The sequence below is a fragment of the Jiella mangrovi genome (genome assembly GCF_017815135.1).
Taxonomy (GTDB): Bacteria; Pseudomonadota; Alphaproteobacteria; order Rhizobiales; family Rhizobiaceae; genus Jiella; species Jiella mangrovi.
This window is the reverse complement of record NZ_JAGJCF010000002.1, coordinates 114,492-169,258: the sequence shown is the minus strand read 5'-3', so window position 1 is coordinate 169,258 and position 54,767 is coordinate 114,492. Positions and strand designations below refer to the sequence as shown.

58 protein-coding genes and 2 tRNA genes (2 of these 60 cut by a window edge) are annotated in these 54,767 nt (G+C 64.3%); 31 read left to right on the top strand and 29 right to left on the bottom strand.

Going from position 1 to position 54,767, the window contains the following annotated elements; translation table 11 throughout:
* From J6595_RS03715 to J6595_RS22820, 5 genes are all read right to left on the bottom strand, one after another.
* Window positions 1-542, bottom strand: the 5' portion of a protein-coding gene (locus tag J6595_RS03715; protein WP_209593109.1) for a protein-S-isoprenylcysteine O-methyltransferase. The gene continues 46 nt to the left of window position 1, outside the view; only the first 542 of its 588 coding nucleotides appear in the window; it begins with the start codon at window positions 540-542; its stop codon lies beyond the left edge, outside the window.
* Window positions 539-1,801 carry a hypothetical protein gene (locus J6595_RS03710; RefSeq protein WP_209593108.1) on the bottom strand — a complete coding sequence of 421 codons (1,263 nt, stop codon included), beginning with the start codon at window positions 1,799-1,801 and terminating at the stop codon, window positions 539-541. Before J6595_RS03710 ends, J6595_RS03715 begins: the two co-directional genes overlap by 4 nt.
* A 157-nt stretch (window positions 1,802-1,958) precedes the next feature.
* A complete protein-coding gene (locus J6595_RS03705) occupies window positions 1,959-2,966 on the bottom strand; it encodes an LLM class flavin-dependent oxidoreductase (protein ID WP_209593107.1) in 1,008 nt (335 codons plus the stop codon).
* Between the two features lie 154 nt (window positions 2,967-3,120).
* Window positions 3,121-4,161 carry a magnesium transporter CorA family protein gene (locus tag J6595_RS03700; RefSeq protein ID WP_209593106.1) on the bottom strand — a complete coding sequence of 347 codons (1,041 nt, stop codon included), beginning with the start codon at window positions 4,159-4,161 and terminating at the stop codon, window positions 3,121-3,123.
* Window positions 4,158-5,927, bottom strand: coding sequence for a sensor histidine kinase (locus J6595_RS22820; RefSeq protein WP_209593105.1), 1,770 nt, complete (start codon window positions 5,925-5,927; stop codon window positions 4,158-4,160). Before J6595_RS22820 ends, J6595_RS03700 begins: the two co-directional genes overlap by 4 nt.
* Before the next feature lie 138 nt (window positions 5,928-6,065).
* Here J6595_RS22820 and J6595_RS03690 point away from each other — a divergent pair, with 138 nt between their 5' ends.
* The 5 genes from J6595_RS03690 to J6595_RS03670 all read left to right on the top strand — a co-directional run bounded on the left by J6595_RS03690 (window position 6,066) and on the right by J6595_RS03670 (window position 8,795).
* Window positions 6,066-6,704, top strand: a complete 639-nt coding sequence (locus J6595_RS03690) for a helicase HerA-like domain-containing protein (protein ID WP_245197599.1) — start codon at window positions 6,066-6,068, stop codon at window positions 6,702-6,704.
* A gap of 151 nt (window positions 6,705-6,855) precedes the next feature.
* Window positions 6,856-7,383: an iron transporter gene (locus J6595_RS03685; protein WP_245197598.1), complete on the top strand. Its 528-nt coding sequence runs from the start codon at window positions 6,856-6,858 to the stop codon at window positions 7,381-7,383.
* Window positions 7,329-7,796, top strand: a complete 468-nt coding sequence (locus J6595_RS03680; RefSeq protein ID WP_342453078.1) for a cupredoxin domain-containing protein — start codon at window positions 7,329-7,331, stop codon at window positions 7,794-7,796. Before J6595_RS03685 ends, J6595_RS03680 begins: the two co-directional genes overlap by 55 nt.
* A gap of 4 nt (window positions 7,797-7,800) precedes the next feature.
* On the top strand, window positions 7,801-8,640 hold the full coding sequence (locus tag J6595_RS03675) for an FTR1 family iron permease (RefSeq protein ID WP_209593102.1): 840 nt from the start codon (window positions 7,801-7,803) through the stop codon (window positions 8,638-8,640).
* A gap of 79 nt (window positions 8,641-8,719) precedes the next feature.
* A tRNA-Trp gene (locus tag J6595_RS03670) sits at window positions 8,720-8,795 on the top strand.
* Between the two features lie 159 nt (window positions 8,796-8,954).
* On the opposite strand, the gene J6595_RS03665 is transcribed toward J6595_RS03670, so the two are convergent.
* The 10 genes from J6595_RS03665 to J6595_RS03620 all read right to left on the bottom strand — a co-directional run bounded on the left by J6595_RS03665 (window position 8,955) and on the right by J6595_RS03620 (window position 18,280).
* Window positions 8,955-9,392 (bottom strand): ACT domain-containing protein, encoded by a 438-nt coding sequence (locus J6595_RS03665; protein WP_342453077.1) that lies wholly within the window; start codon window positions 9,390-9,392, stop codon window positions 8,955-8,957.
* A gap of 2 nt (window positions 9,393-9,394) precedes the next feature.
* Window positions 9,395-10,225 (bottom strand): hypothetical protein, encoded by an 831-nt coding sequence (locus J6595_RS03660; RefSeq protein WP_209593101.1) that lies wholly within the window; start codon window positions 10,223-10,225, stop codon window positions 9,395-9,397.
* Window positions 10,226-10,271: 46 nt separating this feature from the next.
* Window positions 10,272-11,123: an ABC transporter permease gene (locus tag J6595_RS03655; protein WP_209593100.1), complete on the bottom strand. Its 852-nt coding sequence runs from the start codon at window positions 11,121-11,123 to the stop codon at window positions 10,272-10,274.
* Window positions 11,120-11,917: an ABC transporter ATP-binding protein gene (locus J6595_RS03650; protein ID WP_209593099.1), complete on the bottom strand. Its 798-nt coding sequence runs from the start codon at window positions 11,915-11,917 to the stop codon at window positions 11,120-11,122. Before J6595_RS03650 ends, J6595_RS03655 begins: the two co-directional genes overlap by 4 nt.
* Before the next feature lie 504 nt (window positions 11,918-12,421).
* Window positions 12,422-13,057, bottom strand: a complete 636-nt coding sequence (locus tag J6595_RS03645) for a cupredoxin domain-containing protein (protein ID WP_209593098.1) — start codon at window positions 13,055-13,057, stop codon at window positions 12,422-12,424.
* Window positions 13,058-13,083: 26 nt separating this feature from the next.
* Window positions 13,084-14,016, bottom strand: a complete 933-nt coding sequence (locus tag J6595_RS03640) for a PQQ-dependent catabolism-associated beta-propeller protein (RefSeq protein ID WP_209593373.1) — start codon at window positions 14,014-14,016, stop codon at window positions 13,084-13,086.
* A 105-nt stretch (window positions 14,017-14,121) separates the two neighbouring features.
* On the bottom strand, window positions 14,122-14,379 hold the full coding sequence (locus J6595_RS03635) for a hypothetical protein (protein WP_209593097.1): 258 nt from the start codon (window positions 14,377-14,379) through the stop codon (window positions 14,122-14,124).
* A gap of 169 nt (window positions 14,380-14,548) precedes the next feature.
* Window positions 14,549-15,184: a response regulator gene (locus J6595_RS03630; RefSeq protein WP_209593096.1), complete on the bottom strand. Its 636-nt coding sequence runs from the start codon at window positions 15,182-15,184 to the stop codon at window positions 14,549-14,551.
* Complete coding sequence (locus J6595_RS03625; protein WP_209593095.1) at window positions 15,181-16,590, bottom strand: sensor histidine kinase; 1,410 nt, start codon at window positions 16,588-16,590, stop codon at window positions 15,181-15,183. Before J6595_RS03625 ends, J6595_RS03630 begins: the two co-directional genes overlap by 4 nt.
* A 478-nt stretch (window positions 16,591-17,068) precedes the next feature.
* Entirely contained in the window at window positions 17,069-18,280 is a 1,212-nt protein-coding gene (locus J6595_RS03620; protein ID WP_425342123.1) for an ABC transporter substrate-binding protein, read from the bottom strand.
* 276 nt (window positions 18,281-18,556) lie between these two features.
* Between J6595_RS03620 and J6595_RS03615 the strand changes: the two genes are divergently transcribed.
* The 10 genes from J6595_RS03615 (at window position 18,557) to J6595_RS03570 (ending at window position 27,965) form a co-directional block, all read left to right on the top strand.
* A complete protein-coding gene (locus J6595_RS03615; protein WP_245197597.1) occupies window positions 18,557-19,024 on the top strand; it encodes a DUF3280 domain-containing protein in 468 nt (155 codons plus the stop codon).
* Window positions 19,021-20,136, top strand: a complete 1,116-nt coding sequence (locus J6595_RS03610) for a (5-formylfuran-3-yl)methyl phosphate synthase (RefSeq protein WP_209593092.1) — start codon at window positions 19,021-19,023, stop codon at window positions 20,134-20,136. The genes J6595_RS03615 and J6595_RS03610 overlap by 4 nt, the downstream gene beginning before the upstream one ends.
* Before the next feature lie 306 nt (window positions 20,137-20,442).
* Window positions 20,443-21,090 carry an amino acid kinase family protein gene (locus tag J6595_RS03605; RefSeq protein WP_209593091.1) on the top strand — a complete coding sequence of 216 codons (648 nt, stop codon included), beginning with the start codon at window positions 20,443-20,445 and terminating at the stop codon, window positions 21,088-21,090.
* 49 nt (window positions 21,091-21,139) lie between these two features.
* The gene (locus tag J6595_RS03600) at window positions 21,140-22,609 is read left to right on the top strand and encodes a DUF6513 domain-containing protein (protein WP_245197596.1); all 1,470 of its coding nucleotides are present in this window, start codon (window positions 21,140-21,142) and stop codon (window positions 22,607-22,609) included.
* 4 nt (window positions 22,610-22,613) lie between these two features.
* Window positions 22,614-23,189: a DUF447 domain-containing protein gene (locus J6595_RS03595; protein ID WP_209593090.1), complete on the top strand. Its 576-nt coding sequence runs from the start codon at window positions 22,614-22,616 to the stop codon at window positions 23,187-23,189.
* A gap of 151 nt (window positions 23,190-23,340) precedes the next feature.
* Complete coding sequence (locus J6595_RS03590) at window positions 23,341-23,607, top strand: FitA-like ribbon-helix-helix domain-containing protein (protein WP_209593089.1); 267 nt, start codon at window positions 23,341-23,343, stop codon at window positions 23,605-23,607.
* The gene (locus tag J6595_RS03585) at window positions 23,604-24,041 is read left to right on the top strand and encodes a PIN domain-containing protein (protein WP_209593088.1); all 438 of its coding nucleotides are present in this window, start codon (window positions 23,604-23,606) and stop codon (window positions 24,039-24,041) included. Before J6595_RS03590 ends, J6595_RS03585 begins: the two co-directional genes overlap by 4 nt.
* A gap of 215 nt (window positions 24,042-24,256) precedes the next feature.
* The gene (locus J6595_RS03580; RefSeq protein ID WP_209593087.1) at window positions 24,257-24,766 is read left to right on the top strand and encodes a 2Fe-2S iron-sulfur cluster-binding protein; all 510 of its coding nucleotides are present in this window, start codon (window positions 24,257-24,259) and stop codon (window positions 24,764-24,766) included.
* Window positions 24,763-25,734: an FAD binding domain-containing protein gene (locus J6595_RS03575; RefSeq protein WP_209593086.1), complete on the top strand. Its 972-nt coding sequence runs from the start codon at window positions 24,763-24,765 to the stop codon at window positions 25,732-25,734. The genes J6595_RS03580 and J6595_RS03575 overlap by 4 nt, the downstream gene beginning before the upstream one ends.
* A 2-nt stretch (window positions 25,735-25,736) precedes the next feature.
* Window positions 25,737-27,965: a xanthine dehydrogenase family protein molybdopterin-binding subunit gene (locus J6595_RS03570; RefSeq protein WP_209593085.1), complete on the top strand. Its 2,229-nt coding sequence runs from the start codon at window positions 25,737-25,739 to the stop codon at window positions 27,963-27,965.
* A 66-nt stretch (window positions 27,966-28,031) separates the two neighbouring features.
* Here the strand turns inward: J6595_RS03570 and J6595_RS03565 are convergent, their stop codons facing one another.
* Together J6595_RS03565 and J6595_RS03560 are read right to left on the bottom strand one after the other, a co-directional pair.
* Window positions 28,032-28,571, bottom strand: a complete 540-nt coding sequence (locus tag J6595_RS03565) for a GNAT family N-acetyltransferase (RefSeq protein WP_245197595.1) — start codon at window positions 28,569-28,571, stop codon at window positions 28,032-28,034.
* On the bottom strand, window positions 28,568-29,602 hold the full coding sequence (locus J6595_RS03560) for a hydantoinase/oxoprolinase family protein (RefSeq protein WP_209593084.1): 1,035 nt from the start codon (window positions 29,600-29,602) through the stop codon (window positions 28,568-28,570). Before J6595_RS03560 ends, J6595_RS03565 begins: the two co-directional genes overlap by 4 nt.
* A gap of 163 nt (window positions 29,603-29,765) precedes the next feature.
* On the opposite strand from J6595_RS03560, the gene J6595_RS03555 reads away from it, so the two are divergent.
* Both J6595_RS03555 and J6595_RS03550 read left to right on the top strand, forming a co-directional pair.
* Window positions 29,766-30,512 (top strand): HisA/HisF-related TIM barrel protein, encoded by a 747-nt coding sequence (locus J6595_RS03555; protein ID WP_209593083.1) that lies wholly within the window; start codon window positions 29,766-29,768, stop codon window positions 30,510-30,512.
* Between the two features lie 114 nt (window positions 30,513-30,626).
* A tRNA-Thr gene (locus J6595_RS03550) sits at window positions 30,627-30,701 on the top strand.
* A 123-nt stretch (window positions 30,702-30,824) separates the two neighbouring features.
* Here the strand turns inward: J6595_RS03550 and J6595_RS03545 are convergent.
* The gene (locus J6595_RS03545; RefSeq protein ID WP_209593082.1) at window positions 30,825-31,052 is read right to left on the bottom strand and encodes a hypothetical protein; all 228 of its coding nucleotides are present in this window, start codon (window positions 31,050-31,052) and stop codon (window positions 30,825-30,827) included.
* 38 nt (window positions 31,053-31,090) lie between these two features.
* Between J6595_RS03545 and J6595_RS03540 the strand changes: the two genes are divergently transcribed.
* The 3 genes from J6595_RS03540 to J6595_RS03530 are packed head-to-tail and all read left to right on the top strand — an operon-like array spanning window position 31,091 to window position 34,832.
* On the top strand, window positions 31,091-31,990 hold the full coding sequence (locus J6595_RS03540; RefSeq protein WP_209593081.1) for an N-acyl amino acid synthase FeeM domain-containing protein: 900 nt from the start codon (window positions 31,091-31,093) through the stop codon (window positions 31,988-31,990).
* Window positions 31,990-32,544, top strand: a complete 555-nt coding sequence (locus J6595_RS03535) for a methyltransferase family protein (RefSeq protein ID WP_209593080.1) — start codon at window positions 31,990-31,992, stop codon at window positions 32,542-32,544. The genes J6595_RS03540 and J6595_RS03535 overlap by 1 nt, the downstream gene beginning before the upstream one ends.
* A 17-nt stretch (window positions 32,545-32,561) precedes the next feature.
* Window positions 32,562-34,832 (top strand): putative bifunctional diguanylate cyclase/phosphodiesterase, encoded by a 2,271-nt coding sequence (locus J6595_RS03530; protein ID WP_209593079.1) that lies wholly within the window; start codon window positions 32,562-32,564, stop codon window positions 34,830-34,832.
* Between the two features lie 66 nt (window positions 34,833-34,898).
* Here J6595_RS03530 and J6595_RS03525 read toward each other — a convergent pair whose 3' ends face one another.
* Entirely contained in the window at window positions 34,899-35,540 is a 642-nt protein-coding gene (locus J6595_RS03525; protein ID WP_209593078.1) for a LysE family translocator, read from the bottom strand.
* Window positions 35,541-35,683: 143 nt separating this feature from the next.
* On the opposite strand from J6595_RS03525, the gene J6595_RS03520 reads away from it, so the two are divergent.
* Both J6595_RS03520 and J6595_RS03515 read left to right on the top strand, forming a co-directional pair.
* On the top strand, window positions 35,684-36,817 hold the full coding sequence (locus J6595_RS03520; RefSeq protein ID WP_209593077.1) for a carboxylate-amine ligase: 1,134 nt from the start codon (window positions 35,684-35,686) through the stop codon (window positions 36,815-36,817).
* A gap of 65 nt (window positions 36,818-36,882) precedes the next feature.
* Entirely contained in the window at window positions 36,883-37,473 is a 591-nt protein-coding gene (locus J6595_RS03515) for a Uma2 family endonuclease (RefSeq protein ID WP_209593076.1), read from the top strand.
* Here J6595_RS03515 and J6595_RS03510 read toward each other — a convergent pair.
* The 6 genes from J6595_RS03510 to J6595_RS03485 all read right to left on the bottom strand — a co-directional run bounded on the left by J6595_RS03510 (window position 37,470) and on the right by J6595_RS03485 (window position 41,962).
* Window positions 37,470-38,156, bottom strand: a complete 687-nt coding sequence (locus J6595_RS03510; RefSeq protein WP_209593075.1) for a LutC/YkgG family protein — start codon at window positions 38,154-38,156, stop codon at window positions 37,470-37,472. The genes J6595_RS03515 and J6595_RS03510 overlap by 4 nt on opposite strands.
* Window positions 38,153-39,598: a LutB/LldF family L-lactate oxidation iron-sulfur protein gene (locus tag J6595_RS03505; RefSeq protein WP_209593074.1), complete on the bottom strand. Its 1,446-nt coding sequence runs from the start codon at window positions 39,596-39,598 to the stop codon at window positions 38,153-38,155. Before J6595_RS03505 ends, J6595_RS03510 begins: the two co-directional genes overlap by 4 nt.
* 10 nt (window positions 39,599-39,608) lie before the next feature.
* The gene (locus J6595_RS03500; RefSeq protein WP_209593073.1) at window positions 39,609-40,067 is read right to left on the bottom strand and encodes a DUF29 domain-containing protein; all 459 of its coding nucleotides are present in this window, start codon (window positions 40,065-40,067) and stop codon (window positions 39,609-39,611) included.
* 5 nt (window positions 40,068-40,072) lie between these two features.
* A complete protein-coding gene (locus tag J6595_RS03495; protein ID WP_209593072.1) occupies window positions 40,073-40,531 on the bottom strand; it encodes a DUF29 domain-containing protein in 459 nt (152 codons plus the stop codon).
* A gap of 5 nt (window positions 40,532-40,536) precedes the next feature.
* Window positions 40,537-41,001 carry a DUF29 domain-containing protein gene (locus tag J6595_RS03490; protein ID WP_209593071.1) on the bottom strand — a complete coding sequence of 155 codons (465 nt, stop codon included), beginning with the start codon at window positions 40,999-41,001 and terminating at the stop codon, window positions 40,537-40,539.
* Between the two features lie 145 nt (window positions 41,002-41,146).
* On the bottom strand, window positions 41,147-41,962 hold the full coding sequence (locus J6595_RS03485; protein WP_209593070.1) for a (Fe-S)-binding protein: 816 nt from the start codon (window positions 41,960-41,962) through the stop codon (window positions 41,147-41,149).
* 163 nt (window positions 41,963-42,125) lie between these two features.
* On the opposite strand from J6595_RS03485, the gene J6595_RS03480 reads away from it, so the two are divergent.
* The 7 genes from J6595_RS03480 (at window position 42,126) to glcF (ending at window position 48,817) form a co-directional block, all read left to right on the top strand.
* A complete protein-coding gene (locus J6595_RS03480) occupies window positions 42,126-43,427 on the top strand; it encodes a DUF3422 family protein (protein ID WP_209593069.1) in 1,302 nt (433 codons plus the stop codon).
* 109 nt (window positions 43,428-43,536) lie between these two features.
* Window positions 43,537-45,021 (top strand): FAD-linked oxidase C-terminal domain-containing protein, encoded by a 1,485-nt coding sequence (locus J6595_RS03475; RefSeq protein WP_209593370.1) that lies wholly within the window; start codon window positions 43,537-43,539, stop codon window positions 45,019-45,021.
* A gap of 14 nt (window positions 45,022-45,035) precedes the next feature.
* Window positions 45,036-45,641 carry a Uma2 family endonuclease gene (locus J6595_RS03470; RefSeq protein ID WP_209593068.1) on the top strand — a complete coding sequence of 202 codons (606 nt, stop codon included), beginning with the start codon at window positions 45,036-45,038 and terminating at the stop codon, window positions 45,639-45,641.
* A gap of 14 nt (window positions 45,642-45,655) precedes the next feature.
* The gene (glcE, locus tag J6595_RS03465) at window positions 45,656-46,882 is read left to right on the top strand and encodes a glycolate oxidase subunit GlcE (RefSeq protein ID WP_209593067.1); all 1,227 of its coding nucleotides are present in this window, start codon (window positions 45,656-45,658) and stop codon (window positions 46,880-46,882) included.
* A 42-nt stretch (window positions 46,883-46,924) separates the two neighbouring features.
* Window positions 46,925-47,164 (top strand): DUF433 domain-containing protein, encoded by a 240-nt coding sequence (locus J6595_RS03460; protein WP_209593066.1) that lies wholly within the window; start codon window positions 46,925-46,927, stop codon window positions 47,162-47,164.
* A complete protein-coding gene (locus J6595_RS03455; RefSeq protein ID WP_209593065.1) occupies window positions 47,148-47,513 on the top strand; it encodes a hypothetical protein in 366 nt (121 codons plus the stop codon). Before J6595_RS03460 ends, J6595_RS03455 begins: the two co-directional genes overlap by 17 nt.
* A gap of 2 nt (window positions 47,514-47,515) precedes the next feature.
* Complete coding sequence (gene glcF / locus J6595_RS03450; RefSeq protein ID WP_209593064.1) at window positions 47,516-48,817, top strand: glycolate oxidase subunit GlcF; 1,302 nt, start codon at window positions 47,516-47,518, stop codon at window positions 48,815-48,817.
* A gap of 11 nt (window positions 48,818-48,828) precedes the next feature.
* Here the strand turns inward: glcF and J6595_RS03445 are convergent, their stop codons facing one another.
* On the bottom strand, window positions 48,829-49,857 hold the full coding sequence (locus J6595_RS03445) for a DNA topoisomerase IB (protein WP_209593063.1): 1,029 nt from the start codon (window positions 49,855-49,857) through the stop codon (window positions 48,829-48,831).
* A gap of 183 nt (window positions 49,858-50,040) precedes the next feature.
* Between J6595_RS03445 and J6595_RS03440 the strand changes: the two genes are divergently transcribed.
* The gene (locus J6595_RS03440; RefSeq protein WP_209593062.1) at window positions 50,041-50,259 is read left to right on the top strand and encodes a hypervirulence associated TUDOR domain-containing protein; all 219 of its coding nucleotides are present in this window, start codon (window positions 50,041-50,043) and stop codon (window positions 50,257-50,259) included.
* A 50-nt stretch (window positions 50,260-50,309) separates the two neighbouring features.
* On the opposite strand, the gene J6595_RS03435 is transcribed toward J6595_RS03440, so the two are convergent.
* Window positions 50,310-50,756, bottom strand: a complete 447-nt coding sequence (locus J6595_RS03435; RefSeq protein ID WP_209593061.1) for a YqaA family protein — start codon at window positions 50,754-50,756, stop codon at window positions 50,310-50,312.
* Between the two features lie 284 nt (window positions 50,757-51,040).
* On the opposite strand from J6595_RS03435, the gene chrA reads away from it, so the two are divergent.
* Entirely contained in the window at window positions 51,041-52,450 is a 1,410-nt protein-coding gene (gene chrA, locus J6595_RS03430) for a chromate efflux transporter (RefSeq protein ID WP_209593060.1), read from the top strand.
* Window positions 52,451-52,459: 9 nt separating this feature from the next.
* Here chrA and J6595_RS03425 read toward each other — a convergent pair whose 3' ends face one another.
* Window positions 52,460-54,079, bottom strand: coding sequence for a hypothetical protein (locus tag J6595_RS03425; RefSeq protein WP_209593059.1), 1,620 nt, complete (start codon window positions 54,077-54,079; stop codon window positions 52,460-52,462).
* A gap of 146 nt (window positions 54,080-54,225) precedes the next feature.
* Window positions 54,226-54,767 carry the end of a hypothetical protein gene (locus J6595_RS03420; protein WP_209593058.1) on the bottom strand. 1,267 nt of this gene lie beyond the right edge of the window, so the window shows 542 of its 1,809 coding nt (coding positions 1,268-1,809); its start codon lies off the right edge, out of view; the stop codon is at window positions 54,226-54,228.

Genomic DNA, 54,767 nt, shown 5'->3' with positions numbered 1-54,767 from the left:
CGATAGTCCTGGCCGAAGGTCTCTTCCATCATCGCCTCTTCCGGGCCGACGCGCAGGAAGTAGAGCGTGCCGAAGCCGACGAGGCCGGCGAGCCCGGCAACGAGGTTCGGCAGAAGCAGCGCCTGGGCCAGCGCCATCGTCCAGAAGGCCGTGTACATGGGATGGCGCACCCGGCGATAGATACCGCTGGTGACGAGCCGGTGCTTCTCGCGAATGTCGAGGGAGACCGACCACATCTTGCCAAGCGCCTTGTGGGTCAGGCGAAACAGGACGAGCGCTGCGATCATTGCGGCGATGCCGAGGCCGGTCAGGATCGGCGATGGGTCATAAGTGGCAAAGCGCGGAAAGCCGGTCGCGACGAAAATGCCTGGAACGATGCCGAGACCGGACAGCGAGATCAGCATGCGGATCGTCTCGGCTCTTCCGCGCGAGGTCTTCTTGACGCGGCCGCGCTTTGCCCGCCGCTCGAACGGATAGCGGATGGCGTACCAGCCGACGACCATCAGCACCCAGCAGATCTTGCCGATCAGCGCCGCACTCATGCGCCGCCCCCGTCGACAGAAGCGCGGACGGAGATGTCTCTCGGTGGTTCGGGCAGCGCCTTCAGCGGCGGGCGGTCGATGCTCGCCTCATAGGCGAAGTCACCGAGGGGATGCGGGCCGGTGAGCAGCATGTGGAAGGAATAGGGCGCGCGCCGTTCGACGGGCAGCACGAACTGGCGGTGCAGGCGGAAGAAGTCGCGCTTGATGCGCTTGTAGGTCTCGGGCTTCACGAGCTTCCTGAAATGAACGCGCGCGACGCGAGGCGCACGCCCCGCCTCGATGCCGAGGGAGGTTGCGGGATTGGATTTGTAGAAGTTGATCGGATCCAGAAGAGCCTGGCAGTCGGTCCATGGCAGCAGACGCTCGGTGACGAGCCGGGCGACGGCGGCACGCTGGCTGCGGGAGGCCGGATGCAGCGCGGTCTTCATCAGGCTGGAGCCGACGGTCAGGACATGCGGCTGCAGACCGGCGAGCCGCGGCCGGCTCAGCGCCTCGTCGAGCGCCGTGACGGCGAGGATCGCCCCAAGGCTGTGGGCGGCGACCACGAGTTCGGTGCCGGGGGTAGCGGCAGCCTCAGAGAGCATCCGCTCCAGCTCCCGCGCCTGCAGGCGGATGCGCTCTTTGATGGCGGGGTTCTTGTCGCGGCATATGTCGCGGGCCATGGCCCAGTCGTCGAGCGCTGTCAGGAGATGCAGCCGGCGATTGGCGATGTAGGGCAGGCCGATGACGAGGGCGACGGCGGTTGCAGCTCCGATCACCGAAGGCGCGGTTTCGCCGATAATGGCGACGAAGATTCCCGCGATCACCGCCACACTCCATCCGGCGAGACTGCTCAAGAGCATCGCCATCACGAGCAGGAGAACGGGAAAGAGGTAGAAAAGACCATAGCGCCAGCTGACGCGGAAATAGCGAAAGACGGTGCCGGAAAGAAAAAAGTCGGCGAGCGCGACATAACCGGAGAGATAGCGTTTTAAGACCGGCCTCGCGCCATAGGCGAGGATGAGGTCTCCCCAGTCGAAGAAGACGATTCTGGTGTCGGTCCGCCATGGGGCGTTACCGACGGCCGCACCGCCGAGCCGCACGTTGAGGCTCGGGAACAGACCGTCCGGCCCGGTGTCGCTCGCCGGCTCCTCGACGCCGATGGTTAGGTCCCACAGGGCTGCAGCGCCTTCCGCTCCGCGCCGAAACCGCCTCAGATGGGCGTCTGCCCGCATCGGTTCGAAGCCGGGAAAACAGCAGACGAGCCGGCGCTTGATCATGCTAACTCCCGCAACGATGAGGGTTGGTTTCCTTCGAACCGAGGCTCTACCGCACTCTCACGGGAAGCAAAAGCCGCCTGCGGCTACGGGCGAGACGACTTCCTCCGTGACGGGGCCCTCGAAGGGGACATCGAGGCTTCCCCGTCCGCCCCGGCCCTTACGCGGCTTTGCGCGAAGCGTTTATCCGCTGCATCGCGTCCGCCGCGATCTCGAAGGAGCGCAGCCGGGCGGCCTGATCGTGGATCTGACCGGTCAGGATGACCTCGTCCGGGCGGTAGCGCTCGACGAAGGAGGCCAGTTGTCCGTGGACGGCTGCGGGCGAGCCGACAGCCGAGACGGCAAGTGCCTGGTCGAGCATCGCCTTGCCGGCCGGATCGAGGTGATCGTAATAGCCCTCCTGCGGCCGTGGCAGCTTGCCGGGCCGGCCCGTGCGCAGATTGACGAAGGCCTGTTCCATCGAGCTCTTGAGGAAAGCGCCCTCTTCGTCGGTCTCGGCGGCAAAGACGTTGGCCGCCAGAATGAAATAGGGGCGGGGATTTTGCTCGGACGGGCGATAGGTCTCGCGGTAGATCTCGACCGCCTGTTCCAGGGCGCCCGGGGCGAAATGCGAGGCGAAGGCATAGGGCAGGCCGAGCTGGGCGGCGAGTTGCGCGCCGTAAAGGCTCGATCCGAGAATATAGACCGGCACGTTCGTGCCTTCGCCGGGAACGGCCCGAAGCTTCTGGTTCGGCGACGAAGGCTGGAAATACAGCATCAGCTCGAGGACATCCTGGGGAAAGCTGTCGCTCGCCTCGAGATTTCGGCGCAAAGCGCGGGCGGCCATCATGTCCGTGCCCGGCGCGCGGCCGAGGCCGAGATCGACCCGGCCCGGATAGAGCGTCGCCAGCGTGCCGAACTGCTCGGCGATGACCAAGGGCGCGTGGTTCGGCAGCATGACACCGCCGGCGCCGACGCGGATCGTCTTCGTCTGGCCGGCGACATAGGCCAGCGCGACCGACGTCGCGGCGCTGGCGATGCCGGGCATGTTGTGGTGTTCGGCCATCCAGTAGCGCTTGTAGCCGAGGTCTTCTGCGTGGCGGGCGAGCCCGGCGGAGTTCTTCAAAGCGTCCGCCGCCTCGAAGCCCTCTGGAACGGGCGAAAGGTCTAGTACGGAAAAGGCGGTCATCGCTTGGCTCCGGGTCCGGATGGTCAGGATATGTCTGTCTTATGAAATGGTCGCTGCGCCGGGCCGGGTAAAGAGCCCGGCCATGTCCTGACCGCAGCGTTCACTCTCGTGGCCCCTTCGGCCGCGCGCCGCAGGCGCGCCCGAAATCGCCGCCTCAAAGCCAGTTCTTGTAACGGAAGTAGATCATCGGAAGGAGCGCCGAGACCGCCATCAAGATCAGCGCATAGGGGTATCCGTAAGCCCAGTCGAGCTCCGGCATGTCGTGGAAGTTCATGCCGTAGATCGAGGCGACCAGCGTCGGCGGCAGGAAGGCGACGGCGGCGACCGAGAAGATCTTGATGATCGCGTTCTGCTCGATCGAGATCATGCCGACCGTGGTGTCGAGGAGGAAGGTGGTCTTGTTGGACAGAAAGGAGACGAAATCGTTGAGCGAGTGGATGTCGCGGGCCATGACCTTCACCCGCGCCTTGCCGTCCTTCATGCCGTTGCCCTTCTTGCGGTCGAGCACGAGCTGCATGAAGGGCAGGAGCCGGTCGAGCGTCGCCAGACTTTCGCGAACCCGCGAGGTCAGATCGCCGGCGGCGCCGATCCGCTGCAGGAGCTTCTTGAAGTCGGCGGTTCCCGTCGGCTTCTTCTGCGCCGACGAAGAGAAGATGTCGTCGCCGATCTTGTCGAGATCGGCCGAGATCAGCTCCAAGAGGTCGGCCATCCGATCGACGACGGTCTCGAGAAGCCCGACGAGGAGCTGCTCGGCCGTCGGCGCCTTTCCGACGGAGCGGGCGATCTCGCCGGCCTCTGCCGCTTCCTGATGCGGCGGCAGAACGGCGGGATCGCGGCAGAGCTTGGAGACGAAGATCTGAAAGCTCTTCGGTTCGCTGTAGCGCACCGTCACGAGACGCCCGCGAGCGAGCAGGAACGTGACCGGCGCGAAGGCCGGCTTGCCGGTCTGGACGCCGTGGACGACGCTCGCCGTCATCACGTCCGCGCCATCCTCCGAATAGAGCCGGCTCGAGACCTCGATCTCGCTCATTTCCTCGCGGGTCGGGATCGCGATGGCGCAAAGCGCTTCCACAGCGGCGACTTCTTCGGGAGAGGGGGAGTGAAGATCGATCCAGATGGCGCCGTCGGACAGTTCGTGCGCCGTGGCCGTCGCATGGACGACTTTGGCGCCATCGAACGAATAGGTGTCGATCATCCGGTCTCTTTCACGCTGTTCCGCTCGTTACCCTGAGCCGGATCGGGGCGCGGGCGAACGGAATCGATCGGCACGGTCAATGTCCACACGACGCCGGCCGGCGCATAATCCATGTCGACGGTTCCGCCCAGCCCGCGTGCCGTCATTTTCTGGGTGACGAGCGTGCCGAAGCCCGAGCGTCGGGGCTTGGTTACCGTCGGGCCGCCGCTTTCGCGCCAGCAGAGGGTCAGCTTGTCGTCCGTCGACCAGGTGATCTGGACCTTGCCTTCGGGCACCGAGAGGGCGCCGTATTTCGCGGCGTTGGTGGCAAGTTCGTGAAGGGCGAGGCCGATGGTCTGTGCGGCCGTCGGGTTGATGGTGAGAGGCGGCCCGTCCTGGACGATCTGGTCGCTGCTGGAGCCGAAGGCCTGAAGCTGGGTCTTCACCAGATCGACCATGGAGACGCTCTGCCAGTCGCCCGATGACAGGAGGTCGGCTGAGCGGGCGAGCGAGCCGAGCGCCTCGGACAGTGTCTCGAGGAACTGCGTCGTGTCGGCGCTCTCATTGGCCGCGCGCCGGGCGATGGCGGCGATGAGCGCGTACTGGTTCTTGGCGCGGTGGCTCATCTCGCGCATGAGGAACCGGTTCTGCTCCTCGGATTCGCGCCGCTCGCGAGAGGCCTGGGCCAGAACCTTGGAGACCTGGGCGATTTCGGCGATGTCGGTGGAAATCATCGTCGCCGGTTCGCCGCGGCCGATCTGCTCGGCCTGCCGGGAAAGCTTGAGGATCGGGTCGGCGAGGCGGCGGCCGAAGGTGATCCCCAGCGCGACGGAGAAGGCAAGCAGCACCGCCCCGGCGCCGACGAGAAGCATCCAGGACCGCATCACCGGGCGGCCGATCACGGCGCTTGGAACGGCGACCGTCGTCGTCCAGTTCGACAGGCTCGATACCGTCGAAGCTTCGATCAGATCGGTGCCCATCCCGACATTGCCGACCGTCTCGATGATCGAGGGGTTGTCGTATGACACCGACTGGCGCGCCCGCATGCGGCCGTCGCTGGTGACCGCCGCGAAGACCCGCTTGCCGGCCCCGTCCTTGATGATCGCCGACCAGCGACTGGGCAGGTTGCGGTCGGCGATGACCGCCTCGAACGAGGTCGTCGCCTTCGACAGGACGAGGGCATATTTCACGTTGCCGCCAATCATGACGGGCAGGGCCACCTGATAGACGAACTGCCCGCGTCGTTTGCGGAAGCTGACGCCGGAAATCACCCAGTTGCGGGTGTCGAACACCTTCTTGACCAGGGTCGGATCGGGGAAACGGGCTTGCGGCGGGGGAAATGTCTCGTGGGTGTCGACGAGGACGGACATGTCGCGATCGACGAGTTCGGCCGTGGTGAATGTTCCGGCGAGGGCCGCGACCGTCCTTTCGCTGAACTGCGAGAGCGGACCGTCGATCAGTGTCGGGGAGGCCGCCAGGACCCGGCCGGACGTCACCAGCCCGTAGATTTCGCGATCGATGGCGTTCGAGACGATCTCGGCGGTGTCGTTGACCTGGGCCGCCGCGATCTCCTGCTGCTGCTGTGAGAACTGGACGATCAGGAAGGCGCTGAAAAGAAGCGCCGGGACGACGACGATCAATGCGAAGCCGATGAGATGGACGAGCAGCCGCGGCCGGCGCCAAAAGCGCCACGCGGCAAGCCTTCGCCATCGCCCCGCAGGCACGAAACTGCGATGCTTCGTGCCATTTGCGGCCGAGTGTCCCTCTGATCGCGTGTCAACGCTCACGGCTGCTTCGTCCCAAGCATCTGCAGCATGCCAGCGCGACCCACCACGCTGGCTGAATTTCGGATTGTCCCTCTCGACAGGGACCTTACGCGAGACCGGCCGAATTTACCACAAGAGGACGGCCGCGATTGCACGGCGATGGATGAAGCGTGCGTCGCCGATATGGCGACGCCGCAGCTTGTTCACGGCGTCCAGCGCACGCTGATTCGCCCGCCGGCCGCAAGGCTCGGTCCGGTCAGCGACGAAGAAAGGGCCGAGACGCAGCGGCAGAGCCCGGTGGCCGGGCTTTACGACCATGCGATCGATTCCGAATCCGCCTATGAAATGCTCGTCGAGCGGGCCGAACAGGATCTGAAACGCGAGGAAGAGGAGCGCGCGAAGGAGGCCGAGATCGCCCACCAGCGCGAGGCGGCAGAAGGCTCGCAGCAGGAAGCGCGAGCCGAGGCCGCGAGGCGACGGGCCAATGGCCGCGAAGGCGAGGGCCGGGGGCCTTGGGGCGGCGGCGCTTCCGTGCCGCAGACACGGCGCACACGGACCGGCTTCCAGATCCCAGACTTCGGGCTTGGCGGCGATGGTCGGGACGATGCCGCGGACTACGATGACAGGGACGACACGCCAGCGCGACGCCGAGCCCCCCGCCGCACCACTCGCTCATCCGGCTATCAGCGCCAGACCGTGACAGAGACGATCATGAAACAGGTCGGCCGGACCGTCGCCTCGACGGTGACGACGGCTATCGTCCGGGGCATTCTGGGTAGCTTCAAGCGAGGGCGGTGAGCTCTGCCCTGCCTGCCGGTCCGGCGTAGTCTCGAACGCATCCAACCTGACCGAAATTTAATCTGATCAAAACTGTCCGCTTAGTCGGGGCGGGTGTATTCGTGCGACCCGGCCCAGTCGTGTCGGGTCGTGTTTGCAGGAAAGGTCCAGTATGTTCGCGAAGACGATGGTTTTCGGTGGCTGCGTGCTTGCCGCCGCCGGCATGATCTCTCCCGCCCTGGCAGGCGAGTTCTATATCGGCGAACCGGTGATGAAGGAGGGAATGCAGCTTTCGCCCGCCTATCTCACCGGGATCGAGATGAGCGGTGTGGCGCCGGGCATGAGCACGGCGAAGGACGCGATCCACGTCGAGATCGACGTCCATGCCGGCGACAAGGAGGCCCATGGCTTTCCGCCGGATGCCTGGATCCCCTATCTCAGCATCCTGACCACCGTAGCCAAGACCGACGGTTCCTATTCCGAGACCAAGCCCCTGGCCCCCATGACGGCCGGCGACGGACCGCATTATGCCAACAATTTTGCCATGAACGGGCCTGGCAAATATAAGGCCACCTACGTCATCGAACCGCCCTCGGTGAACGGCTTCCTGCATCACGTCGACAAGGCGACGGGGGTGCCGGACTGGTGGAAGCCGATCACCGTGTCATGGACGTTCGATTATCCCGCCAAGCACAGCTGACGGCGGCGCAACTGGCGCCCGTGCACGCGGGCGCCAAGCTCAAAGACCCTGAACCAGGAAACCCGACGATGTCCCCGATGTTTCGCCCCGCCGTTATTGCGGCCTTCTGCGCCGCAGCCTTGGCCTATGTGCCGGCCAGTGCGGCCGACGTCCATACCGTCGAACTGACGTTGAAGGATCACAAATTCTCGCCTGCGACGATTGAAGTGCCGGCCAATCAGCGCTTCCAGATCAAGCTGACCAATGAGGACGAGACGGCGGACGAGTTCGATTCGACCGATCTGAGGGTCGAGAAGGTCGTCGGGGGCGGAAAGACCGGGATCATCCGCATCCAGCCGCTGGTGCCGGGCCGCTATCAGTTCATGGGGGAATATCACGCCGCGACCGCCCGCGGCATCGTGGTCGCGAAGTAGTCCGATGCTGGCAGCCTTCGTCATCGTCTTTCGCGAGGTCATCGAGGCCGGTCTCGTCGTCGGCGTCGTCCTCGCCGCCACTCGGGGCCTTGCCGGCCGCGGCTTGCATGTCGCCGGCGGGATCTTCGCGGGCTTCATCGGCGCCTGTCTCGTCGCGGCCTTTGCCGGCGGGATCGCCGATCTCTTCGAGGGATCGGGCCAGGAGGCGCTCAATGCCGCGGTCCTCCTCATCGCCGTCGTCATGCTGGTCTGGCACAATGCCTGGATGGCCAGCCATGGGCGCGAGCTGGCCAGAAGCCTCAAGGCCGTCGGCGAGGAGGTGAAGGCCGGCGAGAAGTCGCTGATGGCGCTCGCCATCGTCTGCGCCGTCGCCGTCCTGCGCGAGGGCTCGGAGGTCGTCCTGTTTCTCTACGGCGTCGCGGCGGCCGGCCAGACGACGGCTCTCGGCATCGTTTCGGGCGGGCTCCTCGGCATTGCAGGTGGCGCGGTGATCTCCGCGCTGCTCTATCTCGGCCTGATCGCCATCCCGCTGCGCTATCTCTTCGGCGTCCTCTCCGGGCTGATCACGCTGCTCGCCGCCGGGCTCGCGGCACAGGCGATGCGCTTTCTGGCGCAGGGCGGCTGGCTGAACAGCTGGGTGACGCCACTGTGGGATACGAGCCCGGTCCTGTCCGAGCAGAGCCTCTTGGGCCGCGTCGCCCATGTCCTGTTCGGCTACGCCTCGCAGCCCTCGGCGAGCGAGCTTGCAGCCTATCTGGCGGTGATCGCTGTCATGCTGGCCGTGCGCTGGTTCGTCGGCCGGGAGAGCGGCGACAAACCCGGGCAGATCACGGCATCGGCCTGATTGGCGACAAGACGGGCGGGGCCGGGCAAAGATTGCTGTTGCATCCGGCCCGCCGACGTTTTATCTCCACCACGGCTGAAGGGGTATAGCTCAGTTGGTAGAGCGGCGGTCTCCAAAACCGCAGGCCACAGGTTCGAGCCCTGTTGCCCCTGCCAGTCCTTCCTCAAAACATCGCCGGCCTGCCGCATCGGCCCGAATATCGGAATCGCTTTTCTAAAAAGCACGATGCGTTGATTCAATAAGATAGAGCGGCCTCTGTGGGCCCATTCGGACGCACGGCGCTCCAGCGAAGCGCCCCGCTGATCGATCGCCGATCAATCGGTGTGTTCGACCACGTGCCCGGCCGACGTCAGCACCTGCGCGGTGCGGCCGGCATTCTCCATCTTCACGAACAGATAGTCCGTGTCGAAGGAGGAGACGAGGAAGATCCCGATATCCGCTTCGGCCAGCGGCTGCAGGACGGCGGCGGCGATGCCGGTTTCGTCGAAGGCGAAGGGCCCGACGAACTGGAAGCAGCGCCAGCCCTGATCGGTGGACGTTCCCGATGGGACGCGTTCGGCCAGACACAGGATCGACAATTCGTCCTGCGTACGGGTGATCGACACGAAGCCCGGCCCGTCGGCCCAACCGGGAATGGCATCATCGGGCGCAAGCCGGCTGATGGCGTAGTCGCTATCGAGGGCCCGCAGCGTGATGCTCACACCCTTGCGTCCGACGCCGCGCGACGCCTCAGCCTCGTGAACGCCTTTCACCGTCAAAGCGCCTGTCCCGCCGCCCTGCCAAGGGCGAAGGCGCGCTGTTCGATGAGGGTCGGCACCTCGCAGACATAGCTCAGCGACTGCCGCCTTTCGTTGAAGACACGGGTGTTCCAGAGCATCTGCTGACGGGCGTCGTCGAGCGCTGTCGGATTGGCGGTCGGGTTGTTCTGCTGGGTCGAGAAGGCTTTCGCCTCCTCGCGCAGCCGCGCCGCCAGCGTCTTCTGTTTGACGCCGTAACGCTCGATCCCGCGCATGATCTGGCTGCGCTCGGTGTTGAGGCGATCGAGAAGGACGGAGACGAAGCCGGCGGCCGCCGCCTCGCGCTCGCCCTTCGGCAGCGCCTCGATATAGTCCTTCACGGCTGTTTCGGCATCGGCGAGCGGCGTGCGCCGCGCTGCCACCTGATCAATCAGCCTGCTCACTTCGTCACTCGCGTCGACGGAAGCGGGATCGGGGAGTGGCGGGCCGCTCCAGATCTGGCCGGCGGTGATCTGATCGACGCGCCGCTGGATGCAGGGCCAGTCGGTCGTGGCTTTCTTCGGGGCCGTGGCAAAATCCACCGGGTTCTGGGCCTTGCCGCCGACCGTGCTGCCGCCCGAGCTGCCGGCGTCGGACCCTGGCGAAGCGGCACTGCCTGTGCCAGCCGGTGCGTTGGTCGGCGCCGGGCCCGGCAGGACGAAACCCTTCGGGATTTCCCTTGGCGTCGCCCCGTCCTGCGCCGATGCCGAGAGCGGCGCGAGTAGGGCGAGCGATAGGGCGACGCCGCTGCTTGCGGCCCGTGTCCATGCCAGCGTGCAAGCACCGGGCCGGATCGATAATTGCGCCAAAATGCATCCTCCCGAGATCTGTTTGGCCTCTTGCAACGCGCCTCGCCTATTGGCGCTTGCGGCTGATCAGTCCTCTCGCGGGATCATAGGCGATGATCGCCCCGCCGAGAAAGACCACCGTGCAGCCGAGAACGATCAGCAATGCTTGACCGTTCAGCTGCTGATAGAGCGCGAATCGAATGAGCTCGACGGCGTGGGTGAACGGATTGAACTGGCAGATCCGGTAGAGCAGTGGGCTCGATTCCTGCACCCGCCAGAGCGGATAAAGCGCCGAAGAGGCGAAATACATCGGGAAGATCACGAAGTTCATGACGCCCGCGAAATTCTCCAGCTGCTGGACCAGCGAGGAGAGCAGCATACCGAGCGCCCCCAGCATCAGCCCGGCGAGAATGATCGCCGGCAGGGCGGTCAGATAGCCCGGCGGCTCCGGCTGCACCTCCCAGAACCAGGCAATGCCGAAGAACACATAGACCTGGACGACGCCGACCGCGACGCCGGCGAAAAGCTTCGAGACCAGGAGAAACCAGCGCGGCAGCGGCGAGACCAGCAGCGTCTTCATCGTCCCGGTCTCGCGGTCGTAGACCATCGAGAGCGAGGACTGCATGCCGTTGAAGAGGAGGATCATGCCGACGAGGCCGGGTGCGATATAGACCTCGTAGAGGATGTAGGTCTGATAGGGCGCGATGATCGAGACGCCGAGCACCTGGCGGAAGCCGGCGGCGAAGATGAACAGCCACAGGAGCGGGCGCACCAGCGCCGAGACGAAGCGCTCGCGCTGATGAATGAAGCGCAGCGCTTCACGCCACACGATACCGCCGGCGCAGATGAGATAGGCCGAAAGCGGAAAGCCGCGGCGGATCGGGGCAGGGTGGGCGTGCTCCACGGGGGTCTCGCTCATGCCCGCAACTCCGCCGGCTCGGTGGTCCCGGCGCGAACGCCGGTCAGCCGGGTGAAGGCGTCGCCGATCGATTTCGCGCCTTCCCGCGCGACGATCTCCGGCACGAAACCCTCGGCCAGCACCTGGCCCTGATGCAGGACGACGACCTGGTCGCTGTCGTCGATTTCGTCGATCAGATGGGTCGCCCAGAGGACGCTGACGCCTTCTTCCTTCACCAGCCGGCGCACCTCGGAGAGGATGGCCGCCCGCGAGCGGATGTCGAGGCCGACGGTCGGCTCGTCGAGCAGGATGAGGCGTGGGCGATGCATGAAGGCGCGCACGATCTCGATCGAGCGGAGCTGGCCGCCGGACAGGTTGCGGGCCTTCTCCTTCAGCCGCGCGGAGAGTTCGGAAGTGGCGAGGATCTCGCCGATGCGCTTCTTCGCCGCCGAGGCCGGCAGGCCGTGGAGCGCGGCGTGATAGGTGAGGTTCTGGGCGATCGAGAGGTCGAGATCGAGGGTGCGGGCCTGAAAGACGACGCCGAGCCGCCGCAATGCCTCGCCGGGATCGGCGTTGAGGTCGTAGCCGAGGATGCGGATCGCCCCGTGGCGGACGTTGAAGAGGCGGGTGATCAGCGAGAACAGCGTCGACTTGCCGGCGCCGTTGGGGCCGAGAAGCGCGGTGAAGGAGCCTTGCGGGACGGTGAAGGAAACGTCGCCCAGCGCCTGGCGCTGGCCATAGGAATGGCTGACCCGCTCGACGGCGAGGGCAGGGAGGTCGATGGTGGCGCTGTCGTTCAGCCTGCCGTCCTGCATTGTCGGTCTTCGTTCTTTCCGGCTTGGCGAGAGATCCACCGCGGGCCTGATGCAAGTCTCGATGCCAGCCTCCCTTGGAGGATGACATAGTGCAGATGCGGGGAGATGCTGTCTATTTGGCGGCGCACACTGGCAGGGTCATCCCATGCGCGCAGCCATAGTCAGCACAGGCCAACCGTCTTGAAACATGGCCTCCCATTTTCCCATGGCCTTCATGGGTGGCCGAAATCCTCGCGACCACTGAAACTTCGTCATCCCGGACTTTATCCGGGATCCATTCCTCAACCGTTGAGTTCTTCCTTTTAAGCGCAGCAAGATCAATGTCTTGACAATGGATCGTCACCGCGGTTCCGGCGATTTGGAATGGATCCCGGGGCAGGCCCGGGATGACGAAGCCGCTCTGTGTTCGCGCGTTCTGCACACACGGCGGACGGGGCGAGCCCGAGGCTAGCGCCCCGCTCGACGAGTGCGGTCAAGCACCCATCGCTCCTGCCCCGCCGCGCCTCACGGCACGACGGTGATCGTGCCCTTCATCTCGTGCTCGGCGTCGAGGCCGCCGACATTCCATTCGTAGCGGCCGGGGCGGACGGTCTGGAACTGCACGGTGATGGTGCCGTGGGAATCATATTCCAGCCAGGCCGGCGCGCCCGCCATGTGGACTTCGAGATCGTCGATGACGATCTGGTTCATCCAGACATTGCGGAAGAAGTCCGGCGCGTTGAACTTGTACTCGATGTCGCCCTCGGACTTGATGTCCCAGCGATAGGCCTGGCCCGCCCTGAGGTAGAAGTCCGTGTGGTTCACCGTGAACGGCTTGCCGCCCTCGCCGAGAATGAGCGGCGTGACGATCTGCGAGGAGAGGCTCTTCTTCGGCAGGCCGATCTGGTCGCCATTGAGCGCCGCCGCCGGCATCAGCTCCGAGCCCGGCGGGATCGTCAGCCCGTCACCGGCCGGCACCATGTCGGCGCCACGGCCCGCGTCGTCGTCATCGTCGTCATCGTCGGCCGCCATGGTTTGAGTGGCGGCGGGTTTCGCATCGTCGTCGTCATCGCCGGCCTGGGCGAAGGCCGAGCCGGTCGGCGCCACGACGACGCCAATGCCGAAGAGCGCCGCCATCAGAGCGAGCCAGGGTGATTTCATGATTTTCCCTCCCGAAAATAGGTATCTCAGTTCGGTGTCACGGCGACGCCCCAGGGCTGCTGCCCCACCTGCACGGACTTGACGGCCTTGTCGTCGGCGACGTCGATGATCGTCACGTCGTTGGACAGGCCATTGGTGGTGAAGAGGTATTTCTGGTCGGGCGAGAAGGCGAGCTGCCAGACGCGCTGGCCGACGAGCAGGTATTCCTCGACCTCGTAGGTCTTGGTGTCGACCACCGCGACGCGGTTGGCCGGCCCGAGTGCGATATAGGCCTTGGCGCCGTCGTCGGTGATGCGGATGCCGACCGGCTGGATCGCCTCGGAGCGGATGCCTGGGATGTCGAAAGTGATCTTGTGGGTGATCTGCTTGGTGGCCGCGTCGATCACCGAGACGGTGCCGCCGATCTCGGCGGAGACCCAGATCTCCGAGCCGTCCTTCTTGTACTGGGCAAAGCGGGGACGGGAATCGACCAGGACGTTGGCGGTGATCTGCTGGCTGTCGCGATCGATGAAATGGGCCATGTTCGTCGTTTCCGACGTGTTGACGATGGTCTTGCCGTCGGGCGAGACGCCCATTCCTTCCGGCTCGACGCCGACCGGAATCTCGGCGAGGCGTCCGCCGGTCTTCAGGTCGATGACGGTGACCAGATTGTCGTCCTCATTGGCGGCATAAAGCTGGTCGCCGCTCGGCGAGACGACGAGGAGCTCGGGATCGGGGCCCGACGGCAGGGTGCGGACGAATTTGTGGGTCTTGGTGTCGTATTCCTGGATGGTGTCGTCGTCGCTGGTGCAGACATAGAGCGCCGAGCCGTCGGGGCTGATCGCGATGCCGCGCGGGCGCTGGCCGACCTTGAAGGTGTCGACGACCGCGAAATCCTTATCCGAATCGAGCACCGTGATGTCGTTGCCCTTTTCGTTCGACACGAAGACCTTGTAGGCGAAGGCGGGGCTGGCCGACATCGCGAGAAGCGCGGCGAGGGCCGCGGCGGACAGACGTCTCAAATCGTTCCTCCCATGAGCCCGTCGCCTGATGCGGCCGGGCAGCGTCTCAGCCGATGCGACGGGTCATTCGTCGATCGACATCACCATGATCTTGTAGTCGCCATTCAGCTTGAAGTCGTATTGCCCGATGTCGCAGGTCGCATCATCGATCTCGAAGAGATCGTCGCTCTCCTTCTCGACGGCGGGTGCCTTGCAGCCGATCTTTGCCAGCGTTTCCTGAACCTTCGCCACCTCGCCGGCCGAAGCCATGTCTTCGATCGTCTCGGATTCCTCAGCAAGGGCCGAGCCCGCCGTCAGCGCGAATGCGACGATGAATGCCATTGGCCTGATCATGGCAATTTTCGAGCCTCCCGTCCCGTTTGCCGGTGCCCGCCGTCCCCCACGCCTTGCCCTTGGGAGAGACAAGCCGCGAGGGGCGACGGCAATTCAATTGCTAGCTTATAAATTTCCGTGCCAGCAACGGGACTACTTCCCGTAATGGCCCAAGAGCTCACTCACCGCTGCCGAGCATCCGTCCGCCCTTGGTTTCCAGCGCGAAGCGGACGAGGTCGGAGGTGCGCTCGACGCCGAGCTTTTCCTTCATCCGGGTCGAGGTGTTGGCGACGGTCTTGTAGGCGACGCCAAGGCCATCGGCGATCTCCGACAGGCTCCGGCCGTCGCCGAGCATGTGGAGGATCTGCAGTTCGCGGCGGGTGAGATCGGAGACGCCGGTTTCGCGGCTCGTATGGTCTTTCATCAGCGCGGAGGTCTCGCTGTCGACGTAAGTTTCGCCCGCAAGCGCTTTCTCCAGAGCGACGAGCAGCTCGTCGGAGGGAGCGCTTTTCGAGACATAGCCGAGTGCGCCCTCGCGGCGCGCCGAGACGGCGTAGACGACGTCGGAATACATCGAGAAGACGACGATCCTCGCCTTCGGATCATCTGCCCTCAGGCGGCGCAGGACGTCGAGGCCGCTGCCGTTCTTCAGGTTGATGTCGAGAATGGTGACGTCCGGGCGCAGGCCGCGAAACTCGCGAAGCGCATCGGACGGGCTTTCGGCTTCGGCGATGGCGCTCACCGCCAACCCCTCGATCAGCCGGCGAATCCCGTCCCGAACCACCTTGTGGTCGTCGACGATCAGGAGCTTCATCGTTCGTCCTTCAATGCTGTCATGGCGCCCTTGGCGGCCGCCTCGTCGAGGATGATTCTATCAGCCTGGCTGGTCTTTTCTGCAACCATACGGCCGGCGAGCGGCACCGATCCGCTCACCTTGACGCCGCGCGGCCGGCCGATCTCCTCGATCCGCATGACCCCGCCAGCGGCCTCCACGCGCTCGCGCATGCCGACGAGGCCGAAACCTGTGCCCGGCTCCGCATCGGCGAGGCCGCCGCCATCGTCAGTGACCTCGAAGGCCAGCTGCCCTGCGCGGTCTTCGACCATAATGGCGATCGCGCCGGGCTCGCCATGACGCAGGGCGTTGGTCACGGCTTCGCGCACGGCACGGTAGACCAGGGTTTCGACCGTCGCGCCAAAGTCTCCGTCGCAAAGGTCGAGATCGAAATCGACACCGCCGTGGCGCGACTGAAGGTCGGCGACCATCTCCTCGATGGCCCCCTTCAGTCCGAGCCCCGACGTCGCGCCGGGCCGCAGATTGCCGAGGATGCGCTTCAGTTCCTTGCGGGCCGCGTGGGCGGCCGCGACGATCGCCCCGGCGCGCTCCACGATGGCGCCCGGCGGCGACGTCTGTGCCATTCGCCTGATGCCGGAGGCGTCGACGTCGATGGCAAAGAGCAGCGGACCGATGTCGTCGTGGAGATCGCGGGCGAGCCCGGCGCGCTCCTCGTCCTCCAGATGCAGGAGCCGGTCCGAGAGCCGGCGATTGCGGCTCGAAATCGCCTCGAGACGATCCGTCATGGTGTTCAGCCCGCCCGCCAGCTCGCGGATTTCCGGTGGCCCGCGCGGCACGACCTTGGCCGAATAGTCGCCGCCACCGATGCGCGCGAAGGCGTCCTGGATGGCGGTGAGCGGCCTCAGGGCCCGGTCGGCGACGATCCAGACCGCTCCGAAGGCGATCGCCAGGAACAGCACCAGGAGGCTGAGGGAGGTCAACAGATCGAGCCAGGCAGCGGCGAGTTCGTTGCGCGGATCGACGAGGATCGCCGCCGAGGTGATCGGCTCGGAGGCCGCCGTCAGCGGCATGACGGTCGTCGAGGGATCGGGAGAAAGAAGCTTCACGAACCAGTCTGGCAAGGCGCCGAAATCCTTCGCCATGACCGACTGGTCGCGGATGACACCGAGTGAATCGATCAGCAGGATCTTGACCCGCCGGTCGCCGTTGAAGGTGCGAACGAAGCCGGCGAGCTTGCCTCTCACGTCGCGCGAGGCGGGCAGCTCGGCGACGAGTTGGGCGACGCGGTTGGCCGCGACGCTGCGGGCGGCCTGAAGCTCGGTGTGGATATTCTCGCGCGCCTGAAAGAAGGTCAGCACCGCGCCGATGATGACGATCGCGACGAAGGCGACCGTCAGTGTCAAAGCAAGGCGCGCCTTCAGCGACATGGAACGAATGCCCGGCTCACGCCAGCGCTCATCTCGACCCGGTTGTGTCCCCTTCGTGCCATGAACCGCAAGTCGCCCGTTCTTTCCTCCGACAGCCGCTTTCCATAGCGCGGAACGGTGTTCGTTTCGATCGCGGAAATCGCTTTGCGAGCACTATCGACGGTTCAGGAAGGCGGGAAAGGCGGGAGCCTCGCTGTCCTCAGGATTGAGGCCGCAATAATTTTGCGCCTCTTGGATGGGTCTCCTTCGGTGTCATGGAACGAGCGGGCCGAAGAGAAGGCGCGAAACTCGAGACTTCGTCATCCCGGGCTTGACCCGGGATCCATTCCTCTTCCGTCGAATTTCCCCTCTTCGATGCTTAGAAATCAATGTCTTAGTGAAAAACGGTCATGGCGGTTTCGGCGGTTTGGAATGGATCCCGGGTCAAGCCCGGGATGACGAGCTATTGGCGGCTACCGCCTGTTCTGCGACGAAACCATCACTTGTCGAACTTGCAGGTCGTTTCCGGCCGATCCGTCCCGAGTGTGTCGAGTTCGGAGACCTGATGCAGAAAGCCTTCCTGGGGCGATGCCGTGACGACGGAGTTCTCCGTGCCGAGAAGGACAGGCTGGCGCAGCTGCCAGTCCCAGTCCCGGAAGGTCAGGCGCTGGCCCTTGAAGGCGGCGACGGTGAAGTCCTTCGAGCGGATGAAGGCGTCGATCTTTTCCGGGTCGGTCGAGTTCGTCCGGGAGGCGGCCTCGCCGATGACGCGCACCGCCGTCCAGGCCTGCATGTCCTTGGGTTCCATGCGCCGGCCGGCCGCGTCCTCGAAGCGATTCTGGATCTGCGCGCCGCCCCACTGCTCGCTGGCCGGATGCCAGGAACCGGGAACGAGGCCGGCGGTGCCCGCAACAGGGCGCGGGATCCAGGTCCGCCAGGGGATGTAGGTTCCAAACACCTCGCTCTCGTCGGCGACGAGCAGGACATCGTAATCCGGCAGATCCTGCAGAAAGACCGGGATCTGCCGCTGGACGAGCGCCTGGCCGGAATCGGTGGCGCGCGCGCCGCCCGCATCCTTGAAGACCTTCTCGGCGACGATCTTGCCACCGAATTTCTTGGCCGAATGCTTCAGGGCTTCGGCGAAAAGCTGATCATTGGGATGTTCGCCCTCGACGAGCGCCCAGTTCCGCCACTGCTTCCACATCAGATACTGCGCCAGGCCGTCGGTCAGCATCGAGCGGGACGGGGCGGTGTGGAACATGTTGGCCCGGCAGTCGTCATTGCGCAGGCTGTCCGCCTCGGCCCCGGCATTGAGGATGATCGCGTCCTTTTCCTTGGCGAGATCGGCCGCCTTCAGCGTGTCCTCGGCCGAGAGATCGGTGACGATGTAGTGGTCGCCATCGGCCAGGAGCTTCTGCATCGGGCCGGTGATGTCGTCGCCGGGTTTGAGAGTGACGACGTCGAGGACGAATTTCTGGCCCATGAAGGAGCCGGTGGTGTCGTTGTCCTTGATTGCCACCTTGGCGCCGGCAAGGCCGATATCTTCGGGCGGAATGTCGAGGACGGAGAGGGCAAGGGTCCGCTCATAGCTGCGCAGGTAGCCGATGCGGATCGTCTGGAGCTGTTTCTGTGCCGGGTTTGCAGGCGCCGCCGCTTTTGCCGCCGGGGCGGCGGTCTCGCCGGTGCCCTGCGCTGCTGCCGGGAGGCTCATGGATAGAGCCGCCAGCCATGCCAGGGCGAGCGGCGCGAGGCTGCGCCCCGGGCGATAAAGGTCGAACATCAGATTTCCTCCCGCATTCGGCTGCGGTGGACGGCTGACTGCCGAGCCGCTGCCATCATTGCTCCTCCCGCCCGATGCGCTATCACTGATCCCGGGCACCGCACACCACATTCAGGGAGGGGCCGAATGTTTGCGTCTACGATGTGTCGCGGACGAGACCTTGTCAGGCAAGGGAGATTTTTTCCCGTTGTTGTCCTCGCGGTATGCATGGCTGGACCGGCGGCGGCGGCAGGAGAGAAGGTCGCGGTGTTCGATTTTCAGCTGGTCGATTCCAGCCTGGAAGGCTCGATGATGGGCAAGGACGCCGCTCAGGAGGCACGGCTCGCCCGCATGGCGCCGATGCTGCGCAAGGACATCGCCGGGCTCGACGGTTACGAGCTTGTCGATACCGGCCCGGTCGCCAGACAGGCCGAGGACGCCAATCTCCAGAATTGCGGCAACTGCGCGCTGAAATTTGCCGGCGAGGTCGGGGCGGACATCGCCGTGGTCGGGACCGTCCAGAAGGTCTCCAACCTCATCCTCAACATCAATGCCTTCGCCTTCGACGTCAAAACCGGTAAACCGGTCGCCAGAGGCAGCGCCGACATTCGCTCGAACACCGACGAGAGCTGGGAGCGGGGCGTGCAGTATCTCTTCAAGAATACGTTGAAGAAGCAGTTCGAGGCGGCGCGTTGACGAAATTGCTGGCAAGCGTCACGGGACCCGGCGAAGCCGAAGCGGCGCTCGCCGGCGGCGCCGATATCATCGACCTGAAGGATCCCGCCCAAGGCGCGCTCGGTGCGGTCGCACCGGCCGTTCTGGCCGCGACGATCGAGCAGGTCGCGGGTCGGCGCCCGGTCTCGGCCGTGGCGGGCGATCTGCCCATGGTGCCGGATGTCGTCGTTCGCGCCGTGCGCGAGCGGCGAGAAGCCGACTTCGTCAAGATCGGCTTCTTCCCTGCACGGCGGGAGGAGCGGCTCGCCGTGATATCGGCGCTCGGCGAAATCGCCCGCGACATCAGGCTCGTCGCGGTGTTCTTTGCCGATGGCGATCCGGATCTGACGCTTCTTCCAGATCTCGCGCAGGCCGGATTTCACGGCGCGATGATCGACACGATCGGCAAGCGGCAAGGCGCGGGGGCGGCGAGCGGGCTCTTGAGTGCGCTCACCTTCGCCATGGTCGCGCGCTTCGTGCGCTCTGCCCGCGAGCATGGGCTGATGACCGGCCTTGCCGGTTCGCTGGAAGCGCCGGATGTCCCGCGTCTTCTCGTCCTCGAACCCGATTATCTCGGGTTTCGCGGCGCGCTGACCTGTGGGGCGCGGTCCGACTCCATCGATGAAAACAAGGTTCGGCGGATGTCCGATCTGATCGCTGGCGGCCGGACGGTCCTCGCCGCCGACGATCCGGGCGCTTCGGCGAAACGAGCTTTTGAGCCGATGGACGAGGCTCGCCTCGATCGCATCTTCGTTCGCGACCTCGTGCTCGACATGGAAATCGGTGCCTACGGCCACGAGCGCGGCCGGCGCCAGAAGGTGCGCTTCAGCGTCGATGCCCGGATCGACCGGATCACCGCGCAAGCCGACGACATTTCCGAGGTCTATTCCTACGATCTGATCACCGACGCGATCCGGGCTCTCGTCGAGGCCGGCCATACCGATCTCGTCGAGACCCTTGCCCTCGATCTCGCGCGGACCCTCCTGCGGGACGAGCGGGTGTTCGAGGTGACGGTGAAGATCGAGAAGCTCGAACTCGGCCCCGGCGCCGTCGGCATCGAAATCTGCCGCCGGCGCGGCGATCCTGGCGCCTGAACACGGAAAATCGCAGGCGCGAGCCGCTCGACGGACCCCGAACGGTCAGGGCCAGAAGTGTCCGGCCCGTCGGCGCAGCGTCGCTGAACCCGCATCTGGCCTTGCGCTGAGACCGTCGCGGGAGTTCATTGTCATGCCAAAGGACGTTCGGTAAAAATCGCGTTTTTATCGAGGAAGCTTGGATCGATCGGGTTCAACCAGGAGTTCCCCATGAGGAAGCTATCGGTCCGAAGAGGCTGAAGCGAACGGGAGGAGGCGGTCGCGCGGTTGCGCAGGCTGCCCCGGCAATCGAAAGGGGTCAGCGCAATGGGCAGAGGTCAGCAGTTACTCGTCGTCAAGCTCGGAGGCAGTTCGGTATCTTCGCCGGACCTTCACCGTTGGGTCAGGGCGTTGGAACAGTCCAGTTTTCCGACAGTCGTCGTGCCGGGAGGCGGACCCTTCGCCGACACGGTGCGCCGCTATCAACCAAAGCTCGGCTTCGACGATCGGGCGGCCCATGAGATGGCGATCCTCGGTATGGAGCAGTTCGGCCTCGCGCTGATCAGTCTCAGCGCGCGGATGACACGGGCGCGCGATCGCGAGGATATCGAGACGGCGATCGAGGCAGGCCGCATTCCCGTCTGGCTTCCGCGCGACGTCGCCCTGACGGCGCCCGACATCGCCAAGGACTGGAGCGTGACCTCCGATTCGCTCGCCGCCTGGCTCGCGCGCCGGATGTCGGCGCGCCATCTCTGCCTGATCAAGCAGCTCGACGTGCCGGAGGGCTCTCAGATCGAGGCGCTGGTCGCCGCCCAGATCGTCGACGAGACCTTTTCCGATCAGCTCGGAAACTATGCGGTTTCCATCGCCGGCCCCGGCGATCTTGCAACAGCCGGCCTGAGGCTCACCGACGGCAGGGTGCCGGGCCATCAGCTGTCGGATCACGCCGTGGGGCTGTCCGTCGCCGCGGAGTGAGGCTCTGCGTCAGGGTTTCGGAGACGGCGGGCTTTTCAACGGACGATGAATGCCCGACATAGCCGCAATGGCGAAACCGCGACTGCTCTTCCTGACCGGACATCTGGCCCGCCCGCGCCTCGAGCGGATCCTCGCCGGCATTGGCGAGACCGCATTCGACTGGGCGATCGCCGATATCGGCGTCAAAGTCGCCGCGCTCGCCACCGGCGACATCATCGAGCGGCGGCTGCAGCGACCGGTCGAGGCCGATCGCGTCGTGCTGCCGGGGCGATGCCGTGCGGACCTTGCAAGGCTGGAAGCGTCATTCGGCGTGCCCTTCGTCCGCGGCCCGGACGAACTCGTCGACCTGCCGGAGTTTCTCGGCCGCAAGGGCGGACCGCCCGATCTCTCCCGTCATGCCATGCGCATCTTCGCCGAGATCGTCGACGCGACGGCCCATCCCGTCGAAACGATCGTGGCGAGGGCCGAGAAGATGCGGGGCGAGGGGGCGGACGTCATTGATCTCGGCTGCCTGCCGGATACGCCCTTTCCGCATCTGGAAGAGATGATTGCCGGGCTCAAGGCGGCCGGCCATACGGTCAGCGTCGATTCCGCCGATCCGGACGAGTTGTCCCGGGCAACGCGCGCCGGCGCCGACTATCTCCTCAGCCTCAACGAAGAGACGATGCACATCGCCCGCGAAGGCGACGCCGTGCCGATCCTCGTGCCGGCCATCCCCCACGATCTCGCCTCCCTCGACAGGGCGATCGAGACCGCGCGGGCGATGGGGATCGATTTCATCGCCGACGCGATCCTCGATCCCATTCATTTCGGCTTCACCGCCTCGCTCTTGCGCTATCACGAGCTGCGCCGCCGCCATCCGGACATCTCCATCCTGATGGGGACGGGCAATCTGACGGAGCTGACCGACGCCGACACTTCGGGGATAACCGCGACGCTGCTCGGCATCTGCTCGGAGCTGTCGATCGACAATCTCCTGATCGTCAATGTCAGCCCGCACACCCGCGCGACGATCGCCGAGCACGATGCGGCCCGGCGCATGCTCTTTGCGGCGAAAGAGGACAACGCCTTGCCGCGCGGCTATTCGAGCGCGCTCCTTCAGGTTCATGACGTGAAACCCTTTGCGGTCACGCCGGGCGAACTCGGCGAGCTGGCGGCGACGATCAAGGACCGGAACTACCGGATCGAAACCGCCGAGGACGGCATTCACCTCTTCAATCGCGACATGCATCATGTCGCCACGGACGCCTTCGAGCTGTTTCCGCATATCGAAGTGGACGGCGACACCGGCCACGCCTTCTATCTCGGGGCGGAACTCCAGAAGGCGGAAGTCGCCTTCAGGCTCGGCAAGCGTTACGCCCAGGACGCGCCGCTGGATTTCGGCGTCGGCGCGCCGCGGAACGAGGAAGACCGGACGCGGCTCGAAGAGGCCGGCCATACCCTGAAAGCACAGAAGAACGCGCGTCGGACATCGGCTGCGAAATCTGCCGACGATGACGGCGAGGGCGAGGGGAGTTGAGGCGATGCCTTATATTCGTGAAACGATCCTGACCACGATGTCCGAGGCAGGCGAGGTCCACATCGCGCCACTCGGCATCATTCAGGAAAAGGACGGCTGGATCATCGCGCCTTTCCGCCCCTCGACGACGTTGGCCAACATCGAGGCGACGGGCCGTGCGGTGGTCAACTATACCGACGAGGCGAAGATCTTCGCCGGCTGTCTTACCGGCCGCAGGGACTGGCCCCTGACCCCTCTCGAAAACTGCCCGGTGCCACGGCTCAAAGCGGCGCTGTCGCATGACGTGTTGCAGGTCGAAAGCGTCAGCGGGGATGAAACGCGCCCGCGCTATTTCTGCAAGGTGATCGCGTCCGGCCAGCATCGGGCCTATACCGGCATGAACCGTGCCAAGGCGGCGGTGCTCGAAGCGGCGATCCTCGTCAGCCGCCTGAAGATGCTGCCGGCCGAGAAGATCGAGACCGAGATCGCCTATCTCAAGATCGCCATCGACAAGACCGCCGGCCCGGACGAGGAGCAAGCCTTCTACTGGCTGCTCGAAAAGGTCATCGAGCATCTGGCGGAGGTGGAGGGGAAAAGCTGAAAGCCGCTGCTGGCCGCCATGCCGCCACAGGGGCAGAGGCGCGCTCGCCGAGTGTGGAAGGCGAGTTCCAGTGTACCCATCTTCTTCCCCGACAAAAGCGCGTCTCGATGTCCGGCAAGGAGGTTTGATAGCGAAATTGCCAGATGCTATCATGGCGCCAGAATTCAGGAACGGACAGATGGCGCAAATAACGATCCGCAAGCTCTCTGACGAGATACACCGAGCTCTCAAGGCCCAGGCCGCTCATGACGGGATCAGCGCCGAGGAAAAGGCGCGCCGACTGCTGGCCGAGGGCCTTTTCCCGCCAAATGAAACCGGCTTTGGCGACCGTCTGCGGATGCTGGCTGATGGCGTCGACTTGGAGGGCGTCGATTTTGACCGGGATCGGACCGGGATCGAGGGTGCCGACTTCTCGTGATTTTGCTTGATACGAACGTCCTGTCGGAGGCTATGAAGCCGAACCCGGATTCCAACGTCCTCGCATGGCTGAACCAGCAATCTCCGTCCACGCTCTGGTTGACGACGATCACGGTGGCCGAGCTGCGGTTCGGTGTCGCGAAATTGCCAGAAGGCAAACGGCATGCGGCGCTCGAGAACCTTGTCGAATCCTATATCGCTCTCTTCTTCGGTCGCATCGCTTCGTTCGATATGCCGGCAACGGTTGCCTTTGCCGCACATGCGGCCGGCGCGGCCCGACGAGGCCGCGAGGTCAAGGGCTTCGCCGACGCTGCAATAGCCGCGATTGCCGTTTCGAACGGGTTTTCCGTGGCCACACGCGACATTCGTCCGTTCGTGGACATGGGGGTCCAGGTGATCAATCCCTGGTTGCCGGCAGAAACGCCCCGCGCTTGACAGCGATTGCATGCGCTGACGCGATTCAAACGCACCGGCTTTTTCCGAAAATGCGTCGCCGCCCCTCCCGCCCTCGTTGAACACTTCGTCACCCTGCGGGAGTCGACGAAACCATCGCGCCTTCCGCCCGTTAACGATCGAATTTCGAAACGTTCCAGATTGGGCGCGGCAAAGCATCACGCCTGACGGACGCCAGCGAAGGGCTATTCCACGCGATGAAGTTGAAGATCAACGGGATCGAGCACGAGCTCGACATCGATACACGCACGTCGCTTCTCGACGCCTGCCGGGACCATCTCGGTTTCACCGGTTCGAAGAAGGGTTGCGATCACGGCCAGTGCGGCGCCTGCACCATGCTGGTCAATGGCCGCCGGATCAATTCCTGCCTGACCCTCGCGGTCATGCATGAAGGTGACGAGATCACCACGATCGAGGGCATCGGTCAGCCGGACAAGCTGCATCCGATGCAGGAGGCTTTCCTCCACCATGACGGATTTCAGTGCGGCTACTGCACGCCCGGACAGATCGTCTCGGCAGTGGGAATGCTCGGCGAGGTCAAGGACAACTGGCCGAGCCATGCGAGCGACAATGTCACGGGAGATGCCAACCTCTCGAGCGACGAGATACGCGAGCGTATGAGCGGTAACATCTGCCGCTGCTCCGCCTATCCCAACATCGTCGACGCCATCGAGAGCGCCAGCGCCAAGATGAAGGAGACGGCATGAGACCGTTCGAATACGCCCGCGCCAGCGATGTCACCGAAGCCGGCAAACTCGCAGGCCGCTTCATTGCCGGCGGCACCAATCTCCTCGATCTGATGAAGCTCGAGGTGGAAACGCCGGACAAGCTCGTCGACATCACCCGTCTGCCGCTTCGCGACATCGAGACGACGGATGACGGCGGTCTGAGGATCGGGGCCCTCGTCACCAACTCCGACCTCGCTGCCGATCCGCGCATCCGCAAGGATTACGAGCTGCTGTCGCGCGCGCTTCTGGCCGGCGCTTCCGGCCAGCTGCGCAACAAGGCGACCACCGGCGGCAACCTACTCCAGCGCACGCGCTGCGGCTATTTCTACGAGACCTCGCAGCCCTGCAACAAGCGTGAGCCCGGCTCCGGCTGTGCCGCGATCGGCGGCTTCAACCGGATCCACGCCATTCTCGGTGCGTCGAAGAACTGCATCGCGACCCATCCCTCGGACATGGCCGTTGCGATGCGCGCGCTCGGCGCAGTCGTCGAGACGCAGAAAGCAGACGGTTCAACGCGGGAAATTGCGGTCGACGACTTTTATCGCCTGCCCGGCGATACGCCGCAGATCGAGAGCGAACTTCAAGAGGGCGAGCTGATTACCGCCGTGCGGCTGCCGAAGCCGATCGCGGGCGTCCATCGCTACCGCAAGGTCCGCGACCGCGCGTCCTATGCCTTTGCGCTGGTCTCGGTGGCGGCGATCGTCCGCACGGATGGCGGCAAGATCGCCGAGGCGCGTCTGGCGTTCGGTGGCCTCGCCCACATGCCTTGGCGCGACGAGGCGGTGGAGAAGGCGCTGATCGGCGAAGCGCCCTCTATGGCGCTGTTCGACAAGGCAGCCGACATTCTCCTCGCCGAGGCCAGGGGCCAGGGCGAGAACGACTTCAAGATCCCGCTCGCGCGGCGCACGCTCAAAGCCGTGCTCGCTGATGCAACGAAGGGAGCCTGATCATGAACAAGCACGTCATGGACGAAGCGATCGGCGAGACCCGCCTCGATCGCAACACGCAAGGGGTGATCGGCAAGGGCGTCGATCGTTACGAGGGCAAGCTCAAGGTGTCGGGCAAGGCGCCCTATGCCTATGAGCATCTGATCGGCGAAAAGGTCGCCTATGGCTACGTCGTGACCGCGCCAATCGGCCGTGCCAAGGTGAAGTCGATCGACGCCATGGCGGCGCAGTCGCTGGCCGGTGTGCTGACCGTCGTCAGCGGCGACGAGGTTCTGCATTCCTCGGCGCAGCCGCTGTCGCCGGCCGTGCCGGCGATGAAGGGCGAGATCCTGCATTACAACCAGCCGGTCGCGCTGGTCGTTGCCGAAAGCTTCGAGATCGCACGCCAAGCGGCAAAGCTGGTCAAGGTCGAATACGAGGCCAAGGAAGGCCACTACGAGATCGAGAGCCGGCGCGGCACCGGGCGGGCCACCGAGGAAGGGCCGATGCCGGCCGACACCAAACGCGGTGACTTCGAAAAGGCCTTCGCTGCGGCCGAGGTGCAGTTCGACCAGACCTATCGCACGCCTTCCTATCAGGCGGCGGCCATGGAGCCCCATGCGTCGGTCGCCAAATGGGACGGCGACCAGTTGACGATCTGGTCCTCCTGCCAGCTGCTCGATCTCAACGTCCAGCAGATTGCCAATGGCATCGGTGTCGACCCCTCCAAGGTCCGGCTCCTCAGCCCCTATATCGGCGGCGGTTTCGGCTCGAAACTCGGCATCGGGCCGGATGCGGTTCTCGCGGCTCTCGGTGCCAAGGCCGTTGGGCGGCCGGTCAAGCTGGCGCTCACCCGGCAGAACGTCTTTCAGGCGACGTCGCGCCGGGGCGAGACGATCCAGCGTGTGCGTATCGGCACGACCAAGGACGGCAAGATCACCTGTTTCGGCCATGAATCCGAGACCGCCAATGCCGAAGGCGAGGGGTTCTTCGAGCCATCCGGCATTTCGACCGTCTTCCTCTATCCGGGAGAGGACCGGCTGGTGACCCATCGTGTGATCACCACCGACGTTCTGACGGCTTCGGCCTGCCGCGCGCCGGGCGAGGCGACTGGCATGCTCGCGACCGAAAGCGCTCTGGACGAGCTTGCGGAGCGCTTCGGCATGGACCCGGTGGCGTTCCGCAAGATGAACGAGCCTGAGAAGGATCCGCAGGAGGACCTGCCGTTTTCGTCCCGGCGGCTTCTCGATTGCATCGACGAGGGTGCCAGGCGCTTCAACTGGGCGGATCGGCCATCGAAGCCTGCAGCGCGCCGCGAGGGCGAGTGGCTGATCGGCTACGGCATGTCGTCCGCCAGTCGCGCCAACTCGCTGATGGCATCCTCGGCGGAGATCGAGATGAGCCCCGAGGGTCGAGCGATCGTCAAGACGTCGATGACCGACATCGGCACCGGCACCTACACGATCCTGCAGCAGATCGCTGCCGAAATGCTCGGTCTGCCGCTCGATCATGTCGACGTTCTCCTCGGCGACACCTCGCTGCCAGAGTCGTCCGGCTCCGGCGGGTCCTGGGGGGCGAACTCGGCCGGCTCCTCGGTCTATGTCGCGGCAGAAGCCTTGATCGAAGAGTTCGCCAAGCGTCTCGGCGTCGAGGCCGAAACGCTGACGCTCAAGGACGGCCACGCGATTTCCGGCAATCGCCAGATCCCCTTTGCGGAAATCCTGAACGGTGACACGATCAAGGTGCAGGGCAAGATCGAACCGGGCGACACCTCCTCGAACACCAACCAGGCGAGCTATGGTGCGCATTTCGCCGAAGTCGCCGTCAATGCGACGACCGGCGAAACCCGGGTTCGCCGGCTGCTGACTGTCGGAACTGCGGGCCGCATTCTCAACATGAAGACGGCGACCTCCCAGTGCTATGGCGGCCAGATCTGGGGCATCGGCTACGCTCTGGAGGAAGAGCTCGTCGTCGATCCGCGCAGCGGCCTGATCGTCAACCACGATCTCGCCGAGTATCACGTGCCGGTCCATGCGGACGTGCCCAAGCTCGACGTCGTGCTGCTCGAGGATCGCGATCCCCATGCGAGCCCGCTCGCCGGCAAGGGCATCGGCGAACTTGCCATTGCGGGCGTCGGCGCGGCGATCAACAACGCGATCTACAACGCCACGGGCGCCCGCATCCGGAGCTATCCGATCACCATGGACAAACTCCTGTCGCATCTGCCCGACGAGGTGGGCGAGGCGGCCTGAGCGCTTCCTCGATAGGGACTGAAAAAGCGGGCCGGCGCATTTGACGCCGGCCCTTTTTTTGTCGTCTCAGATAAGCGGCTTTTCGAAGTGGAAACGGCGGATGCCGCCGCCGATCGTCTTGTTGCTCGCCGTCTCGGCGGTTTCTTCGCGAGTGAGGTCGAAGCCGGTGGAGCGATAGAGCGCCAAGGCTGCCTGCTGCAGCTCCGAGGTGCTGAGCACCAGCCATCGGTAGCCCTTGGCGCGGGCATGGCGTTCGGCGTCGAGCAGCATCTTTCTTGCCAGACCCCGCCGCTGGAAGTCGGGGGCGACATACATGCGCCGCAGCTCGATGCGGGCATCGTCCTGCGGCTCGAGGCCGTACATCCCGCGCAGCATGCCGCCTTCCACAGCCAGCCGGAACCAGCCGCCGGCTTCGGCATAATAGGCCTCGATCCGGTCGATTTCCTCGTCGAGCGACATGGCGATGTAGCGCTCGAAGGTCTCGCGCCTGTCGGCGGGTGCCATCAGTCGGTTGATCTTGATGAACAGGTCGCGGACGGCGCCGGCATATTCTCCCGCGTAGGGGACGAAGGTGACAGCGCCGGCAGGGTGGGGCGGCGGGCTCAACCGGACCGCCCGGCCAGCACCGCCAATGCAGCCGCAGGAGCCGCCCGGCAGACGGCGTCGCGCAGTTCTGCGGGGCAGTCGAAGAGGTCCGGAAAGTCGACGACGCCGCGATCGAGCCGTGCCGCGAGGCGCTTCAGCACCGGCCGGCCGGTGCCGGCGACGACGACCGGGGCGTCTTCCGAAATGTCCTCGCGCGACAGGACGAGCAGCACCGCGTCGTGGATCTTGCGCAGCTGCTCTTCGGCAAAGCCGTGACCGAGCCATTCCCAGGCGCCGTCGGTGGCGGCTTCGGCGTCGAGGCCGATCATCCGGGCAAGGCGACGGCGCGAGGCTTCGATCGTCTTCTCTTCGCCGTCGGCCGCGGGATAAAGGTCGTCGGCCTCGTCGAGAACGCCGATCACGCGCTGGACATCGGCCATGGTGGCGAAGAGCTCGTTCATCACCGGGATGCTGCGCCCAGCAAAGGCGGCCCGGCTGGAAACCGCCATCACGGGCGTGCGCGTATAGCCCTGATAGACAAGCTCGCCGCAGGCAAGGCGGTCATTGTCGGTGTGGCCACTCGCCTTCACCGCGCCGCCGGCGACGGGCAGGATGTCGGTGGTCGTGGAGCCCATGTCGATGAAGACGGCTTCCTCGATGTTGGCCGCCGCGAGTGCCGCGCTAGCATGCCAGTTGGCCGAGGCGATCTCGTTGGCACTGGATCTCGCGTCACCCGGCGACAGAAAACCCGCCGCTCCGCCATAGAGCGAAACGTCGCCCGACAGCCGCTCGGCAAAGAGCCGGGAGAGCTTCTCGACGCCGTCGCGGCGAGAGGAAAACACGTCGGAAAGTTCGCCGGTCATGGTGACGGCGTGCCGATCGATGGTGGCTGCGTCGATTTCGCCGAGAATCTTGCCAAGGCCGGCTTCGAGATGATCGAGCCCCTGCCAAATCGGGGTCTGCTCCTGCCAGACGCGCAAAATGCGGTCGTCCTGCGCAAGGGCCGCTTTCAGATGGGCCCCGCCGACATCCCAGCCCAGTGTTCTCGTCATGCCGTTTAACGTCTCGCATTCGTCGTTGTGGCCGCCCCCATCAGTGACGGAAAGACCGCACGCGGCAAACTTCCTGGCAAGGCCACTTTATCCGTCGCCCTTGGTCCGTCTGCCCGATGAGGCCTATATGACCACCGAAAGCGGTGCAGTCTCAAGGTCGAAGATGCAAGTCGTTCCGGTTCTGGACATCAAGCAGGGTCTCGTCGTGCGCGGTGTGATGGGCGAGCGGGCGAACTATCGCCCGATCGAGACGCCGCTGTCGCAAGGCCCGGAACCGCTTGCAGTCGCGCGCGGGCTCCTCGCTCTGCATCCGTTCGATGCGCTCTACATCGCCGATCTCGATGCGATCGAGGGCCTGGCGGTCGAAGGCGTCGTCGCGGAAGGCGAGACGCGCCGTCGCCGCGGCGAGCCCGACGCGGCACTGATCGAAAGCCTCGTTGCCGCCCATCCAGGCGTCACGCTCTGGCTCGACGCCGGCGTTGCGAATTTCGACGGCGCCATGGCGATCGACGCGCTTTCGGGCGTTTTGTGCGTCGTTGGAAGCGAATCGGTGGACGAGGCCGAGACGGTCCGGCGCCTTGCCGAAGAGACCGATCTTGCTCTGTCGCTCGATTTTCGCGGCGAGGCTTTCGTCGGGCCGCCGGAGCTCTGGTCCAACGAGAGCCTGTGGCCCGAGACGGTTATCGTGATGACGCTGGCCAAGGTGGGCAGCGGCGCCGGCCCGGATATGGACCGCCTCGCCGAAGTCATGGCGCGTGCCGGCCGGCGCAAGGTCTTCGCCGCCGGCGGCGTGCGCGGCCCGGCCGATCTTGCAGCCCTTAAGGACATGGGGATCGCCGGGGCATTGGTCGCGACGGCGCTGCATGACGGGCGGATATCGGCCGCCGATCTCGCTGAAACGACCATGTGACTCTAGCGCTGGGCCGGCTTTCTCCGCAGCGTCCGGCGCCGCCAGTCCAAGCCTGAACGCAGCGCGTCTTTTGGGGTGTTTCGGTCCCATGCGATGTGATATCTGAACCCCCGCGCCGGCGTAGCACAGCGGTAGTGCAGCGGTTTTGTAAACCGAAGGTCGGGAGTTCGATCCTCTCCGCCGGCACCATCAATCTTGAAATTTCACTAAATTTTGATCGGCTTGGTCAGGCACTGGCGTTGCGGGTTCAAATCTCGCTTCGCACCAGCCGTTCGCTCGGCGTTCCGAGGTCGGCGGGGCTTGCCGGCCGGATCACGACGGCAGAGCCGAGAACTGCGCTTCGAGCCGCAGTTGCGAATCATCCTGCTCGGTGAAACCGCCATCGACGAGTCCGTTTCGCCAGCCATGCCAGTAGGAGCGCGAGACTTTCGACAGCGTGCATGGCGAGCCACTGATGCCGTCCATGTACCCACACAGAATTTCGCCTTCATCGAGATTCTTAAAATCAGAGATATTTTCAACGGGTTGGAAGAACTGCATGAATTGCCTCCTCCCAATATGTCTCTCTGACCATCATCATGACCTATCACCTCGGCGCCGGGCACTGCACAATGGTGCGGCCCAGCCGGATCGACCGGCTGCCTGGCATTGCCGAGGCCCACATCTGTCTGGGCGATTTTAACGATGGGGCTTGTTCCGTGGACAATACAATCTCGACATTAACAAATGGTGAGCGGCTTCAGCACGAAGCACTGCAAAGGTCCGTACCCAAGGCTCCGCCGGAAAGGCGTGCCGGATCCGCGACCCGGTCGAACGAATACGTGGCGCGGCTCGCGGTCAGCGAATCCGTCAGGGACGACGCCTTCCGACTGCGCTATCGCAGTTATGTCGCAGGCGGACATATCGAACCAAACAGCTCTGGCCGGTTCAAGGATATCTACGACGATATGCCGAACGCCAGCACTGTCGTCATCTACGATCAAGGCGCCGCTGTGGCATCGGTGCGGACATGCACGCTGGCTCGTGGAACGGACCTCACGTCGCCGGCGAGGGACGCATTCCGCAAAGAGGTCGATGATCTGTTGAACCGCGATACCCACAGCCTGTTCTCCGGGCGGGGTATCGAGGTGACGCGTCTCGTCCGCAGCCCGGAAGCGGAGAACAATCAGGGCCTCGTCTTTCTCCTCTACCGCATGGCTGGCTACATCGCGCTTTGCGCGCACAGCCAGGTCCATCTGGCCTGCGTTCGCGAAAATCATACTCCTTTCTACAGGCGCCTCGGTTATGAGCCCGCGTCCGAACTGCGGGCCTATCCCGGGCTGAGCTGTCAGATGCGGCTCATGGCCAGCGATCGCGAAAGATACGACAAAGTGCGGCTTGCGGTTCCCGTCATGAATCCGATGACTGGCCGGACCGGGGACCTCAGCCGATTTTTCGAAGGGGGACCCGTGACCCTCTCGGTCCGGGAGCGTGAGTGATGCTGACCGCACTCATCATCGTGTTCGCCGCCGTGCCGCTCGCCTCCTTCAGCTGGGGCCTGCGGGGGCATTTTCGTGCCAGCGAGGGCATGCCAACCGCGATGCGCGCTCTCACGGCCGCAAGCAGCCTTTCCGCGCTGCTCTTCCTCGTTCTCGTCGTCACGGGTGACGTTGACGGTGTCACGGCTCTCGTCTTCGTTATCCTCGCTTGTGCTTCGGCTGCCTTGTTCTGGTGGGCTGTCAGGACGACCAAGCGGCTGCCTCCATGTGTCGCGCATAGCCAGTCCGATCCGGATTTGCTCTACGAGACAGGTCCCTATGCCTTTGTCCGCCATCCGTTTTATCTGGCCTACTGCCTGTTCTGGCTCGGCACTGCCGTTGCCGCCGGCGGGCCCCAATGGCTGGCAGCGGCGCTCTTGATCGGCTGGTATTTCGTGATCGCGAGGGCGGAGGAAGAGCGGTTTTTTAAATCGTTAATGGCAGCTTCTTATATACGGTACCGGCGCCGGACAGGAATGATCGTGCCGAGGGTGCGTGGGATGCTGCGTTGGTAATGTCTTGGAATTCTATCGTGTCTCGAACACAGGAAGGCGCAGCCTCGCTGCGCCTTCTGCTTCGTTTAAAGCCTCCAACCTCCGAGCAGAACAGGGAGTCGCTGCGCGACCAGGCCAGCCTCCTGTTCAGCCTGAGCATGCTGTTCGCAGCGACCGGTGTCGCTAATGCGGTCTTCATCGTCCTGAATTTCGATCCGCTTCACCGACTGGTGCTGCCCCTTTTCGGCGCAGTCATAGTGACAGTCTACGGGCTCATCGTGGCTGCGTCCTTCATCTGGAAACGATCCAATAACGCATTCGGCTATCTGCAATGGGCCCGCGTCCTGTATCTGGCTTTGGGTATCGCCTGGGGCGCCTTGATCAATGCCTTGGGTCACTACGGAGAGGCAGATCAGCATGCGATGATCATCGGTCTTGCGCTCGGGGTGATATCGACGTCGATCATCTGCGTTCCGGCCACTGTGGCGTTCAGTTTTTTTCTGCCTGTCGCGCTTCTGTCGATGGTCGCTGTGGCCATGCTCCACATAGCCGATACCGTCACCATGGTGGCCTTCACCAGCTATACCCTGTTCGCCGTCGTCGGAATCATCTGTACGAACCTCGCATTCGACGGACGTTCAAAGGCGCAAGCCGCTTTGAGGCGCGAAGTTTCGACCGTGAGCATCTTCCTGCGTGAGTATCAGGAAGGATCGTCCGATTGGCTCTGGGAAACCGATGCCAAGGGACGTTTGATATCCGTGCCGCCCAGCCTTGCTGCCGTCGTGAATGCACAGACGGCAAACGATCAGGACTGGCGTCTGGATCTGATCTTCAGTGCGTCGGAAGAGAGCGGAGGCCACCCCCGTTTACAGAACTGTCTGAACCAGCATATCGCCTTTCGGGATCTGACGACGACAATAAGGGTCGGCACGCAACAACGCTGGTTCAATCTGACCGGCCACCCCGTACACAGCGCAGATGGGTATCTGACCGGTTTTCGCGGCATAGGGCGCGACATAACCGAGCGTTACGAGGCGGACAGGAAGCTCGCCTATCTGGCCAGGCACGACGGGCTCACCGGACTACTCAATCGCAAGGCTTTCGTCGAGAAGGTGGCGAAGGCCTGCCAGGAGGGGCGTCGTTTCGTCCTCGCCATCATCGATCTCGACAATTTCAAGCAGACGAACGACACCTATGGTCACCATCTCGGCGACGAGTTGTTGGTGAGCGTCGCTGAACGCATAAACTCCGTCCTTCGTCCATCGGACGAGAGCGGACGGCTCGGGGGAGACGAGTTTGCGCTTCTCATTGCTGACGTCGATCTCGAAACGGCGGTCGACGAAGCAGCACGATTGTCTGAACTGATCGCAGAACGTCTGGTGCTCTACGGCCATAGCGTGACCCCAAGCACCAGTATCGGCATTGCCGCCTTCGAGGAGAAGGCTGATGACGCCGCCCGACTTTTGTTCAAGGCCGACCTCGCACTTTACAAGGCAAAGGTCGAAGGCAAGGGAGCGGTTCGCTGTTTCAAGCGCGAACTGGAGGAGGAGTATGATGCACGCCTCGTCCAGGAAAGCGAACTCGCCGCGGCGATCGACAACGGGGAAATAACAGTCGTCTATCAGCCCATCGCGGATCTGTTCACGGGGCAGGTCTTGTGCGTGGAAGCACTGGCACGATGGCATCATCCGCAGCGCGGACAAGTGTCTCCGGCGACGTTCATTCCCATAGCGGAGAACAGCGGCCTGATCGATCGGTTGGGAGAGTGGATCTTGCGTGCAGCTCTCACGAGAGCGGCACAGTGGCCCTCGTCCTTGCAAATCAACGTGAATCTGTCGCCCCAGCAATTGATCAGCGGTCGATTTCCCAAAGTCCTGGCGAACATCTTGCGGGAGACCGGCCTCGCACCGTCGCGGGTCGGGATTGAGATTACTGAAAATATCTTCGTCGATTTTTCGGAGAGTGTGCTCGAGCAGCTGACGGCAATCAAGGCCCAAGGGGTTCGACTGGTTCTCGACGATTTCGGGACCGGCTATTCATCCTTGAGCTATCTGCAGATGATCGATGTCGACGGGCTGAAGATCGATGCGAGTTTTCTCAGGCAGCTTCCGGACCATAAGGTCGAAGCGATTATTCGCACGGTGACGCGGCTGACGGCGGATCTGAACATCCATCTCGTCGCCGAGGGCATCGAAAACGTCATGCAGCTGCAATGGTTGCGCGGCAACGGCATTCATTTCGGCCAGGGCTTCCTGCTGGGGCGGCCGAAGGATGACCCACCCGTGGAGTGGCTCGACAACCTGCCCTGAACGGCGCGATGGCGCCGTCGCCGCCGGTTCATCCTGATTTCGAGCGCCGGGCTTTCCAATCTGCCGTCATCCGGCCGGCCGGCGCACCAGTGCCGAGGCAACGCCCGCGCCGATGAGGCAGACGCCGCCGACGCGGCCGGACATGACGAGGGCGCGAGGTGTCTTCAGTAGCGAGCGAGCCGATGAGGCAAGCCGGGCGTAGAGCGCGGCGTTGAGAAGGCCGAGGATGACGAAGGCGACGACGAAGATCGCCGCCTGCGGGAGATAGGGCTGGCCGGCGTGGATGAACTGCGGGACGAAGGCGGCGAAGAAGACGAGGCCCTTCGGGTTGAAGACCGTGACCAGGAAGGCGTCGCGGAACACCCGCGATGGACGGCCTCGCGCCACATCGGCGCTGCCGGCCGTCTCAGTGGGCTGCGGCGGATTGCGCCACAGTTTGACGCCCATCCACACCAGATATGCCGCGCCCGCCCATTTCAGCACCATGAAGGCTTCGGAGGACGCGGCTAGAAGCGCGCCGACGCCGGCGATCGAAAATGTCGCGGCGACGAGATCGCCGAGGCCGACACCGAGAACACTGGCGAGCGCCACCTTGCGGCCATGGGCGAGTGCCTGGCCGACGACCATCACCACCGTCGGGCCCGGAATGGCGAGAAGCACCAGGGAGGCGAGGGTAAAGGCGAGAAAGGTCGCGGGTTCCACGGGCATCGGCGGGCTCCTTGGTGTCTCGGCCCCAGAGGAAGCCTGCGCACCGACCGCCCTGTCAAGCGTCGCCCGCCGCGAGCATGCCGGCTGACGATCCGCTGACTATGGCGCCTTGCTTTCGCGACTTCTCGCTGCAAATCAATGGGATGACCAGCGCAGAACCCGGCTTCACACTTGGGATCGAGGAAGAATATCTTCTCGTCGATCGCGAAACGCTCGATCTGGCCTCGGCGCCGGACGGGCTGCTGGAGGACTGCGTCGCCGAGCTTGGCGACAAGGTCAATCCCGAGTTCCTGCGCTGCCAGATCGAGATCGGCACCGGCGTCTGCAAGACCATCGCCGAAGCGCGCGAGGATCTCGCCCATCTCAGGCGCACCGTCGCCCGCATCGCCGGGGAGCATGGCTGCGCCCCGTTGGCGGTTTCCACCCATCCGACCGCCGACTGGGACGAGCAGCGCTTCACCGACAAGGAGCGCTACCGGGAGCTGGAGGAGGACCTCGCCGCCGTCGCGCGGCGCATGCTGATTTGTGGCATGCATGTCCATGTGGGGATCGAAGACGACGATCTGCGCATCGATCTGATGAACCAGTTCTCCTATTTCCTGCCGCATCTTCTGGCGCTGTCGACGTCCTCGCCATTTTGGGGCGGGCGAAATACCGGGCTGAAATCCTATCGGCTGACGGTGTTCGACAACATGCCACGCACCGGCATCCCGCCGACCTTCTCCAGCTTTTCCGAATATTCCCGAGCGGCGGGGATCCTGATCGACACCGGGCTGATCGAGGATTGCACCAAGATCTGGTGGGATGTGAGGCCATCGGAAAAGTTCCCGACGGTGGAATCGCGCATCTGCGACGTCTTGCCGACGGTGAGAGAGGCGATCGGCGTCGCCGCCCTGACCCAGTCGCTGTTCCGCTTTCTCTTCTTTCTGCGCGCCGAGAACAAGCAGTGGCGGCAATATGACCGGTTCCTCATCGCCGAGAACCGATGGCGTGCCCAGCGCTACGGCGTCAGCGAAAGCCTGATCGATTTCGGCAAGGGTGAGCTGGTGCCCTATGGCGACCTCCTCGACGAGCTCATCGCCTTCGTGCGGCCGCATGCCGAGGCCCTCGGATGTCTCGGCGAAGTCGAGGGTCTGCGCGATGTGGTCAAGAGCGGCACCGGCGCCGACCGGCAGCTCGCGACGTTTTCCCGGCTGCGGGGCGAGGGCGCTGACGAGCGGGAAGCGCTGCGCGGGGTGATCAGAATGTTGATCGACGAGTTTACCGAGGGGCTTTGAGGGGAAATCTTCGCAGCAATATGCTAAGGTCATGCCGTTGTGATTGGAGACCGTCGGAGGCAACAGTGAGCCACGCCGAACAACAGGCCTGGAGTGTCGAGGAGTTTCTGGCCTGGCAGGAAGGAAGGCCCGGCCGTTACGAGTTCATCCAAGGCCAGCCGGTGAAGATGATGACCGGGGCGACGGCACGCCACGACAATGTGGTCCTGAACGTTCTCAGCGAGTTGCGCCAACGCCTTAAGGGTCATCCGTGCAAGCCGTTCACGGCAGATTATTGCGTCAGGACAATCGAGGATCGGATACGCCGGCCAGACGCGGGTGTGGATTGCCAGCAGGATGATCCGAACGCATTGGTCGCAACGAAGCCCGTCCTCGTCGTCGAAGTCTTCTCGCCGTCGACCCGAGATCTCGATCGAGCCTTGAAGCTCACCGAATACAAGGCCGTACCTTCAATCCGTACGATTCTCTATATCGAGCCGAACCGGCCGGAGGTCTATGTCTTCGAGCGCTCGGCCGAAAGCGAAACCGGTTGGCAGGACGAAAGGCGGGTCGTCGGTTTGGACAAGGAGGTCGCGATCCCGGCTCTCGGCATCGTCCTGCCGCTCGCCGAAATCTTCGACGGGATCGACTTCGTGCCAGGGCCGCTGCTCGGCTAGCTCGGCTCTCCGACGACGACGATATGCAGGCTTCGAGGCCCATGGGCCCCGAGCAGCAGCGTCTGCTCGATGTCGGCGGAGCGCGACGGGCCGGTGATGAAGTTCACCGATCGGGGCATTTCGCCCTTGCCGTGGCGGTCGCGCAGCCGCGCGAGCACGGCTTCCATGTCGCCCGCGACATCCGCCGCGTCGAGGACGACGATGTGATATTCGGGCAGGAAGTTGAGGCTGGTCGGGTTGTCCGGCCCGGAGGTCAGGATCAGCGTGCCGGTTTCGGCGATCGCGCCGGCCGCGTGGGAGAGGCTGACGAGATCGTCGCCTTCGCTGGGCCCGACCGACACGGACAGCGATGTCTGCGAGAAGTCGAGGCCGGCGAGGCGCGGATCGCGGCCGATTTTCACGGAAGCCGGCAGGTTGCGCTCGCGCAGATAGGCCGAGACTTCCTCCGGCACCCTGGTCGTGGCGTCGAGCCGCGTCACGGTCGCATTGGCACGCGTTGCCATTTCGATGAAGAGGGCCAGCCGGTCTGCCGGAGGCAGCCGGCCGCGCTCCGGTATGATCCCCTTGGGCGCGCCGGAAAGCCGTGCGGCGACGGCGGCCCGTCTTTCGGCATCATTGGCCGGTGTCGCGCCGACGGCGCGGCGAACTCGGCCCATGACGGCGTCGCGTGTCGAGCCGCTCATGCGCCCGCTCCCTTGCCGGCCTTCTGCCCGTGGCCGCTCTGGGCATAGGCCTGCATGAAGGTGCGCCCTTCGGGGGCGGGGAGATCGCGCCATTTGGTCCAGCCGCTGGCAAGCGGCAGCGCGCTGAAACGACGCTTGCGGCCGGCAAGCAGCTTCAGCGCCGGCATGGCGAAGGAGACGGCCGCTCGGTAGAGCTTCGGCCGCCGGGCGAAATAGGCCCAGACGCTAAGGCCGGCCCGCGCGGCCGTCGGTTGAAGGTGCTGTTCGAACTCCTTCTCGCGCCAGTGCCGCATCATTTTCGGCAGCGGAATGCGCATCGGGCAGACGCTTTCGCAGCGTCCGCAGAAGGTCGAAGCGTTGGGAAGATGGCCGCTCTTGTCGACGCCCATCAGCGATGGCGTCAGCACCGCGCCCATGGGGCCCGGATAGACCCAGCCATAGGAGTGGCCGCCGACGGCGTGATAGACCGGGCAGTGGTTCATGCAGGCGCCGCAGCGGATGCAGCGCAGCATCTCCTCGAACTCGGTGCCGAGCATGTTCGAGCGGCCGTTGTCGAGGAGGATGACGTGATATTCCTCCGGCCCGTCCTCGTCCTCTGCGCGCTTCGGGCCGGTCGAAAGCGTCGTGTAGACGCTCATCTCCTGGCCGGTCGCCGAGCGGGCGAGAACCCGCAGGATCTGTGCGGTATCCTCCAGCGTCGGAACGAGCTTTTCGAGCGAGGCCAGCACGACGTGGCACTTGCCCATGAGCTGGGTGAGATCGCCATTGCCCTCATTGGTGACGATGACCGACGTGCCGGTCTCGGCGATCAGGAAATTCGCGCCGGTCACGCCGATATCGGCCTCGCCGTATTTCTGGCGGAGAATCTGCCGGGCTTCGGACAAGAGCGTTTCCGGCTTGGTCAGATCGCGTTCCGGGTCGAGATCGAGGTGGAACTTGCGGAAATCCGCCTCGACCTGATCGCGGTTGATATGCACGGCCGGCGCGATGATGTGGCTCGGATGCTCGCCCCTCAGCTGGATGATGTATTCGCCGAGATCGGTCTCGACAGGGGTGATGCCGTTCTCCTCGAGGAAGGCGTTGAGCCCGATCTCCTCGGAGATCATCGTCTTGCCCTTGGTGACGGTCTTCGCCTTCCGGCGTTTTGCGATGTCGAGGAAAATCCGCCGCGCGTGGTCGGCATCCTCGGCGAAATGCACCTTGCCACCCGACGCCTCGACCTTTTCCACATAGGCCTCGATGTAGAGGTCGAGATGCTTCAGCGTGTGGTTCTTGATCTTCACCGCCTCGTCGCGCAGCGCGTCGAATTCCGGCAGGGCGTCGGCGGCCTTCTGGCGTTTGCCGATGAAGCCCTTCTCGACATTGCCGAGCGCCCGCTGGAGCTGGACGTCGTCGATCGCCTTGACGGTGTTGGCCTTGAAGCTGTGTGACGTGATCTGCATGGGGCGGAGCCTATTCGGGCAGGAAGTCGCGAGCGCGAAGCTGTTCGGCGCTGTATGGGCAGGTTTCGGGGAAGGTCGAGAGCGGAAGATCGGTCTCGTCGGCGGCGTCTTTCTTGGCGAGACGGTAAGCCGCAGCGACTATTTCGGCGGCTTCCCCCTTCAGGGAAGGGCTGTCTTCCTCGTTTGATTCGATATTCGTTCTCTGCATCCTGATGGTGTCGGTCCAGGATCGCGATCGCCGCTCCGGCTGATACTGCCACTTCAAGAGATGCTGAATGACAAGCCGGTAGTTCGATTTCAGGCGCTGTCGCTCGGATCTGCCCACACTCTCGATCTCCTCGATGACGTTCGCGATGTCGATTTCGCCGAACCGCCCCTGGCGCAGGAGCTCTGCCTCGCGCCTCGACCAGGCGGAGCCGTCGCGAGCATAGAGATCGTCCTCCGCTTCAATCCTGGGGGCGTTGCTCATCTCGCTCACTCCGGCAGGAAGTCGTGGTCGCGCAGCTGGTCGACCGTGTAGGGGCAGGTCTCGGGGAAGGCCGAGAGCGGGAGGCCGGTCTCGCGCGCGGCTCGCTTGCGTGCAAGTCCATAGGCTCTCGCGACGATTTCCCCGGCCTCTGCTGCCAGCGAGGGGCTGTCGTCTTCGTTCGCTTCGACGTTGTTTCTATGCGTCCTGATGGTGTCGGTCCAGGATCGCGATCGCCGCTCAGGCTGATACTGCCACTTCAGCAGATGCTGGATGATCAGCTGGTAGTTGGACTTCAATTCGCGCCATTCGGATTTCCCCACGCTCGCGATCTCCTCGACGACGTTCGCAAGGTCGATTTCGGCAAAGCGCCGCTGGCGCAGGAGCTCCGCCTCGCGCTTCGACCAGGCGTAGCCGTCATTGTCGTAGAGGTCGTCCACGGCGTCGATCTTGGGCGCGTTGCTCATCTCACTCACCCCGGCAGGAATTCGGGATCGCGCAACTGGTCGAGATCATAGGGGCAGGTCTCGGGAAAGGTGTCGATCGGCAGGCCGGTTTCGGTGGCGGCTTGCCGTCTCGCATCGGGGTAGATGTCCGCGACAATTTCGCTTGATTGTGCCTTGAGGCTTGGGTTTCGCTTTTCACGCCGGTGCAGTTGCGTCCTTGCATTCAGGATCGTCCCCGACCACGACCTTGTGCGCCGCTCCGGCTGAAACTGCCATTTCAGGAGATGAAAGATCAGCAGTGTGTAGAAGGACTCCAGCGCATGGATCTGCTCGTTTCCCAAGCTCTCGATCTCCTCGATGAGATTTGGCAGATCGGTATCGGCAAGGCGGCCAAGCCGCATGAGTTCCGCCTGTTCGAAAGCCCAGGCAGTGAAATCCTCGTCGTATCGCACGGGTTTCGCCGTGGCAGGGCTGTCTTTGGCAAGGCTCATCACCTGACCTCCCGTATCAGGGCGTCTGCGTGGGGTTGCGCATCGGCGCGGAAACGCAAGCAGAGCACGTTCGGCTCGCATGCGCCAGTTCTGGCAGCGATCCTGCCTGCCATGGCCGCCGGGGCTTCGATCCGCAGCGCCGGTGTCACAGCTTGCCCCCGATCGGCGGCTGGTCGGTCATGCCGGCGAGCACTTCGGCGACGTGGCGCACTTCGACGCCGAGATTTTCGCGTTTCAGCTTGCCGTCCATGTTCATCAGGCAGCCGAGATCGCCCGCGAGCAGCATGTCGGCGCCGGTGCCGGCGACGCGCCTGGCCTTCTTGCCGACGATGGCGTTGGAGACATCGGGATATTTGACCGCAAAGGTCCCGCCGAAGCCGCAGCAGACATCGGCGTCGGGCAGCTCCGTCAGGGTCAGGCCGGCGACGCTCTTCAAAAGCTTGCGCGGCTGTTCGCGGATCCCGAGTTCCCTGAGGCCCGAACAGGAGTCGTGATAGGTCACGGTCGCCTGCAGCGAGGCGTCGACGCGCTCGAGCCCCATGACGTCGGTGAGGAAACTGACGAGTTCGAAGACCTTGGCTGCAAAGCCCTTTGCCCGCGTCTCCCACTCGCTGTCGCCGGCGAACAGCTCCGGATAGTGCTTCTTCAGGGTCGAACCGCAGGAGCCGGAGGGCGCGACGACGTAGTCGTAGGCCTCGAAGGTGGCGATGACCTGTCTGGCGATCGCCCTGGTATCCATCCGATCGCCGGAATTATAGGCCGGCTGACCGCAGCAGGTCTGGCTCGAGGGAACGACGACGCGGCAGCCGGCCTCTTCGAGGAGCTTGATCGCGGCAAAGCCGACGCTCGGCCGGAAGAGATCGACGAGGCATGTGACGAAGAGAGCGACCGTCGGCTGAGGCTTGCCCGTCGTCGTCGGGGCGGGCTGGTTCGTCTGGCCATTGATGCTCACGGCACTCATACTCCCTTGAATTTGCTGCAGCGCCGCAAGGTTTTTGCCGCTGGCGTGCCGTCACGACTCATGTAGCGATCTTCCTCAGTTTTGGAACGATCGCAAATTTGCGGTCCCCAAATCGTCCGTCATCGGCTAGCAAGAAGAGGTTCCGTTACGGGGAGGACGGGTGATGGCTGCAATCACATTCGGGCAACAGGCGCTCGCACGCTTCGAGCAGGACGAGCGTCGGGCGCTGGTGCTGGGTGAGCTGCACGCGCGGCCGTTTCCCTTGGTCGAGATGCCTCGGGCGCTCATCGTCCTTGCTTTCATGAATACCGATCATGGGGCCCGCGACCATCAGATCCTGTCCGAGATGTCCGTCCGGCGTGGTGTTCCACCCCCAGCCAAGGATGCCAGAACCCACGCCTTCACCTTCGGCAAGGGCAAGCTGCGCTGGGAGCGGCACACGGAATTCTGCACCTATTCCTGGGAAGGGCCGGTGCCGGAGCGCTTCGGCGACCCTGTGCCCGGCCATCCCTTCGGCGCCGATTTCGAGGCGCCGGGGCCGCTGATTGCCGGCGTCCACCTCGAAATCCGGCCCAATGACGAGACCGGCGAGGCGGCGCTCGAAATTTTCGACAAGACCAGCTTCTGCTTTTCGGTGATGGAGGCAGGGCTTGCCCATGCGGCGACCGATTTTCGCCAGGACGGCGACGGGCTGACGCGCATTCTCGTTCTGGACGACGGCCTGCCGCCGGCGCGCGCGGGCGCGCTTGCCATGCGGCTCGTGGAGATCGAGATCTACCGGACGCTGGCGCTCCTTGGTCTGCCGCTGGCACAGTCCGTCGGCCCGGAGGTCCAGGCGCTCGAAGAGCGGCTGATGACGATCACCGAGGAGATGAAGAGCGGGCCGGGTCACTCGCGCGAACTTCTGCAGGAAATCACCCTTGCTGCTGCCGAAGTCGAGGCGTCGTCCGCCTCCGTGCTCTACCGCTTCGGTGCCAGCCGCGCCTATGACGAGATCGTGCGCGAGCGCCTTGCTGGCGTCGGCGAACAGCCGATCGCGGGCCAGGAGAGCTGGAGCGCCTTTCTGAAGCGCCGCATGGCGCCGGCCATGCGCACCTGCCGGGCGGTGGAGGAGCGCCAGGCGAACCTGTCCGAAAAGCTCGCCAGATCGGCCAACCTCCTGCGCACTCGCATCGATGTCGAGCTCGAACATCAAAACCGCGATCTCCTGTCGTCGATGAACCGCCGGGCGCAGCTGCAATTGCGGCTGCAGCAGACGGTCGAGGGTCTGTCCGTCGCGGCAATCGGCTACTACGTCGTTGGACTGTTCGGCTATGTCGCCAAGGGGCTGGAGCATGAGGGCTTCCCTGTCTCGGCAACGCTCCTGACGGCGGCTTTCGTGCCGGTGGCGCTGATCATCGTCTGGACGACCGTCCAGCGCATCCGCCGCCGTCACGTCGGCTCGCCCAAGGATGGCGAGCATTGATCCGTGCCGGCGATCGGCCCCGGCGATGGTGGCCGGGTGACCATCGGTGGACGAACCCGGCCTGCCTGCATAAGTTGATACGAAGATTGGGAGATCGCCAGTGTCCGTGATGATGCCGAAACCGTCGGAAGCGATCCTGTCGCGTCGCCGTGCCATCGTCGAGGCCTTGCGGCAGATCGTGCCGGGCGAGGGGGTGGTGGATGCCGCCAACGAAATGGCGGTGTTCGAGAGCGACGGGCTCACGGCCTATCGCCAGCTACCGCTCGTCGTGGTCTTGCCGAGTACGGTGGAACAGGTCGCGGCGGTTTTGAAATACTGCCACGGCGAGGACATTCCCGTCGTGCCGCGCGGCTCAGGCACGTCACTGTCCGGCGGCGCACTGCCGCTCGAGGACGGCGTTCTCCTCGTCCTTTCGAAGTTCAACCGGGTGCTCGAGATCGACTATGACAATCGCTGCGCCGTCGTGCAGCCGGGCGTCACCAATCTCGGCATCACCCATGCCGTCGCCGGCAACGGCTTTTACTACGCGCCGGACCCGTCCTCGCAGATCGCCTGCTCGATCGGCGGCAATGTCGCGGAAAATTCCGGCGGGGTGCATTGCCTGAAATACGGGCTGACGGCGAACAACGTGCTCGGCATCCAATTCGTTACCATCGAGGGCGAGGTGATGCGGCTCGGCGGCAAGCATCTGGATGCCGAGGGCTACGACCTCCTCGGTCTGATGACCGGATCGGAAGGGCTCCTCGGCGTCGTCACCGAGGTCACCGTGCGCATCCTGCAGAAGCCGGAGACGGCGCGGGCCGTCCTCATCGGCTTTCCGACCTCCGAACAGGCGGGCGAATGCGTTGCCTCGATCATCGCCAAGGGGATTATTCCGGGCGGCATGGAGATGATGGACCGGCCCGCCATCACGGCGGCGGAAGACTTCGTCCATGCCGGCTATCCGACCGATGTCGAGGCGCTGTTGATCGTCGAGCTCGACGGGCCGGCCGCCGAAGTCGACCATCTTCTTGCCGAGGTGGAAGCGATCGGCAACGCCAACGGCGCCGTCACCTGCCGGGTCTCCCAGTCGGAGGAGGAGCGCGCAGCCTTCTGGGCAGGGCGCAAGGCGGCCTTTCCGGCGGTCGGGAGGATCTCGCCGGATTATTACTGCATGGACGGCACGATTCCGCGGAAGGAGCTGCCGAAGGTGCTGGCCGGCATGAAGGCGATGTCGGAGAAATACGGCCTTCGCGTCGCCAATGTCTTCCATGCAGGCGACGGCAACCTCCACCCGCTGATCCTCTACGATGCCAACAAGGAGGGCGAGCTCCACCGCGCCGAGGAATTCGGCAACGACATCCTGCGGCTGTGCGTGAAGGTGGGCGGTGTCCTGACCGGCGAGCACGGCGTCGGCGTCGAAAAGCGCGACCTCATGCCGGAGATGTTCGACGAGGACGACATGAAGCACCAGCAACGGGTCAAATGCGCCTTCGACGACAAGCACCTGCTCAATCCCGGCAAGGTGTTCCCGACGCTGCACCGCTGCGCCGAGCTGGGGCGCATGCATGTTCACAAGGGGCAGGTGGCGTTTCCCGACCTGCCGCGGTTTTGAGGACGGAGAATGCGATGAGCGCGATCGAAATCTTACCGTCTTTGAAGCGACCGGACCCATTCGACGAAGAGCGCTTCTTGAAATTCCTCGAGTCGAGGCCTGAGGAAGAGCGATGGGAACTCATCGGGGGGGAGCCGATTTACATGCCGCCAGCGTCCGTATGCCATCAGATTATCGCGGCGACCCTTGCTCGGCTTCTCTCGTCGGCGTTGCGAGGCATTGGCTCCCCGCTCATACCGGTTCATGAGGTCGGGCTTGCGGTCGAAAGCGTGAGCGATTTTCGACCGATCGCCGACCTCGTCGTCATCGATCCCGGCGACATCGGCAGGCAGATCTATGCCACTCGCTTCTTCCTTGTGGCCGAGGTGGTTTCCCAGTCCAACACCAGCGACCACATCAGCACTAAGCGAAAGCTCTACGCTCAGCTGCCTGATTGCCAGCATGTGCTCATCTTGTCGCAGACCGATCTTGCCGTCGAGGTCTGGTCGCGGTCTCGCAACTGGGAAGGTCGTGTCTACCGCTCGCCGGATGATCGGATCGAACTGCCGGAGTTCGGCTTCTCATGTTCCGTCGACGAGATTTATGCCCATACCGATCTGCTGCGCGGGACCAAGGGATGAACAGCAGTGCTCGAATGACATATGCGTCCATTGAAAAGTCCATCCTGCGCCCCGAGACCACCGAGGATATCCGCGACATCGTCGCCGCCGCCGTCTCCGCGCAAGAACCGCTGGCGGTCGAGGGAACCGGCTCCAAGCGCGGTCTCGGCCGGCCGGTGCAGGCGGCACGGACTCTGTCGCTGACGAAGATGAGCGGCGTGACGCTCTATGAGCCGGAGGAGCTGGTGCTTTCGGCGAAGGCAGGCACCCCGATCGCCGAGATCGAGGCGCTGGTCGACGAGAACAATCAGCGCTTGGAATTCGAGCCGATGGACTACGGCCCGCTGCACGGCCTCGAGGCCGGGCAGGGCACGCTCGGCGGTGTCGTCGCCTGCAATCTTTCCGGCCCGCGCCGGCTGAAGCAGGGCGCGGCCCGCGATCACATCCTCGGCGTTCGCGCCGTGTCCGGGCGGGCCGAGATCTTCAAGTCCGGCGGCCGCGTGGTGAAGAACGTCACCGGCTACGATCTGTCCAAAGGCCTGACGGGTTCTTACGGCACGCTCGCGGTGATGAGCGAGATCACCATCAAGGTTCTGCCGAAATGCGAGACCGAGACGACGCTCGTTCTGCGCGGTCTGACGGACGGCGAGGCCGCCGGCGCCATGGCCGCGTCCATGGGCTCGGCTGCGGAGGTTTCGGCGGCCGCCCATCTGCCGGCCTATGTGTCCTCCCGAGTGATGGACGGCGAGCTCGGCAACGAGGCGGCGACCGCGATCCGCATCGACGGCTTCGGCCCTTCGGTCGAGGCGCGCGCCACGCATCTCGGACGAGCGCTGGAGAAGGTCGGCAAGCTGGAACGGCTGGAGCCGGAAGCCTCACGCCGGCTCTGGCGGGACGTGAGGGACGTCCGCCCCTTCGTCGACGGCACCGATAAGCCGGTGTGGCGCCTGTCGGTGACGCCGACACGGAGCCACGAGATCGTCATGAGCCTCAGGATGCAGGCGGCGATCGATGCCTTCTACGACTGGCAGGGCGGTCTCGTCTGGCTGCGCATGGAGGCGGGCGAGCCGGCAGCCGATCTCGTGCGCGAGACGATCCGCCGTTTTGGCGGCGGCCACGCAACGCTGGTGCGGGCGTCGGAGAGCGTCAGGGCGGCGACCGCCGTCTTCCAGCCGCAGCCGGGGCCGCTGGCGGGATTGTCGCGCAGGCTGAAGGAACAGTTCGATCCGGCGGGCGTGCTCAATCCGGGGAAGATGGGGTAGGATGACCTATGGGATGGCAGTCCGGTCTATCGAGGTGCTGAGATGAAGATCGATGAAGTGATCAGTTCCGATCCCGATATCATGTCCGGGGAAGTGGTGTTCGCTGGTACCCGCGTGCCGATAGAGGCATTGTTTGGAAATCTGGCGGCCGGCGTGAGCTTTGAGGAATTTCTGGATGATTTCCCGACAGTCACCCGCGAGCAGGCCGAAGCAGCCCTCATTTTTGCTGGCGAGCACCTGAAGTCGTTTCATAGATGGCAGAATTTTGAAAGCGCTGCTTGACGAGAGCGTCCCGAAAGCAGTCGCGCGACTGCTCGGCGAGCGAGCGCTCGACGCTTCGAAATTCCCAAACGACTGGAAAGGGCTCCGCAACGGCGATCTTCTGCGCCGCTTGGTCGAGAAAGGCTACGACTGCCTGATTACTTGCGACAAGAATCTGTTGTTTCAACAGAGCACGCGCTCACTCGGAATCGGGATCATCGTTCTCCCGAGTCAGAATGTGCGCGAGTTGCAATCAATCGGCGGCAGTATCGCGGCCGCGTACATGCAGGTTCGCCCTGGCCTACCTCTCATCATTCGTCGGGACGGCGGGATCACCCCGTTCGACATCGGAAGGCTGCAAGAGAAATAAACATGCAAACCACCTTCACCGCCGATCAGCTCGAACAGCCCGATGTCGCCCATTCGGAAGGGATCATCCGCAAATGCGTGCATTGCGGTTTCTGTACGGCGACCTGCCCGACTTACGTCACGCTCGGCAACGAGCTCGATAGCCCGCGCGGGCGGATCTACCTCATCAAGGAGATGCTGGAGAACGACCGGCCGGCGGACGAGAAGGTAGTCACCCATATCGACCGGTGTCTGTCCTGCCTCGCCTGCATGACGACGTGCCCCTCGGGCGTGAACTACATGCATCTCGTCGATCATGCCCGGGCGCATATCGAAAAGACCTATGAGCGGCCCTTCGCGGACAGGATGATCCGCAAGATCCTGAGCCTCACCTTGCCCTATCCGGCGCGCTTCCGGGCGAGCATCCAGCTGGCGAGGCTCGGGCGGCCGTTCGCCGGCATCCTTGACGGGATCAAGCCCTTGAAGCCGCTGGCCGCGATGCTGCGGCTTGCGCCGGCTTCCCTGCCGGCGAAGTCTGCGGTCAACACGCCGGGCGTGCGAAAAGCGGCCGGCGAGCGGGTCAAGCGCGTCGCGCTGCTCACGGGATGCGCGCAGTCGGTGCTCGACCCGAAGATCAACGAGGCGACGGTGCGGCTGCTCACGCGCCTCGGCGTCGAGGTGGTGATTCCGGAGGGTGAGGGATGTTGCGGCGCGCTGACCCATCACATGGGGCAGGAAGACGCCGCGCTCGATTTTGCCCGACGCAATGTCGATGTCTGGACGAAGGCGATCGCCGAGGGCCGCCTCGACGCCGTCGTCATCACGGCGTCCGGCTGCGGGACGACCATCAAGGATTACGGCCATATGCTGCGCCTCGACCCGGCCTATGCCGACAAGGCGGCAAAGGTCTCGGCGCTGGCGAAGGACGTGACCGAGTTCGTTGCCGATCTCGAGCTGCCGGCGCCGCGCGATGTCGGCCCGATCATCGTCGCCTATCATTCGGCCTGCTCGATGCAGCATGGTCAGAAGGTCGTGCGCCAGCCGAAGGCGCTGCTCTCGAAAGCCGGCTTTGCCGTCCGCGACGTGCCGGAAGGCCATCTGTGCTGCGGTTCGGCCGGCACATACAATATCCTCCAGCCGCAGATCGCCAGTCAGCTGAAAGCGCGCAAGGTGAAGAACATCGAAAGCGTCATGCCGAACGTGATCGCGACGGGCAATATCGGCTGCATGACGCAGATCGGCAGCGGCACGAAGATCCCCGTCCTCCATACGGTCGAGCTGCTCGATTGGGCGTTTGGTGGCGAAAAGCCGGCAGTGCTCGGCTGATTGGCGTCAGGCTAACGCGCAACCTCTTCCAGAAACCGCATCAGCCCGGTCTCCGCCGACGTCAGCCTTTCGCGGCGACGGCCCCGCATCAGGTCAGGGGATAGCGTTCCCTCCTCATAGGCGGAAACGATCGCAGGATGGACGTAGGAGGATCGCGCGACGGCCGGCGTATTCCTCAGCCGGGCCGCGACGGAGCGCATCGCCGCGGCGACGGCGCGCTTCTTCTTGTTCGGCGTGTCAGCGTCCCCCGCATCTTCGATGAGATAGCGCAGCGCCTCAGCCGAACCGTGGAAGGTGCGAAAGTCCTTGGCCGAAATGTGCGCGCCGGAGGCTTCGCTCAGATAGTCGTTGAGGACGGTTGCGGTCAGCTCGCGCTGCTTCTTGGTCTTTCCGGGAAAGCGGAAGAGACGCTGGCCGCCGCCCTGGCGCATCTTCTTCAGCGAGGCGACCAGCGGGCGCTCGGCGATTTCGATCCGGTGTTCCTTGCTCGATTTGCCGATGAATTTCAGCACCGCGACATTGTCGACGATGCGCAGGTTCTGTCGGCGGAGCGAGGCGACACCCCGGCCGCCGTCGGCGGCGTATTTCTCGTGGCCGGCGCGCATGGCTGCGACATCGACGAGGCGCGTGGCAAGCGCCGCAGTCATCCGGCGGTCGGCCTTCCGGCGCCTCAGATCCCGCTCGATCGCGCCGCGCAGCCTTGGCAAGGCCTTGCCGAAGCGCAGCAGGCGCTCGGTCTTCACGGCGTTGCGCACGTTCACCCAGGCGTCGTGATAGCGATATTGCAGCCGGCCCTTTTCGTCCCGGCCGATCGCCTGGATGTGACCATTTTCGAAGATGCAGATCTTCACGCCCTGCCAAGCCGGCGGGATGGCCAGCGCCTTCACTCTCTTCTTGAGGCGCTTGTCGTGAATGGTCTCGCCCGAGCGCAGGCAGATCTTGAAGCCCCGGCCGCATTTGTGCCGTTCGATCTCGAAGCTTTCCGGATCGACCATTTCGAGCCCGTAGCGTTCGGCGTGGATGGCGAGATCGTACTGCATCGACTTTCCGGTCCGGGGTGTGAGATCGCGAATTTCCTGACGGCTTAACGCCGCCTCATGAAGCGGCGTTCCCACCGTCGGCTGCGACGAATTCGATTCCGCGATCAAAGACTTGTCAGGGAACCATGTGGCCTTCGGCGAGCTTGTCGCGAGGTTCATTCAAGCTGAGCGAGGTCGCACGCGATGACGAAATTCCAGAAGAACCAGCATGTCGCCTGGTCGTGGGGCAATGGCGAGGGCACCGGGCAGGTGAAGGAGCACTTCAAGGAGAAGGTGACGCGGACCATCGACGGAACCGAAGTCACTCGCGACGCCAGCGACGACAACCCGGCCTATCTGATCGAGCAGGAGGACGGCAGCCAGGTGCTGAAATCGGAATCGGAGTTGAAAAAGGCGAACTGACATCTCGCAGCGCGGTCGTCCGCCTGGCTTTCCGCTCGCAATCCGTGCTCCTAGACCCACGGCCAGTTCAACACGCCGATCGCCACCACGACGTAGCGGGCGAGTTTGCCGCTGCCGACGAGGGCGAGGAACAGCAGGAGGTTCACCCGAGCGATACCGGCAACCACCGTCAGCGCGTCCCCGCCGATCGGCGCCCAGGCGAGAAGCAGCGTCCAGACGCCGTAGCGGCGGAAGACGGTCGAGAACCGCTCGATATGGCCGGCCGATACCGGAAACCAGCGCCGGTCCCGGTAGCCGATCAGAAACCGCCCGCAGCCGAAGTTGACGAGCGAGCCCAGCGTGTTTCCGATGGTCGCAAGAGCGATCAGCAAGAAGGGATCGGCGGACTTCTCGACAAGGCTCGCGACGAGCACGACCTCGGACGCACCCGGCAGCAGCGTGGCGGCGAGAAACGCCGACCAGAACATGGCCATTGCGGAGAAAAATTCGCTGCTCATCGGCGCTTGATAGCCGAGGCCGGAGAAATGGCGAAACCTTCCGCAGAAGCGGCGCCGGGACCGCGCGATCTGGCGGTCGATGAATGATCATCGAAGACCAGCCGCGCGCGTCACACGGATGACACCGATCGCTGTCTCCATCATTCTGACGCTGGCAAACGGCGGGAGGGGGTCATCGCGTTTCAAGGATTTCATGCCGTATCGCGGTGCGCAGCTCTCGGGCGGCGGCTGCGTTCGTCGAATGCCGTGGCGACACCCGGCCGACACAACGCCCGCCCGCGCTGATGGCAGGAAAGACGCCTTTGACGTCCGCCGAACGGGCGGACTGCGACGAGACCACCTCCCTTGCCGAGGCATCCCGTGCCTTCGCGCGGATCGCCTGCCTCTCCTTCGGTGGGCCGGCGGGGCAGATTGCGGTGATGCATCGCATTCTCGTCGAGGAAAAACGCTGGATCGGCGAAGATCGGTTCCTGCATGCCCTGAACTTCTGCATGCTCCTGCCGGGACCCGAGGCCCAGCAGCTCGCCACCTATTGCGGCTGGCTCCTGCATCGGACGCTCGGCGGCCTCGTCGCCGGCCTGCTTTTCGTGCTGCCCGGATTTCTGGCGATGATGGCGCTTAGCATCGTCTATGGAACCTACGGCGATGTCGCGATCGTCGCGGCGCTGTTTCTGGGGCTGAAGGCGGCGGTGGTTGCCATCGTCCTGCAGGCGGTCATCCGCATCGGCGGCCGGGCACTGAAGAACGGCGGGATGATCGGCATCGCCGCGCTGGCCTTCGTGGCGATCTTCGCCTTCGACGTGCCGTTTCCGCTCATCGTCGCCGCGGCGGGGCTCGCAGGCCTGATTGGCCAACGGATGGGGCATCCGGCCTTCGCCACTGCCGGAACCTTCGGTCATGGCCACCAGGCCGGCGAGGACGGGGGCGCCGGCCAGGACCAGACGGGCAGCGACGCGCATGCGATGGCGGCGCGACCCTCGACGCGCTCGGCCTTTCTCACCGCAGGTGTCTGTCTCGCATTGTGGCTCCTGCCGACGGCCGCGATCTTCCTCCTCCTCGGAGCCGACGACGTCTTTACGCAGATCGCGGTCTTCTTCTCCAAGATGGCTGTCGTCACCTTCGGCGGGGCCTATGCCGTCCTCGCCTATGTCGCTCAGGAGGCCGTCGGCACCTATGGCTGGATGCGGCCGGGCGAGATGATGGACGGTCTCGGCCTTGCCGAGACGACGCCGGGACCGTTGATCATGGTCACCCAGTTCGTCGGCTATCTGGCGGCGTTTCGCGAGCCGGGGTCGTTCAACCCCTATCTTGCCGGCGTGCTCGGCGCGTGCCTCACCACCTGGGTCACCTTCGCGCCGTGTTTCCTGTGGATCTTCGCCGGCGCCCCCTTCGTCGAGCGCCTGAGAAGCAACCGGGCGCTCTCGGCCGCGCTGTCGGCGATCACAGCCGCCGTGGTCGGCGTGATCCTCAACCTTGCGGTCTGGTTCGCGCTGCACGTCCTGTTTTCGCGGATCGCGGCGGTGGAGCGGTTCGGCCTGTCGCTCGACGTGCCGGATCTGTCGAGCCTCGATCCGCTGGCTCTGGCCCTCGTCGTCGTGGCGGCAGCGGCGATTTTTCTGCTGCGCCTCGGCATGCTGGCGACTTTGGCGCTGTGTGCGGCTGGCAGCGCCGGTGCTTTCGCTCTCGGCCTATGAGCCCTTGGCTCAGATCGGTTGTTCTGTGGCGCCAGCACCACCCGGTCCGTCTCCATTCGGCATATCGCTGCCATCGCCGTCTTCGGGAGCTGGCAGGGCGGGCTCGGCGCCCGGTGCGGGCGGCGCCGGGACTGGCGCCGCGGCCGGAGCATCGGGGCCTTTGACCATGAAACCGTTGATCTTCACGGAACCGTCGGCAGCGGTTTCGATCAACCACTCCGTCTTGCCGTCGGGACGCTGTTTGCCGAACCCCTTGGCCATCGAGCCGTAGGCAAAAGCCTGCATGGCCTGCGGTTCTTTGGCGCCGGCGTCCTGCAGGAAGTTCAGGGTCTTGTCGAGGCCTGTCGCCACGATGTCAAAGCGGCTCGCGGAATTGTCAGGGTCGAGAGCCATCTCGCCATCGACCGTGAGATCGTAGTCACGCGCGGCGATCTTGACGTTTTCGAAGCGAAGCTTCGGCTGGTGGGTGTCGAAACTCGCAACGACCTGTCGCCAGACGTCGTCGGAGATCGGCTTTTCGGCGGAGAGGGCGAGGTTGTTGATCAAGAGACGGGCGGGGGTTTCGAGATCGACGTCGGCCCCGACGATGTCCATGGTGACGTTTCGAGGGATCAGCGGGCCAACATATTCAGGCATCCCGGGGACATCGAAGTGCAGATCATCGAGCGCGAAACGATAGCGGTAGGAGCCGTTCCGGGCTATGCCGTCGCCCATCAGGCCAGTGCTCATCCTGCCGATCTTGACCGAAACGGACGGTGCCTCGAAGGTGATGTCGTTCAGGCTCGATTGTGCGTTTAGGTCCGCAGCAAGCGGAAGGATGTCGGAAAGTCGCGTCTTCAACTCGTCGCTTGCGGCGGCGATCTTCTCCTTGGTGCCGTTGCGGACGAAAAATGCAGTAAGGTCGGCGATCGCGCGGAGCTCAACTGCCGATGCCTCGGAGTTCGCCGACAGCGTCTTTGCCCGGAATCGTACATCGGAGAGCTGATCGGGATGCTTGTAATTCAGCGGTAGGCGGAACGTCTCTATGACGCCGGTACCGTCCTGCAAAAACTGAATGTCGGCTGCGCCACCGCCAAGCGGCGTCGCTTTCATGTCGAAGCTTTGCGGACCGAGCGACAGGTTGAGATTGCGAGAACCGTCTCGCTGCTGGTACGAAAGGCTGTCGATCGCACCCTGGACAGAAACGAAGTTCCGAATTTCCGGCGAGAAGACTCCGCTGAAGCGGTAGTTTTTGATCTCGTAATGGAAGGCCAGCTTGCCGTCGAATGTGGTGAGGTCGTAGGTGCAGTCCATCCCCTTTTCACCGCGTCCATCGACGGTCCAGTTTCCATCGCTGCGCGGGCTTACGACGAACGAATAGGGCGTCAAAGCAACCTTGAACGTTCCTCCCTGCACGTCGATAGTGCGCTCGCGGAGTTTTGCCGCGAGGGTGATTTTATACCCTTTCGGGTCTGGATTGATCGACAGGAAACCATTGTCGAAAGGATTGGCGCCGAAATAATCCGTGAACGCGGCTTTCAGCTCTGCAGCCCCTGCATCGGTTCCCGCCGCTGCATCGACCTGCGCACTGGCCGGCGTCAGGCAGAACGATGTGATGACGGCGGTCGCAAAGACAGGGCTCAGGCGCATGAAGGTCTCCCGATTTCGTTTCACAAACGCATTGGTAGACTTATGAATAGGGCGTCATGCGACAATGGGGATGCGGGCCTTGCAAGAATCTGCTGCGCTTGAGTTTTGCATTCGGCGTTGGCTGCAGGCGGACTGCCGAGCGACGTTCAATGCGTCGTCTGCGCGCTCGCGCCCAGGCCCAGGCCCGAGGATGCTCCGGACGCTGCTTGCGACGGGGCTGACGCCGCAGCTGCGGCGACATCCGGCTGGACATAGGCGTCCCAGCAGGGCGACAGCGTGATCTTCGTCATAGACCGGAGGGCCGGCGCGTAGAGATCGCGGAGCGTCTCGTTCGCATCGGTGATCGGACAGCGCGGGTAAAGGACGAGATCGGTGGTCTTGACCGATTGGAGAACCGCCGGACCGGGATCGGGGACGGCGCGAAACGGATCGGCGCCGATCGCGACGCCGCGCGGCGCTTCGCGGTCGAGCAGCCAGGGAAACGGATTGGTGAAGTTGAGGCTCATGATCGTGGCGAAGCGCATGTCGTGCTCGGCCTCGAACGCCTTGATCGCACCGACTGCCTCGTCCACCGACATCAGCCAGGCAAGCTGGAAGTCGGGCGCGTTGTAGAGCGTGAAACTCGGCAATTCGCCGGCCTGTGCGATCGCCTCGTAGGTCTGTGGATAGGCGGCGTAGATCGTCTTCA

What these genes read in the sequence shown, in the direction of transcription:
- J6595_RS03710 (WP_209593108.1), bottom strand. Translation starts at nt 1,801, where the DNA reads ATGATCAAGCGCCGGCTCGTCTGCTGTTTTCCCGGCTTCGAACCGATG.
- J6595_RS03705 (WP_209593107.1), bottom strand. Translation starts at nt 2,966, where the DNA reads ATGACCGCCTTTTCCGTACTAGACCTTTCGCCCGTTCCAGAGGGCTTC.
- J6595_RS03700 (WP_209593106.1), bottom strand. Translation starts at nt 4,161, where the DNA reads ATGATCGACACCTATTCGTTCGATGGCGCCAAAGTCGTCCATGCGACG.
- J6595_RS03690 (WP_245197599.1), top strand. Translation starts at nt 6,066, where the DNA reads ATGGATGAAGCGTGCGTCGCCGATATGGCGACGCCGCAGCTTGTTCAC.
- J6595_RS03685 (WP_245197598.1), top strand. Translation starts at nt 6,856, where the DNA reads ATGTTCGCGAAGACGATGGTTTTCGGTGGCTGCGTGCTTGCCGCCGCC.
- J6595_RS03675 (WP_209593102.1), top strand. Translation starts at nt 7,801, where the DNA reads ATGCTGGCAGCCTTCGTCATCGTCTTTCGCGAGGTCATCGAGGCCGGT.
- J6595_RS03655 (WP_209593100.1), bottom strand. Translation starts at nt 11,123, where the DNA reads ATGAGCGAGACCCCCGTGGAGCACGCCCACCCTGCCCCGATCCGCCGC.
- J6595_RS03650 (WP_209593099.1), bottom strand. Translation starts at nt 11,917, where the DNA reads ATGCAGGACGGCAGGCTGAACGACAGCGCCACCATCGACCTCCCTGCC.
- J6595_RS03645 (WP_209593098.1), bottom strand. Translation starts at nt 13,057, where the DNA reads ATGAAATCACCCTGGCTCGCTCTGATGGCGGCGCTCTTCGGCATTGGC.
- J6595_RS03640 (WP_209593373.1), bottom strand. Translation starts at nt 14,016, where the DNA reads ATGTCGGCCAGCCCCGCCTTCGCCTACAAGGTCTTCGTGTCGAACGAA.
- J6595_RS03635 (WP_209593097.1), bottom strand. Translation starts at nt 14,379, where the DNA reads ATGGCATTCATCGTCGCATTCGCGCTGACGGCGGGCTCGGCCCTTGCT.
- J6595_RS03630 (WP_209593096.1), bottom strand. Translation starts at nt 15,184, where the DNA reads ATGAAGCTCCTGATCGTCGACGACCACAAGGTGGTTCGGGACGGGATT.
- J6595_RS03625 (WP_209593095.1), bottom strand. Translation starts at nt 16,590, where the DNA reads ATGTCGCTGAAGGCGCGCCTTGCTTTGACACTGACGGTCGCCTTCGTC.
- J6595_RS03620 (WP_425342123.1), bottom strand. Translation starts at nt 18,280, where the DNA reads ATGAGCCTCCCGGCAGCAGCGCAGGGCACCGGCGAGACCGCCGCCCCG.
- J6595_RS03615 (WP_245197597.1), top strand. Translation starts at nt 18,557, where the DNA reads ATGGCTGGACCGGCGGCGGCGGCAGGAGAGAAGGTCGCGGTGTTCGAT.
- J6595_RS03605 (WP_209593091.1), top strand. Translation starts at nt 20,443, where the DNA reads ATGGGCAGAGGTCAGCAGTTACTCGTCGTCAAGCTCGGAGGCAGTTCG.
- J6595_RS03600 (WP_245197596.1), top strand. Translation starts at nt 21,140, where the DNA reads ATGCCCGACATAGCCGCAATGGCGAAACCGCGACTGCTCTTCCTGACC.
- J6595_RS03595 (WP_209593090.1), top strand. Translation starts at nt 22,614, where the DNA reads ATGCCTTATATTCGTGAAACGATCCTGACCACGATGTCCGAGGCAGGC.
- J6595_RS03590 (WP_209593089.1), top strand. Translation starts at nt 23,341, where the DNA reads ATGGCGCCAGAATTCAGGAACGGACAGATGGCGCAAATAACGATCCGC.
- J6595_RS03580 (WP_209593087.1), top strand. Translation starts at nt 24,257, where the DNA reads ATGAAGTTGAAGATCAACGGGATCGAGCACGAGCTCGACATCGATACA.
- J6595_RS03575 (WP_209593086.1), top strand. Translation starts at nt 24,763, where the DNA reads ATGAGACCGTTCGAATACGCCCGCGCCAGCGATGTCACCGAAGCCGGC.
- J6595_RS03570 (WP_209593085.1), top strand. Translation starts at nt 25,737, where the DNA reads ATGAACAAGCACGTCATGGACGAAGCGATCGGCGAGACCCGCCTCGAT.
- J6595_RS03560 (WP_209593084.1), bottom strand. Translation starts at nt 29,602, where the DNA reads ATGACGAGAACACTGGGCTGGGATGTCGGCGGGGCCCATCTGAAAGCG.
- J6595_RS03555 (WP_209593083.1), top strand. Translation starts at nt 29,766, where the DNA reads ATGCAAGTCGTTCCGGTTCTGGACATCAAGCAGGGTCTCGTCGTGCGC.
- J6595_RS03545 (WP_209593082.1), bottom strand. Translation starts at nt 31,052, where the DNA reads ATGCAGTTCTTCCAACCCGTTGAAAATATCTCTGATTTTAAGAATCTC.
- J6595_RS03540 (WP_209593081.1), top strand. Translation starts at nt 31,091, where the DNA reads ATGACCTATCACCTCGGCGCCGGGCACTGCACAATGGTGCGGCCCAGC.
- J6595_RS03535 (WP_209593080.1), top strand. Translation starts at nt 31,990, where the DNA reads ATGCTGACCGCACTCATCATCGTGTTCGCCGCCGTGCCGCTCGCCTCC.
- J6595_RS03525 (WP_209593078.1), bottom strand. Translation starts at nt 35,540, where the DNA reads ATGCCCGTGGAACCCGCGACCTTTCTCGCCTTTACCCTCGCCTCCCTG.
- J6595_RS03520 (WP_209593077.1), top strand. Translation starts at nt 35,684, where the DNA reads ATGACCAGCGCAGAACCCGGCTTCACACTTGGGATCGAGGAAGAATAT.
- J6595_RS03510 (WP_209593075.1), bottom strand. Translation starts at nt 38,156, where the DNA reads ATGAGCGGCTCGACACGCGACGCCGTCATGGGCCGAGTTCGCCGCGCC.
- J6595_RS03505 (WP_209593074.1), bottom strand. Translation starts at nt 39,598, where the DNA reads ATGCAGATCACGTCACACAGCTTCAAGGCCAACACCGTCAAGGCGATC.
- J6595_RS03500 (WP_209593073.1), bottom strand. Translation starts at nt 40,067, where the DNA reads ATGAGCAACGCCCCCAGGATTGAAGCGGAGGACGATCTCTATGCTCGC.
- J6595_RS03495 (WP_209593072.1), bottom strand. Translation starts at nt 40,531, where the DNA reads ATGAGCAACGCGCCCAAGATCGACGCCGTGGACGACCTCTACGACAAT.
- J6595_RS03490 (WP_209593071.1), bottom strand. Translation starts at nt 41,001, where the DNA reads ATGAGCCTTGCCAAAGACAGCCCTGCCACGGCGAAACCCGTGCGATAC.
- J6595_RS03485 (WP_209593070.1), bottom strand. Translation starts at nt 41,962, where the DNA reads ATGAGTGCCGTGAGCATCAATGGCCAGACGAACCAGCCCGCCCCGACG.
- J6595_RS03480 (WP_209593069.1), top strand. Translation starts at nt 42,126, where the DNA reads ATGGCTGCAATCACATTCGGGCAACAGGCGCTCGCACGCTTCGAGCAG.
- J6595_RS03475 (WP_209593370.1), top strand. Translation starts at nt 43,537, where the DNA reads ATGATGCCGAAACCGTCGGAAGCGATCCTGTCGCGTCGCCGTGCCATC.
- J6595_RS03470 (WP_209593068.1), top strand. Translation starts at nt 45,036, where the DNA reads ATGAGCGCGATCGAAATCTTACCGTCTTTGAAGCGACCGGACCCATTC.
- glcE (WP_209593067.1), top strand. Translation starts at nt 45,656, where the DNA reads ATGACATATGCGTCCATTGAAAAGTCCATCCTGCGCCCCGAGACCACC.
- J6595_RS03460 (WP_209593066.1), top strand. Translation starts at nt 46,925, where the DNA reads ATGAAGATCGATGAAGTGATCAGTTCCGATCCCGATATCATGTCCGGG.
- glcF (WP_209593064.1), top strand. Translation starts at nt 47,516, where the DNA reads ATGCAAACCACCTTCACCGCCGATCAGCTCGAACAGCCCGATGTCGCC.
- J6595_RS03445 (WP_209593063.1), bottom strand. Translation starts at nt 49,857, where the DNA reads ATGCAGTACGATCTCGCCATCCACGCCGAACGCTACGGGCTCGAAATG.
- J6595_RS03440 (WP_209593062.1), top strand. Translation starts at nt 50,041, where the DNA reads ATGACGAAATTCCAGAAGAACCAGCATGTCGCCTGGTCGTGGGGCAAT.
- J6595_RS03435 (WP_209593061.1), bottom strand. Translation starts at nt 50,756, where the DNA reads ATGAGCAGCGAATTTTTCTCCGCAATGGCCATGTTCTGGTCGGCGTTT.
- chrA (WP_209593060.1), top strand. Translation starts at nt 51,041, where the DNA reads ATGGCAGGAAAGACGCCTTTGACGTCCGCCGAACGGGCGGACTGCGAC.
- J6595_RS03425 (WP_209593059.1), bottom strand. Translation starts at nt 54,079, where the DNA reads ATGCGCCTGAGCCCTGTCTTTGCGACCGCCGTCATCACATCGTTCTGC.